We start from the raw sequence: 57,671 nt of genomic DNA, 5'->3' as shown, positions 1-57,671 counted from the left end.
TGTTAGGTAACTTTTATACGCAAGGCGAAATTTGTACTAACTGTACACGTATTTACGTTCATAAAAATGTATATCAGCAGTTTATTGATGAGCTTAAAGCGCGCACTGAGAAAAACATTATTGCTGGCGACCCACAAAATTTAAATACTAACTTTGGCGCACTTATTTCTAAAAAGCACCAAGAACTAGTAATGAGCTACGTTAATAAAGGCATCGAAGAAGGTGCAACGCTATTAACCGGTGGTACAACGCTTTCACCTAAATCTGCACCTAATGGCTATTTTGTAGCACCGACTGTGTTTATTGATTGTAATGACGATATGACTATCGTTAAAGAAGAAATATTTGGCCCTGTAATGAGCGTGCTTGTTTTTGACGACGAAGACGATGTTATTGCACGCGCTAACGGGACTCACCTAGGCTTAGCTGCAGGCGTATTTACTAGCGATATTAAACGTGCGCACCGCGTGATTCATAAGTTACAAGCCGGTATTTGTTGGATTAATGCATACGGTAACTCACCTGCTGAAATGCCAGTTGGCGGTTATAAGCAATCGGGTATTGGCCGTGAAAATGGTATACAAACTCTTGATCAATACACGCAAACTAAGTCTATTTATGTTGGTATGGCCGACATAGAAAGCCCATTTTAAGGCGCCCTACTATGAGTAATCATTACGACTATATTATTGTTGGCGCGGGTTCGGCGGGTTGTGTTTTAGCAAACCGTTTATCTGAAGATTCAAGTAACCGCGTGTTACTACTTGAAACCGGCGGTAGCGATAAAAGTATTTTTATAAAAATGCCAACTGCGTTATCTATTCCTATGAATAGTGACAAATACGCATGGCAGTTTCATACGCAGCCTGAGCCTCATTTAGATAACCGTGAAATGCATTGTCCTCGTGGCAAAGTATTAGGCGGCTCGTCATCTATTAATGGCATGGTATATGTACGTGGCCACGCAAAAGATTTTGACGAATGGCAGCAACACGGTGCAGACGGCTGGGATTACCAATCATGTTTACCGTATTTTCAAAAGGCAGAAAGCTTTTACCTTGGTGAAAATACTTACCGTGGTGGCAAAGGCCCGCTTGGCGTTAATAACGGCAACGAAATGCAAAACCCGCTTTATCGCACGTTTATAAAAGCAGGTGTACAAGCTGGTTACGCCTCAACAGATGATTACAACGCGTCGCAGCAAGAGGGTTTTGGCCCAATGCACATGACCGTAAAAGACGGCGTGCGCAGCTCTGCGTCTCGTGAGTATTTAGACCCTGTAAAATCGCGTAGTAATTTAACGATTATTACTGGTGCACTTGCACAACGCGTGATTTTAGACGGCAAAAAAGCCACTGGCATTGAATACAAAGTAAATGGCGACGTTAAAACTGCCCATGCAGCAAAAGACGTTGTATTAAGTGCAGGTCCAATTGGCTCTCCACATATTTTACAACTCTCTGGTATTGGTGATACTCAAGCGCTTGAAAAAGCAGGCGTTGAAGTACAGCATCATTTACCTGGTGTTGGTCAAAACTTACAAGATCATCTTGAGTTTTACTTTCAATACAAGTGTAAGCAACCTATCACACTTAACGGCAAGCTAGGCATTGTTTCAAAAGGGTTGATTGGCGCGCGCTGGTTATTAACGCGTTCGGGTTTAGGTGCAACGAATCATTTTGAATCGTGTGCGTTTATTCGCTCAAAACCAGGTGTTGAATGGCCAGATATTCAGTATCACTTTTTACCAGCGGCTATGCGTTACGATGGTAGAAGTGCATTTGCAGGTCATGGTTTTCAGGTACATGTTGGTCATAACAAACCAAAAAGTCGCGGTAGTGTCACTATTGCTTCTGCGAATCCTGAGCAACCACCAACCATTTTATTTAATTACCTTGAGCATCAAGACGATATTGAAGGCTTTAGAGCGTGCGTTCGCTTAACACGCGACATAATCGAACAAAGTGTCTTTGATGAATACCGCGATGAAGAAATTCAACCCGGTAAACATATTCAAACAGATGAAGAAATAGATGCCTTTGTACGCCAAGCCGTAGAAAGTGCCTACCACCCTTCTTGCTCATGCAAAATGGGTGAAGATGATATGGCCGTTGTTAACTCAAATACGCAAGTACATGGTATTGAAGGACTACGTGTTGTTGACTCATCTATATTCCCAACTGTTCCTAACGGAAACTTGAATGCGCCTACTATTATGGTTGCCGAAAAAGCAGCTGACATAATTTTAGGTAAAGACCCATTACAGAAATCGGATGTGAATGTTGCCATAACAACAAACTGGCAAGACACACAACGTAGTTCGGAGATCTAACTTTAGCCACATGCTTAGGTTTAGTCTCGTCGGGCTAAACCAATGCGTGCCTTGCAGTGGCACACGATGTAAATAGGTTACGTTGTGTTAATGCGAGAATAAAACAATAAAATACGGAGTGCTTATGAATTATTTTTATTCATTACTGGAGGGTAACAATGACTATTTGGCTTAATGCAGGGATCATTTTTACCTTACTTGCCATTATCACTATTTTAATTAAATGGGGTAATGTTCGCGTAGTAGGTGTAACACCAGTTCGAACCTTTACGTTTATAGCAATACTATTTACTTCTGGCCTAGATGTTGGCCTTATCATGTTTCCTTTAACTGAGTTTGCAGGTTATGCAGACATAAAAGCAAGCCCAGAATACGCGTTTGCAAATCCACTAGCTATTGAGTTTGGCTATTGGGGATTTTTGATCTGGGGATTTTACTTTCTTACGTGCTTTTATTTCTGTGTAATAGAACCTAAAGTGAAATTTTTCGAAATTCCTTGGGTTAAATTTATCAATAATGTTGTAATTATTGGTACATGTGCATTTACCGCTTATTTACTGCTTACAAACCTACCGTGGTATTTACCCGAATTAGGTGATGGAACAAGCATAGTTTCTGAGTTTTATTTAATTGTGTTTGCGGCTATCTGTTTTGCGGTTTACTCAAGTACTGATATTAAATATGTGCGTATTTTAAGTATTTCTACTACGTGGTTATTTTTAGCTTTAATCGCCTTTATGTGGGCTGGCGCATTTGTAATTGGTGATAGTCAAATGTCAGCATTTACGAATAACTTAGGCTCTATTGGTACTTACTTTGCCAACATTAATGAATTTGTTTTACCGCTTAATGATTACCATGAGTTTTACTTATTCTGGTGGTTTGCGTGGAGCATAATGATTGGTCAATTTACATCACGCTTTGTTGGTGGACTTAAAACATACCAAGTATTGGGTGCGATGTTGATTTTCCCTTCTATTCCGATTGCGATTTGGTTTAGCGTACTTTATCACTACCATGAGGCGGGCATCCCTACTCAAGGTATTAAAAACTTTGCCATGGTATTTGTAGGTATCATATTTGTAATTAACTCTCTCGATTCGTTAGTGCGTTTATATACAGATAACCTAAACTTTACCGTAAAGCGTTTTGGCAAAATGAAATACATAATCGGAAATGTTGTTGCCCTATCACTACTTACACTATTGTTTAAATTAGAATTTTTACAAATTCAATGGGTAGGCGCATTAGTTATTGGCTTGTTCTTTATCTGTGCTGGCTTCATTGGTTACAGTAAATTTAAAACAGTAACGAATATAGATAGCTCACCAAAAGCAAACGCAATTGATTACACAAAAATAGACACAGTACACTAGGGATTAATAATGAATAACAAACTAAAACAACTTGTAGTAGCACTACCATTTGCACTTTTATCAACGACTGCAGCAGCTGATTGGTCAACAACAATCACGGCAGCGTCTGACTACACTTTTAATGGTGTGAGCCAAACTGATAGCGACCCTGCAATTCAAGGTAGCTTAGACTACGCCTTTGATAGTGGTGTTTACGCAGGTGTATGGGCTTCAAATGTAGATTTTGGTGACGACACTGATTTTGAGCTTGATGCCTATGTAGGTAAGTATGTACAACTTGATGAGCAATTTAGCGTTGACTACGGTATTGCGTATTACACTTATCAAGGTAATAACAGCGATGGCAACTACGCTGAGGCTTACACTAAATTTGGTTTCGCAAGTGAGTACGGCCAAACTGAGCTTAATTTTTGGTACAGCTGGGATTACTTTGGTCAAGGTGGAGGCCATGTAATCTCAATGATTGCACACACCTATGAGCTGGCTCCAAATCATGCACTACGTGCAAGCTTTGATATTTCAAACTCGCTTGATGGACAAAAATGGGCGTGGGACGTAAACGAGAAAAAATCATACAACCATTACCGTTTAGCATATCAAACTAGTTATGAAGGGTTTGGTATTCAAGTGGCCGCTGAAAACACAAGCTTAGATTACGATTATGCTGATGAGCGTATCGTACTTGCTGTTTCACGCACATTTGATCTTTAATACAATAATTACTGATTAAACAAAAAATGCCACTCTACTTAGAGTGGCATTTTTATTTGTAAACTAACTAACTAACTAACTAACTAACTAACTAACAATATCCCAAGCACTTGTACCCGATGCTGAAAGGTTACTGGTGTTATTGCGTAATACTTTATTACCTACATTAGCTGATGACTCAGGTCGGCTTACTAAATAACCCTGAACAGAACTCACACCCATTTTTTTAACAAGTTCAAACTGCCCTATTTCTTCAACGCCTTCAGCTACAATTTTAAGGCCAAGTTTTTGTCCAAGCTCACTAATTGTATTTAATATATCATTATATTTTTGGCTTTTATTAGCTTGAGCTATAAACGAGCGATCAATTTTAATAACATCAATTGGTAAATCTGCTAATGTGCTCAACGAGCTAAAACCTGTACCAAAGTCATCAATAGCAATAGTAATGCCCTCTTCTCTTAGCCTGCTCAGCTCTTTAATTATTTTAGGGCTGGCTTTAATGAATGTTGATTCTGTAATTTCAAGCATTAAAGACGTAGCGGGTAAACCGGTTTTTTTGAGCTTCTTCATTATCCAATCATAAATGTCACGGTGCTTTAATTGAATGCCCGAAACATTTACTGATATTTTTACTTTACGCATACCTGCATTGTGCCATGCAGCCATTTGCCTACATGATTCAAGCATAATCCAATCGCCAAGTTCTAATATTAAATTAGACTCCTCTGCTATTGGAATAAATTCTGAAGGGGGGATCATGCCCTCAACTGGGTGGTCCCATCGGGTAAGTGCTTCGAAATAATCAATCATACAATCTTCAACATGCACAATTGGCTGAAAAGATAAGTAAAAATCTTTACACGCAACCGCTAAACGCAGCTCTTCAAGTAAATAATGGTAACGGCGCATTTTGTTACCCATTTCTGGCGAGTAAACTTTAAATATTCCCTTACCATCACTTTTAGCTCTATACATAGCTACATCGGCTAATTGTAAAAGCGCTTGAGGCGTTGATGCACTTTCTGGGTAAGCCGCAATACCAATACTGGCACTAATTTTTACTATTTTATTGCCAAGCACAAAGTCTTTTTCAAGCTCACTTAGTACGTGCTTAGCAATTTCAACAACTCTATCGCTATCATCAAGTAATTCTATAAAAATGGAGAACTCGTCTCCTCCTAACCTTGATAAGTTTTGCTCTAATTGGTTAGCACTATTTATGTTACTTAATTTATGGTGGCGTAAAACATTCGCAAGTCGGCTAGCAACTTGAACTAATATTTCATCACCAAAACTGTGACCAAACGAGTCGTTTACTTGTTTAAAACCATCAAGGTCTATAAACAGGAGCGCACACTTAAGATCTTCTTGATTAGCATGATTAATTTGTCTGTCGATATGTTCAATATATGCATGACGGTCAATTAATAACGTCAGTTTATCTTGGCATATACTGGTTTGAGTTTGTTTTACATAATTAGCCACATGCGTATTTAAACTATTTATTGATTGGCTTAAGCTGCTTACACCCAAAGGATTCTCTGCCGGTTTTACTTGCAAATTAAATGCAGTGAGTAAGCTATTGGCTTGAAGATTAAGCTCCGCTATTTGATTTTTATAATGACGCTTTCTACGCTCTCTGCGTAAGTACAGGCCAGAGCCAAATATTAAGATACATAAAAGTAAAAAATTAATAGGTGATGCAAGTGTCATTATAATTAACTTACTTGAATCAGCAGCTACAAACTGAGTGTCAGTGGTTTTAATAAGCAAAAAATCAGCTGTGGGCTGCTCAATTATATAATGGCCATTTAAGATCGGATTATACCAAGGAGCCATATCAAGAGTGGTATTCGTTATTTCGAAATTTCGTATATCAATACTGGTACTAAATAAATTTATACGATTAATCTGATTCGTTAACTCTATGTTTATGCAAAAACAAAATAGAATTATGATTAGGAAAATAAAACCGAGCGGCTTAAGTTTACTCATAAAAAAAATCCATCTATTTTGCTTCTCCTATCAAACCTATTACCAAAAACGGATTATATCGCTTGCATTTAGTACTACGCAAGCATTGATATAACCCTAAGCCATTAGAATAACAAAAAATTGTAACAATAACGGATTAACTAATTATATTTGATATAGTATAGGTGGGATTAATAAAAATAAACAAAAAGGTTCTAATTGTTTAAAATTTAATACATACCGTCAATAAGCTCTATAATTTTTTCTTCAGCGTCTATAAACTTATCCAATCCACCACCGGTGCGATAAGATGCTTGTGCTATTTTTTCATTCGTTTCAACGTCTTTAATCCAAATATTTGCGTATGCCATATAGAGCGCTATATCCCAACGCCAATTTGCTACGTAGTAAGCCACTGCATTACATCCTGTCGTATCCGCACCTGGTAATTCGGTCTGGTAGTCTTGGTGTTTCAATACATAATTGGCTGGAATTACCCGAGTTTCAACATCATGCTTTGCAAAACCTTTTTTCATTGCATCTATAACACCAGCTTTAACAGCCTTATGTTCAGCAATACATACTGTTTTAGGTATGTTTGTTTCAAATCGAGTAATGTCTTGCTTTGCAGCACAACCGGCCAAGGTGGCAACCATTGCTGCTGCAACTGTTATTTTTAACGTATTCATATTTATTCCTTTTTTATTTTTAATATTTAAAGCTGCCATGCATAGCTAACTTTTGTAAAAAATGTACGCTGATCTCGCTCAATATTTTTAAGAGAATCGTCTTGGTAACCTCTATCTGAGTAACCCAAATAAAACAGTGTTTCCGCATTAATTTTATATGAGTAAACAAGCTGGCTGCCGTAGTCTTTATTGATTTGACTAACTTGATAAAAGTAGGCGTTTTCGTCTCTATCAATGTCTTCAAATTGTAAAATTAATTTAAGAATTGAACGCATGCTAAATTTATAATGAAGTCTAAAATCAACTAAGTTAGCAGTAAATACGCGATCCCCTTGCGGGTTATCTAATTGACTGTAGTTATGTTTTATATCGAGCTGCCAATGGTCGTTAATGTCCCACACCACTTGGGTTTGAGTGTCAAACGCGTCGCCTAATTGCTCATTTGCATAATCAATGCGGCTAGCGTATTCAATATATAACGAAAGCTTTAAATCTTTAGAGGGTTTAAAGCCCGTATAAATAAAACCAATATTTTGATTATAAAAATTGTCGTTATAGTTTTCATAGCGGTGCACTAAACCAATTTCAAAAATAGATTGCTTTTGGCCTTTAAAGCTTAAAAAGCCTTCGTATTCTTCTTCAAGTAAGTCGCCGTTTTGCGCCCACGTTTTATCCCAGTCAGCTTCGTATGACCATGAGGTAAGTAAATCAGATTCATCTCTGTACCATGTTTGTCCGCCACCAAAGCCTACTTTTTCATAATCAACTTTAGCTTGATAACCTAAATCGGTGCGGTAGTCCTGCCCAATATTTTCATAAGATGCAAATAATTTGTAATCACGTTTATCGCGGGTAAGTTCCAGGGCATATGCTTCATCTGACTGAGTTTCAGATAAGTTATAATTTTGAATTAAAAATTCAGAGTTACGTGTATCAGCAGATGATACTTGATACAAAAGAGTATCCGATTGATTAAACCAGTAGCTACCATCCACTGATAATACAGTGTTGTGATAGTCATCACTTTCTCTGTGCGTGCTTGAAAGGCCAATAGTACCCTGCTGACCTAGGTCATATTGATAACGCCCTGCGGCAGCATTCGTTTTTTCGTTTAAGCTTGCAAAGCCAGAGCCCTGATTCGTTGGCAGTAAAATATTACTATTGTCGTCATCAGCGAGCATTAACGCATAACTATGATCACCCGTTTTACCCGTTAATTTTGCACCTAAAGTAGGCTCTGCAATTGTACGTGTATATAAAAGCTCAAATAAGCTGCTTTTAAAGTAAGAAGCTCCATCTAAAAAGAAAGGACGTTTTTCAGCATAATAAATAGAAAAGGTTGTATTTACATCGAGCTCTAAAGAGTCTGTTTCTACTTGCGAAAAATCTGGGTTGATAGTCGCATTTAAAACAGCGTCCTTGGTTAAACCCCAGCGCAAATCTAAGCCCACTTCGGTATCTATATCGCCATTATCCCAGTTACCCGGTAATTCAGATTTATTATCGTTACGAAGTGCTGTCAATGTAGGTGTTAATTGAATATTTTTACTCGATTCAATATCGCTAAAACCCACTAACTTATCAAACTGACAAAGGCTACATTTTATATTTCTATCAAATCCCATATTTGATAGCTGATATAAAACATCACGTTGGTAGTTTCTCATTACTGAAAAACCCCACGTTAGCTCTTTTTTATTTTCAGGAAAGCGCAGTGCCTTAAAAGGAATACGCATTTCAACAACGTAACCTTTCTCGTTAATTTGTCCCGCGCTATCCCAAATAGCATTCCATGAGGTATCTGAGCTCCATCCATCGGTGTCGGTCATTCGTATATCGCCTTGTGCACCAAGGGGATTTACATGAAATTCATAACCACTGCGTTCATCATTAAATGTATCAATAACAAGAATGACTACGTCGTCTTCCCATAGCGTATCGCGATCACGAAGTGATGCACGAATTTGTTCAGGGTTTGGATCCTCTGCAATGAAGGCAACATATAAGTTTGTGCCATCTTCGTAAATAAAGGCATCAGTTTTTACAGGAGGTGTGCCTTTTTCGTTAGGCTCATCTTGGTAGAGTAGAGGTATACGTGTCGCATTTTGCCAGTGCACTTCATCCATAACACCATCAATAGTGATATTTGAATCAATACGAGATAAGGATACTTGCTGTTTACTAGCCGCTACATCAAGGCTTGAGAGTAATAAAACGAAACTTAAAAATAGGAAGGTAAACTTTTTTATTATAATTATAAAGTACTGCATAAACATCCATTTAGACTGTAATTACTCATAGGGAGTAACTTAAGCTGGGGATTGTAATTTATCCAGGTACATTTGTTAATACTTTGAAATAAAAAATTAACTATTTAATGATAAAGGAGTAACTAATTGTTACGTATTATGTTTCGAGTAGTTTAAGTTTATCGTCTATGCCATTCCATACATCAGCGTCCTCTGGTGCAGGTTTAACCTCTGTAATGCGCGGCCAGACCAGTGCAAGTTCAGCATTCAATTCAGTAAACTCTTTTTGAGATTCTGGTAATTCATCTTCTTGGTATATAGCATCAGCTGAACACTCAGGGACACATAAACCACAATCGATACAATCAATCGGGCTAATTGCTAAAAAATTAGGGCCTTCAAAAAATGCATCTGCTGGGCACACTGATACGCAATCGGTGTACTTACATTTTATACAATTTTCGGTGACTACAAACGCCATACTATTTTAATACCTAAGATTTTAAACAACAGTTGTGGATCATACCCATCCACTCCAAAAATACAATAAATAAGTGCCATATCACCCTATTTTAACGTAAAATACGCGCCTTATGTTTGCACACCCGTTGTGCCCTGCATCCCCTTATTGTGAGCGGTAATAATACCCCGCTATGACACCTAAAAGAGATATAAATGATACGTTTAACCGAAATAAAGCTGCCACTTGATCATGACGAAGATGCAATTGGTCAAGCAATTGTAAATAAACTAAAAATCCAACCAGAACAATTGCACAGTTTTAATGTGTTTAAGCGTGGTTATGATGCACGTAAAAAATCAGCTATTTTACTGATTTATACACTCGATATAGAAGTTGATAACGAAGCCGAGCTACTCGCGGCATTTGAAAAAGACCAACATGTAAAAGTAGCGCCAGACACAAACTATAAATTTGTAGCCCAAGCCAGCGAAAATATAACAGAGCGCCCTGTTGTGATTGGTTTTGGCCCTTGTGGTTTATTTGCAGGCTTATTACTTGCTCAAATGGGCTTTAATCCCATTATATTAGAGCGCGGTAAAGAGGTACGTGAACGTACAAAAGACACGTTTGGCTTTTGGCGTAAACGCACACTTAATACCGAATCAAATGTACAATTTGGTGAAGGTGGCGCAGGTACATTCTCAGACGGTAAGTTATACAGCCAAGTAAAGGATCCAAAACATTACGGTCGTAAAGTCATTACTGAATTTGTAGAAGCAGGCGCACCCGATGAAATTTTATACGTAAGTAAGCCACACATTGGTACGTTTAAACTTGTCACCATGATTGAAAAAATGCGCGCTCGTATAATAGAACTAGGCGGCGAAATTCGCTTTAGCACACGTGTTGACGATATTCATTTAGACCACGGGCAAGTAACAGGTTTAACGCTTTCAAATGGCGAGCAACTAAACACTCGCCATGTTGTATTAGCCGTTGGTCACAGCGCACGTGACACGTTTGATATGATCCACAAAAAAGGGATTTATGTTGAAGCAAAGCCATTTTCAATCGGTTTTAGAATCGAACATAAACAATCAATGATCGATGAATGTCGTTTTGGTACAAATGCAGGAAACCCAATTTTAGGCTCTGCCGATTATAAACTTGTTCATCATTGCGACAATGGCCGCACAGTTTACAGCTTTTGTATGTGCCCAGGTGGCACAGTAGTCGCTGCAACCTCTGAAAAGGGCCGCGTTGTTACCAACGGTATGAGCCAATATTCACGAAGTGAGCGCAACGCTAACAGCGCTATTGTGGTAGGCATATCACCGGAGCAAGATTTCCCAGGTAATCCACTTGCTGGAATAGACTTACAACGTAAGCTTGAAGAGCAAGCGTATGAGCTTGGTGGTAGCAACTACGATGCACCAGCCCAGTTAATTGGCGACTTTTTGAAAGGTAAATCATCAGAAAACTTAGGTGAAGTACAACCCTCTTACACACCCGGTATTAAGTTAACTGACTTGAGTAAAGTGCTACCACAATTTGCTATTGATGCCCTTCGCGAAGCGATACCAGCGTTTAATAAACAAATTCGTGGCTTTTCAACTAACGACGGTTTACTAACCGGCGTTGAAACACGTACTTCGTCGCCTATTAGTATTAAGCGTGATAAAACATTCCAAAGTATTAACACCAAAGGGCTTTACCCTGCAGGTGAAGGCGCAGGCTACGCGGGCGGTATTTTATCAGCGGGTATTGATGGTATTAAAGCGGCTGAAGCGGTCGCACTGTCTATGTTAGAAAACGCTTAAACCTCTTTTTTAAGCCGTTTATCGAAAAGCCTCACTTTGTGAGGCTTTTTTGTGCTAAATGTATAGAAAATAATAACACCTCAAGCACCTCAACAATGATCAAAACATTTACCTTTTCGTTGCTTAGTGTATTAGCAATTTTTAACGCTAAAGCACAAGAGCTAAAAACCATCGATGAAATTCACAGTGCATATAAAAATAATTCTATTAATGCACAGCAACTCACCCAAAATTATATAGACCGAATTAATAAACTTAATCCACACTATAATGCGGTTATTAGTTTAGAGCCTACAGCTATTGCTCAAGCTAAAACGTTAGATGAACTTGCCGTCAAAGGAACTTGGGCTGGGCCATTACATGGAATACCTGTACTTCTTAAAGATAATATAGAAACTAAAGGCACACTTCCCACAACGGCTGGCTCTTTAGCACTTAAAAATAACGTTACTGATAATGATGCTTTTGTTGTTAAACAACTACGTAATGCGGGCGCTATAATTTTAGGTAAAGCTAATTTAAGTGAGTGGGCAAATTTTCGTTCTTCCTATTCATCTTCGGGCTGGAGTGCTGTAGGCGGACAAACACATAATGCGCACGATGTAACACGTAACCCATGTGGTTCTAGCGCAGGTTCTGCTGTTGCGGTAGCACTTAACTTTGCGCCTATAGCATTAGGGACTGAAACAGACGGTTCAATTACGTGCCCTGCCTCAGTAAATGGAGTTTATGCAATAAAACCGAGTATGGGCCAAGTATCACGCTCAGGCGTTGTGCCTCTTTCAAGTAGCCAAGATTCAGTAGGGCCGATGGCGCATTCACTTAAAGATTCGCTGCTGGTTTTATCTGTTTTGCAAGGTGAAGACTCCCTTGATGCGACAACTACAGGGTTTGAATTAAAAACAGGTAATATAAAATCAAAATCGTCACTTATTATTGGTGCACTACCTAGCGACAAATTTACAGTTGAAACGCAGCGCCTTTATGCCAAGCAGTTACAAGCATTACAACAGGCTGGACACACTGTTATAAATGTAGATATTACTGATAACTTAGATACGCTATTTGTTGATGAATACTATATTTTACTTTATGACTTCAAAGCCGAAATTAATCACTACCTCGCAAGCACTCCAACACAAGTGGCTGTTAAAAGCCTAAAAGCACTTATTAATTTTAATATTCAAAATAAAAAAACAGAAATGCCCCATTTTGAGCAAGATATCCTAGTTCAATCACAGGCCATTGATTTAACTAACAAACAAAAATACCAAGAGACTAAAGAACGCTATCGCACTTTAGCAACGACAGCCATTGTTAATGTATATAAAAACAACAAGCTTGATATTGTTATAGCGCCTACAGTATCCCCCGCCTGGAAAACTGACTTAGTTAATGGTGATAATTTTAATGGCAGTAGTAGTTCGTTATCTGCTATTGCTGGCACAACGCACATAACCCTACCGGTCGGAAAAGTAAGTGGTTTACCGGTTGGTTTGTCCATAATAGCAAATAAAGAGGACGAGCAAGCGGCTTATTTATACGCAAACATTATTGATGAGGTGTTATCACCAGGCACAAAAAAACCTGAGTAAACTCAGGTTTTTTTAAACTAAACGGCGTTAACTATGACTTTTTAAGTGACAGTTTTTCGCCTTTTAAGCTTTTACGAACGCTTGAAATACGTGAGCGATTTACTGCTCTCGCTTCACCGGTTGCTTGTCCTGATAACTTGTTAGAACGTGTACGGCGTAAATGCGCTGGTTTTTTACCAATTTTATCAATTAGTACTTCACGGTTACTTACTTCGTAACCTTCTAAATATACACGTTTGATTTTTTGGCCGATTAGCGTTTCAATTTCAAACAAAGTGTTTTCTTCTTCGCGGCTAACAAATGAGATTGCTTGACCTTGGCGACCAGCACGACCTGTACGGCCAATACGGTGAACGTAATCTTCTGCAAGCCATGGTAAATCAATATTAATTACACGAGGTAAGCCATCAATATCAATACCACGAGCAGCCACTTCTGTAGCCACTAATACACGTACCTTGCCTTCTTTAAATTCACGTAAAGCACGACGACGGTTACCTTGAGATTTATCACCGTGGCAAACGCCTGCCGGGATACCATCAAGGTTAAGCTCTTTAACTAGCTCATCAGCTGTTTCTTTCATGTTTACGAAGACAAGCACTTGTTGCCAGTTTTTCTTACCAATCAATTCAGAAAGTAGCTCTTGCTTACGACGTTCTTCAACTGGGTAAACAACATGCTCAACGGTGCTTGCTGTACTGTTAGTTTGATCAACACGCACTATTTCAGCTTGTTTCAATACTTTAGATGCAAATTGTTTAATTGCTGCAGGGAATGTAGCAGAGAAAAGTAAAATCTGGCGCTCTTCTGCACAGCTTTTAATAACGTTTTGCATATCTTCAATAAAGCCCATATCAAGCATACGGTCAGCTTCATCAAGAACAAGGTGCTTAACACTTGCAAGGCTTAAGTTACCTAAACGAATATGATCAAATAAACGACCTGGCGTTGCAACAACAATATCTACACCTTCTTTTAAAGCATTTGCTTGGCCGGCAGTGCTAACACCACCAAATAAGCTAACGACTTTAAGCGATGTATGCTTTGCAAAATCTCTAAAATTATTTGCAATTTGTTCTGCAAGTTCACGCGTTGGAGCAAGTACTAATGCATGAGGTGCATTAGTTGTGCTGAGTTCAGACTCAACCAATTTTTGGATGATAGGTAAAGCAAACGCGGCAGTTTTGCCGGTACCAGTTTGTGCACTGGCTAAAACGTCTTTACCTTTACGAACAGCAGGAATTGCTGCGCGCTGAATGGGCGTAAGGGTGTGATAGTTAAGTTCGTCCAACGCCTGGATGATTTCAGGAGCGAAACTAAAAGATTTAAAATTCATGCTGTATAACCTACGGCCACATTATCAAGGGTCGCAAATTATACAGTAAAAACGAGCTAACAGTTAGTCATAACTTATCTTTTAACGTGTTTAATCTACTTTATAGCGTTTAAATATTAAAGAGGTGTTAATACCACCAAACGCAAAGTTATTACTCATCACGTAATCGGTATTAATCTCACGCCCTTGATGCCTTATATAATCAAGCTGAGCACATTCGTCATCAACGTTATCTAAATTAATTGTTGGTGCAAACCAGTTATCAGCCATCATATTAATGCTTGCCCATGCTTCGATTGCACCACAAGCACCTAATGTATGCCCCAAATAACTTTTTAACGAGCTAATAGGTTTGCTGCCCAATGCTTTAAACGTTGCGTGAGACTCGGCAATATCACCTTTATCTGTTGATGTACCATGAGCATTAACGTAACCAATTTTTTCTGGGTCTAAATTGGCATCTTGCAGTGCCATTTCTATCGCTAGTTGCATTGTTTTTGATGTTGGTTGAGTAACGTGCTGTCCATCAGAATTACAACCAAAACCAACCACCTCAGCTAATATTGTTGCTCCGCGCGCTTTTGCATGTTCGTATTCTTCTAAAATAAGTGTACCCGCGCCTTCGCCTATCACTAAGCCATCGCGATTTTTATCAAAAGGTCTTGGTGTTTGTTTTGGTGTTTCATTTTTTGTAGATGTTGCATAAAGCGTATCAAATACGGCGGCTTCAGTAATACATAACTCTTCAGCTCCACCAGCCACCATTATTTTTTGTCGGCCAAACTTAATCGCTTCATAGGCGAAGCCTATTCCTTGAGATCCCGATGTACAAGCAGAGCTTGTTGTTATAACACGCCCTTTTAAACCAAAAAACACACCAACATTTACAGGGGCAGTATGCGCCATCATTTTAATGTAACTCGTGGCTGTTACACCTGACATCGACCCCGTTTCCATCATATTTGCAAAGGCGAGTAGTGGCTCAGTAGAGCCCGTAGATGAGCCATACGCTATGCCCGTAGAGCCATCTGTTAGACTGTCGTGCTCGAGTAGTTTGGCTTGTTCAAGTGCGCATTCAGTAGCACGAGTTGACATAAGTGACACTCGCCCCATTGAACGGATTTGTTTACGTTTGTAATGACTTGGTCGCTCAAAGTGTTTAACTGGCGCGGCTAAACGAGTATTGAGGTCGTCAGCTATATCCCACTCTGGCATAGTAACAACAGCATTTTCGCCTTTAATTAAGGCTTGTTTGAATTCAGACCAATCATCGCCCAATGCAGTGACCACCGACATCCCTGTTACAACAACGCGTTTAATCAAACCATGCCACCATTAACCGAAATCACTTGGCGTGTTATGTAAGCTGCATCATCAGACATTAAAAAAGCGACTGTTCCCGCAACTTCTTTAACGCTCCCCATGCGTTTAAGGGGTATCATTTTCATCATTTCATCAATAGGTAATTCATCAGTCATCGCGGTTTCTATTAAACCAGGTGCCACACAATTAACTGTGATTTTGCGTTTTGCCAATTCTAATGCAAGTGCTTTAGTGGCCCCAATAATACCGGCTTTTGCTGCACTATAATTTACTTGTCCTCGGTTACCTGCAATACCTGACACCGATGACATTGTAATTATTCGCCCACCTTTACGGCTTTGTACCATAGGCATTACAGTTGGGTGTACTACATTATAAAACCCATCAAGGCCTGTACGTATTACACAATCCCAGTCTTCCCCTTGCATAGCAGGAAATGCCATATCGTTAGTAATACCTGCATTACACACCACGCCATAATAAGCGCCATGCTGAGCTATATCTTCTATTATTTGTGCTTTGGCCTGCTCTCTGTCGCATACATCAAATTGTAATAAACTGGTGGCTCTACCTAATGCATTAATTTCATCGCATGTTGCTTGAGCTTGCTCAACACCCGCTCTGCAATGTACGGCAATATCAAACCCTTGCTCAGCAAGTTTTAACGCAATAGCTTTACCAATACCACGGCTTGAACCCGTAACTAAAATTCTTTTTGTCATTGATTTTCTCTTATAAATTCCAACGGGTTTTCAGGCTGAAATACATTAATTTTTGCTTGGCAAAGTAGAGTTTCACACACGAGTATTTGGCATTCAAATACACTTAAACCTGACTCTTCTTGATATAGCTTTTTCACTTCAATAGTCAGCTTACTGCCGTTTTTAAAACACGGTTGATAAGTTTGATACTTTCGCGTGCCAATTAAAAAACCAATTTTTACAGGTTTATTTTCATCATTCGCTAACGCACCAGCGTAAGCGGCAATAGACTGCGCCATGTACTCAACACCAATATAGCTAGGTACGCCGTTAATTGCAGGACTAAAAAAAGGGCTTTGCTCAGTTATAGTAACGCCGCATTGAGCTTCATCTTCGCTGTGTGTTAAAAGGCTATCTATTAAAATCATAGGCGCATCGTGCGGGACTACTTGCTCTATAGGGTAATTAGTCAACGTTAACTCCCAATATTAAGCTGGCATTATTACCGCCAAACGCAAATGAATTAGATAAGCAGTATTTAAGAGCGGGCTTAAACGCTTGTTTTATTATTTTTATATCAGCCAAATCACTGCCTTCTTTAATCGCGTTATACGGCAGCATATGTTGGCCGCTATCTTTTAATAATAACCAACATATACCGGCTTCAATGGCGCCTGCAGCACCAAGAGTATGCCCTGTTAAATGCTTACTTGAGCTAAGCGGGGTATTGTTGCCAAACACGCGATTAATTGCAAGTGCTTCCATTTCGTCATTTTTTACAGTAGCCGTACCGTGAGCGTTAATATAATCAATATCACCACAGGATAACTTTGCGCTTTTTAGTGCTTTTTCCATTGAGGCTTGGGCGCCCATCCCATTAGGATCGGGGGCTGACATATGATGCGCATCTGAGCTTTCGCCACTGCCTAGTAACATAACGCCGTTATTTGTTATTGGCGTATTTTTAGTCATTACAAATAAAGCGGCCCCTTCACCAATATTAATGCCGTCTCTGGTGCTAGAAAAAGGCTGGCATAAACCCGAGCTTAAAGAAGCGAGCGAGTCAAAGCCATTAATTGTTAATTGGCACAAACTATCCGCACCACCACAAATTACCACATCGGCTAAATCAGCATTTAGCAAAGCTTGGGCGCTAATTAACGCTTTGCTACTCGACGTGCACGCAGTAGAAATACTGTAACAAGGCCCTAGAGCCCCTATTTTATGTGCAATGTAATGAGCGGGTGTAGCTAACTCTTGATCACTGTAACTAAAGTCATCAGGCCAGATTTTTGTACTTTCATAGCTTTTACGCGCTCTTTCGCCATCATGAATACCTGATGTACTAGTACCCATTACAATTGCGATACGCGACTTATCAATATGCGAAAGTTTATCTAAGGTTGGCTTAATCTGCTCTAAAGCTAGATCAATAAATGTATTGATACGTTTATTATTTGATAAAGCAATAGACTGAACTTGCCCGACATACAGCGGGGTTTGCTCAGCACTTAAACTTTTATTTAAAGTTAATAAAGGAGTTGCAGGGTTATATTTATTTAAGCTTGTTGTGGTTGCATCTTGGCCTATGCCCATCGCACTCACAATGCCTAAATCATTCAGCCAATATGTCACTGTTCTACCTTTTTAAATGTTATTTGATACTGATGTAAAATATTGTTCAACGTTGTCGACTCATCACTATATTCAATGGTGACAAATGTACCCTCATCGTTAAATACCTCCCGATTAGAGCCAACCTGCTCTATTAAAGCACCCTCTAACTGCTTTTGTAAAAATGCTACTGGCCAATGTACTAATGCAATATCCGCCAAAATATAATGAGGGTCTATCCCTTCTACCGCCAGCATATTTCGTGTTTTTACTGGGCCATTTAAAGGTTTTTCAAGCTCCATAATTGGAAAGCCTTGCACTGTCATTAACAATAACTTAATTGCACCTTTGTCATTTATAGCTAATTGGGCAAATACAGTGTGTGTTTTTTGCTGATTCGTAATATACAAAACATGCTGCCAAGACTTATCAAACATTTGTGCTGGCACGCTATTAATATTTAATTGAATATTAGGTGATAGATACACTCTATTTTTAGATGCTGTAAAACTCGTACATGCGCTCAATACAGCAAATATAAATACACTACACACCACATACTTAATTAATTTTGACATAACTGAGCCAACACATTTAAACGGCGTTCACTTTGTGCAACAAATGGGTTATTTGTATCCCATGCGTAGCCCGCTAAAATAGCACTAATCATTTCTCGCACCTGAGTATTTTGTTCAGAGTAAAATATCACATCCTGAAAACGCGTATCGTACCACCCTGTTACAAATGTTCTAAAACAATCGACTCCAGCTTGTAATGGCTGTGCGTAGTGAGCGTCAAAATCGACGACTTCGTTTTTTAAATAGCGATCAACAAGTGGGGCAACTAAATTTGCAGATTTGAGTGCAATTGTTACACCTGATGAAAATACCGGGTCTAAAAATTCCCCCGCATTACCCAATAAAGCAAAGTGCTTACCATATAACTTACTCACATTTGCCGAGTAGCCTTTTATATTTTTTGCTGGAGTTAATAACTCACGCTGTGCTAACAGTGTTTTTAAATAAGGGTCTTGCTCTATAAATTGATTTAGTAAATCGCTAGATTCATCATCATTAAAACGCTCTGACTGCGCCACAACCCCAATACTCGCAGTACCATCACTAAAGGGAATAAGCCAATACCACACGTCTGAATATTGAGGGTGTACGGTAATCAAAATTTTATTTCGATCAAAGCTTGTATCACTAATATTGTCTTTAAAGTGACTAAAATAAGCGCTTCGAACAGGAAAGTTAGAAGGAAGCTCTAAATCTAACAATTTTGGTAATACACGCCCAAAGCCACTTGCGTCCAATACAAATCGGGCATTAACGCGATAAGCTTGCTGCTGCTCATTGTGTACCACTAATGATGCACCATTTGGCTCATCACAGTAGTCAACCACCGTGTGCTTATATCTGATTTCTACGCCTTGTCCTTGTGCTTTGTCTGCTAATAATTTGTCAAAGTCGGCTCTTTTCACTTGATACGTAGTGCCTGGGCCTTTAGTAAATTTTTCAGTGAAATTTATAGTTGTATTTTGTCCTGACCGATGAAAAGCAGCGCCATCTTTAAACTGAAAACCTAAAGCTGCTGCATTGTCATGTAATGTATCGATTAAGCCCGCGTCTTCTAAGTACGCCATACATTGCGGCAGTAAGCTTTCACCAATTGAAAAACGTGGAAACGCCTGCTGTTCAAGTACCAGTACCCGCCATCCCTTTTGAACTAAAAGACTACTAGCCAATGCACCCGAAGGCCCAGCGCCAATAACAACAACATCGTACTGCTCAAGGTTATTCAAATTATTGTTCCTTTTGAGGCTTAAAAACACTCAGCGGTGATAAAAAGTAAATAGCTAAAATCCCTACCATTACACTCAGTCCAAAACTAAAAATAGCGGGTGTATCAGATGCACTCAACATGCCAAATACCCACATTGATGACGCAGCCGACAAGCTAATCGCCAACACATTTTTGGGCTCTAACTTATTTATTTGATAAAAAACGAGGTAATCAATTGCTAAAGCAATAACAAGTAACGCACCGAGTAAATTAAATAACGACAAGCTACCTTGAATCGCATTACATACCCAAAGCATGCTCAACACCACAACAGATAAAATGGTCACCTGCAGCAGCGCTATCTTAATCGTAAATCGCCAACTAAAAAGCAGCCAACTAATAAAACCCGCAAGCACTAAGCTTAATAGTAAATATTCACGGTAATCACTTAATAAAGCACTAATTTGTTTAGGTTTATTATAAATATAAACACCTTTACTTTTTTCAACTTCATTAATTAATTGATCAGATGAAATACCCGAAATAGACATCCACGTTATCGATTGTTCTGACTCAACAACCATTTGAGAAAGCAGTAATGGTTTAAATGTACTCGTGGCGAGTGTTTTATAAGTTAATAACGGTGCCTTTGTACTTGTTAACGCTTGCCCTGTAACGCGCTCTGCAATATCCAAAGTCCCTTTATTTTTAGCCTGTTCAAACAAGGCTTGGTTATCGCTCTGCTTTTGTAAACTAGGCAACCAATGGCTAATGCTATTATGTTTAAAATTAGGGTTTAGTTGGGTTAAGCGTTTTAAAAATTGTTCTTGCTTTTGTAAAAGCGCTTCGGAGCTATCTGCAAACATAAAAACAATTTGGCTATCCCATTGCCCAAGTAATAACAAATGCTTTTTTTCGTTTAGCATTAAATGTTCGGAGCTTGCATTTAATAGCTTTACATCATCATTAAAGCTAATAGGTTTTATTAAAAATAACGCACTTATAAGGACTAATAACGTAATGAGTATTGGTTTTTTTAAACTATTGCAGTATAAAAAAACCTTAATGAGCTTTTGACTCATCAATAAACTCGAAGGCGATAACGTGAGTGTAGATTGCCACAATGGCAAAACTAAAACTGTAAATAGCCAAGCACTCACTAAACCCGCAATAACAAACACACCAACTTGAGATAATAACGTTAGTGGCGCACCTAGTAAGCAGCAATAACCCAACGTAGTCGTAATAAGAGAGAGTAAAAGCGCAGATTGTGTCCCTTTGCTGTAGCCTTTTTCATGCTCTTTTTTGGCTAAGTCAGTCATACCATGAAATGCATAATCAATGGCAATACCAATCAAGGTAACTGCAAAAACAAGCGTTAATAAATGAATAGTATTAAACAGCAACACCATAGCGATAGCGCCACCAATAAGTGCGCTCAGTACGGTAAAGCTTGCTAATAAAATACTGTTTAAACGCCTAAATACCCAAAATACCATAGCAATAAGGGCTAATAAGCTAATGCCACCAAACAGGCTCATCTCGTATTTAGCTTGTTTAGCATTTTCAGCCGTATGAAATAGCACACCAGAGTAAGTAATGCTTAAATCAGGGTAGGTTTTATTAAGTATATTGATCTGTTTAATTATCGCGCCAGCTAAATCAATTGATTTATTAACCCCTAAATTTTCGGGCGCTAAGTTTGCCAAAATGACACGGTATTCAACGCCTTTTAAACGTCGAGTTAAACGACCTTGTTCAAGCGTAAACAATTGACTTTGTTTTAAGTTATCTTCTATAAATGCCGCTAGGCTCAAACTTGTATCTTTGCTTAAGGTAGCACTTACAAATGGGTTGCCTAACTGATTTAATTGCTCAAGGTAATAATGTTCAAACGTTGTTTTTTTGCTTAATGTTTGCTTGTAAGTATCACTTAATAACGCATGTTTGAAAGGTGAGAATGTTTGCGCTAAATCGTTAACGGACGGAAAGTTAAATGTGCTTTTAATTGCATTATCGTCGAGCCATTTTTGGAAATCATCAAATGCTTTATTTTTATTATTTCCTGCAAACGAGAACATAATACGGTTAGCATTTTGCTGAAAAAAAACATCTTCCGCATGTGCAATTTGGGAGTGCGACTTTGGCAATAAGCTAAACATATCGGCGCTAAACGTTGGTTTAGACAGCCAAAAAGCTGCAGCAAAAAGTAAAATTAAACTGCTAAACCACCCTACAATAACGGTAATTCGTTTTGTCACTGCACTATTCCCTTAATTAACCACTGCATTATTTAAAAACATAATTTTATTTGGAATAAGTAAACTCAATTTTTGTGTTATTTCCTGAGTGCTCATTTAGTGTAATACTGCTCACTTGCTTAGCAGTTTCACATAAAATAAAATCACTAAATAATTGCTGTAGTATCGCTTCTTTTGGTATTAACTGTGTGCAACTGTCTTGCATTTTAGCAATGTCAAAACGTGTTTCCAGAGCACTCATATTTACGCTAAGTAAGTCACTCAGTAATCCTACAAATTGCTCGCTACCGGGTTGTGGTATTAACTCACCATTGGCATTTTGTGCAAGCACTTTGCCGTTTTCTATTATGAGCATACTCTCAACAGGCATTTTCACTTGCCAAATTAGCTTTTCATCAATTAACGAAAAAACACCCGACGAAATAAAAGGCTTAGCAAATCCATTAAATTGCTTATATTGCTTAAACTCACCTTTAATAGCGGCTGCATTTACTACAGAGCAAAACAGCAAAAAGCTAATGGCTATGCTCAATGTAAAACATTTTAAAAAATTCATTTAATCGCCTATAAAATAAAAATTTAATTCAAAACCGCTTTTAACTTATTAAATAAAATAGCGGGTGATTCAAATTGCATTTCTTTGGAGCTAACCTCAACCGCAACTTGCGTGGTTGAGGCTTTAGTAAGGCGCTTATTAGTTAGCGAGTCAGTGATTACGTAATCAATCCGTAGTCGGTTCTCGTATTCTTTTAAGTAAGCCGCTACTTTAATTTTTTGAGTAAATACTGCTGAGGCAACATACTTTATTTGCATATCAACAATTGGCCACGCGTAGCCCGATTCATGCATTTGCGGGTAATCATAATCAAATAAACGCAGTAACTCGCAGCGCGCTACTTCTAAATAACGTGGGTAATTTCCATGCCATACAACATTCATTGGGTCGCAGTCATGAAATGGAATTTCAATTTCTACCACATGCGTTAATAATGCACCTTTACTATTCATACAACGCCCAACGTTTAGTTTGAATATACCCTATTGTTTGCCTTAGCACGGCTTCCATTGGTCTATCCTCAGTGAGGTTTTCAAAGTAATCAGTTATATCGGTATACATGTTTTGCATATCTTGCGTTAAAGTCGAAAACTCAAGATCGCCTTGTTTTATACGCAATCTAACACCTTGAATACTTGCTAATAACGTACTTGCTAACACTTGTTCTGTTAGCTGTAAAATACGTAAACAATCGCGAGACGCAATAGTCCCCATACTCACTTTATCTTGATTATGACACTCTGTAGAGCGAGAAAAAACGCTGGCCGGCATGGTTAGCTTTAATGCCTCTGCTGTGTAAGCGCTACAGCCAATTTGAACCGCTTTAAAACCATGATTAATATAACGGCGCTCTGGTGCACTATCAGACAAGTTTGAAGGTAGCCCATTGTTGTACTTAGTATCAACCAAAGAAGCGATTTGTCTGTCTGCTAAATCAGCAAGGTTTGCAACGGCTGTTTTCATGCTATCCATTGCCATTGCAATGTGGCCTCCGTAAAAATGCCCGCCGTGTAATACATGCTCACCTTGGCCGTCAATTATTGGGTTATCGTTTGCTGAATTAAGCTCGTTTTCTATCATGTGCCTAAAAAACGGCAGACTGTCTTGCAGCACACCAATAACATGGGGTGCACAACGGATTGAATACCTATCTTGAAGTCTGTCTGCATTACGAGGGTGATCGTGATGGTTTAAATCTTCTCTTATCCAACGTGCAATTTGTTGCTGCCCAGGATGTGGCTTAACTGAAAATAATATCTCATCAAAATGATGGCTATTTCCTTTAAGCGCTAAGCTTGATAATGCAGTAATACGGCTCGCCAGTTTAGCTAAGTAATTAGCCCTATCAAACGCTAAACACGCTAATGCAGTCATTACCGCTGTGCCATTCATAACGGCAAGACCTTCTTTTGGCCTTAGTGTTAGTGATTCTAAGCCAACTTCTTTCATAACTTCTGCACTGTTACGTACTTGGTCTTTGTAAAACACATCACGCTCGCCTACCATCGCACCTGCAACGTAAGATAACGGTGTTAAATCGCCACTGGCACCTACGGACCCTTCTTGCGGGATCACAGGCACTATATCGTTATTTAAGTAATCTTTAAGTAGGTGCAGCATTTCCCAGCTAATACCAGAGTAGCCCTGTGAAAGTGATGTTAAGCGGGTCGCTAAAATTGCACGCCCTTGCACTTTATTAAATACATCCCCGAGTCCACAGCCGTGAAAGCGAGTTAAATGCAGAGGTAATTCATCAACTAAATCAAGGGGTACAGCCACCGTTACAGAATCACCGTAACCAGTAGTAACGCCGTAAATCACGCCATCTTCTTTTAAAAGTGTGTCTAAAAAACGCAAAGCGCTATTAATTTTAACGCTAAAAGTTTCACAGCTATTTAATTGCACTTGTGTTTCATTAAAGGCAACTCGAACAATATCTTCAATTGATAATCGCTGATTGCCAAAAAGCTGTATATTTTGTTCAGTCACACTTGTTCTCCATTGATTGATCGCGCACTACCTGCTGATCACTTTTCCAAAAATCGTAAAAATTAAACCACTGATAAGGATATAAAGCTGCGTAATAACTCAAACGCTGTGCATAGTCAGTAATAATAAGTGTTAGCGCCTGCTGTCGCTCTCGTCGAGGCATTTTTAATGATTGGCTGTAATGTTCAAATATCACTTGATACTTTTTGCTTTTTTTATCTTTTAAACAAAACAAAAAGTAAACAGGGCAATCAAGCAGCGCGGCTAATATAAAAGGCCCCTGTGAAAATGGGGCATTTTTGCCTAAAAAAGGCACCTGTACCGACCGAGAAGCCGTTGTTGTGCTTGTTCTGTCGCCAACAATAACGATTATTTCTCCCTGCTCTACTTTTTCTTTTAGTAAAATAGCTAAGTCAGGCCCCATATCAGTCACTTGTATTAAATTAACCGACACATCTGGGTTAATCTTTTTAAGCATTTTATTAAATTCAACAGCGTGATGGGTAAACACCAGTACATTTATTTTTTTACTGCTGCGGTGCTGGCTAAGTGCCCTGCACACCTCTAAATTACCCAAGTGAGAACCTATAAAAATAGCCCCTTGATTTTGCTCATCTAGCTCAGCAAATAAATGCTCATTCGTGTATTTAATATCACGTTGGGTTATTCGCCCAAGCCAAGCATCAATTTTATCTAATGCGCTATCTGCAAAACTACAAAAGTGCGCTAATTGCATTTTAAACGTAACAGGTTGTTTGCAGCCTTGGTAAACATTAACTTGCTCTAAAAACGCTTTAGATGCTACACGCGCTACTTTTCCTGTTAAAAAAAGATAAAAGACCACAGGAAACAAAACAATCCACAGCCCTTTTCTACCCAGTAATTTATGAGCAAATAACAGTATTTGAATACCTAAAAAATTACCGCGTTCTTGCATTTTAGACCAGTGTTTAGCGGCCATAACGCCTCTTTAATTTATGCCAAATTAACACAGGAGAGCGAATCAACATTCCAAAAAACAAGCGGGTGTGTAACCACGAAATACGCACGTTATCGTGTAATGGCTGAAAATGAGAAAGCCCATTTTCGGGGTAAATTACTTGGCTAGGTAAAAATACAAAAGGCACATTGCGCCAATATAAACGCACTAAAATTTCGGGGTCAAAATCCATGCGTTTTCCAAGCGATACCTCATCAATTAGCTTTGTACTTTGCTCAAGCGGATACACTCTAAAGCCACACATCGAATCTACAATTGTAAAACTTAACGTTTCAATCCATACCCAAACATGCGTTAAATAACGTGCTAAATAACGGTGTTTAGGCACTGAATCGTCATATATTGGGCAACAACTTATAAGCGCTTTAGGCTGAGCGTTTGAAAGCGCTATTAGTTTTTCAATATCAGATAAGTCATGCTGACCATCAGCATCAACCTGTATCGCATGCGAAAAACCTAGCTTATATGCTTGCTTTAAGCCGGTTTGTACCGCGCCGCCTTTGCCTTGATTATCGTCGTGGGTAACTACACTCAACTGCGCGTGTTTTGCATCAAGCTTACTAAACACATTTTTAGCTTCGACGTTGCTTGCGTCATCAACCATAATAATAGGAAGATTAAATGACGATAATTGGCTCAGTACATCATCAATAACCGTAATGTGATTATAATTTGGGATAACAATACAAAAATTATTCATTTATTAGGCTATCAAAAACAACACGGCCAGATGCATGCTGTCCTTTGTTTGAATTATACGAAAAGGTATATTTATTCTCTGCCTTTTGCTCAAGCAATAATTCGATTGTTATACTTGGGGTAATCACTACCTGAAACTTTAATACTTCAACATTTTTAACAGATTGCTGAACATTATAATATTTACAAATTGCAGCCACAGCCCAGTCTAATTGCACAACACCTGCGAGTATTGGGCCATCAGTGAAATGTCCTTTGAAATAATCTAAATCATGAGGAACTAGTAAGCTTAATTTATACTTTTGCTCTGCTTTTTCACAAGACAGTAAATCAGGCTGTGTTTTAGTCAACTTTTGCAAAAAGACTCTCCAATGCTTTTAAATTTAACTTTGCCTGTGAGTTGTATGGTAATTGATCTACAAAACGCCACTTTTTAGGGATACAAATTCGCTCAAAGCGCGCTAATGCATGCGCTTTTAATAAATTATTTGTAGCTAACTTACCGTCACCATTAAAAAATATCTGCCCTTTATGCGTAAGCACAACAATAGCGCCTACAATTAACCGCTCACCAGGCAAGGCGATTACTTTAGCTTCACTTACCCACTCACTAGTACACAAATGTTGTTCTAGCTCATCTAAACTTAATCGTTTTTCTTCTAATTTTATAATCCGATCGAATCGGCCTAATAATCTAAATTGACCATTTTTAAGTACTTCGCCTCTATCATCTAAAGGGTAATTTTTGTCGCGAACGAGCGGTGAGTTTAAAATTAAACGCTGATCGTCCAAAGCCCGTACTTTAATACCCGAAAAAGGCTGCCAAAGGCTAACCTTTTCAAGTGAAGTAACTTGTCGATATGCAATACCACCGGTTTCGGTACTACCAAAAACTTGTGTAACTGGTTTATTTAATTGCGTAAACAACGATACAGCATCTTCGTTTAATAGCGGTCCACCTGATGAGAAAATCCATTGTAAATGAGACTTATCATCCACTAAAACATTATCAATACATAACCGTTTTAACTGCGCTGGGCTTGAAACAAACACTACTTTTTTAAATAACTTGAGCTTTGTAGCTATATGTTCTGGGTAATGCAATAGCTCTGTATTTACAACCTTTCCTGCACGTAATGGCCACAATAATCTAAACAATAAGCCGTATATATGCTGATGCGAAACACTCGCTATAAAAATAGGATTATCAATTAGTGCGTAGCTATTAATTAATGTACTTAATTCTTTATTTATTACCTGCCACGTTTTTACAATTGGCTTTGCTTTACCCGACGAGCCCGACGTGTAAAAAACAATTGTGCCTTCTTGAGGCCATTTAATTGTTTCAATAGATACAAAGTGAGGTTGATTGACTAAGGTTCCTATATCTAAAAAATCAGCCTCTAAATCGGCTACTAATTCAGACTCACCAATAAAAAAAGGTGTTTGTTTAAGCAAGGAGTTTAACGTTGCAGGTTGCCCATTAGGCGGCAAAATCACTGTGTTTCCGTGTAGTGCCAAAGCAAATAAGTACACGGCAAATTTGTAGGTGTCTGTGGTGTATAAAACAACCGATGATTTAGCATTTAACGTTGATAGCTTTGCTAAAACTTCGTTTATATCACTAACAAACTGACGCTCCGAAATATCATTATCAGTATGATTAAAACATGTTCTTATCGCATTACTTTGAAAAGCATTAAACACCGGCGTTCCTTTTTACTTTTTGTCTGACTAGCCACTCTATAGCAAACAATGTGCCCATAGCTAAGTAAGCAATAAAACCATTATAAAAAGCCCAGGTTTCTAGGCTACTAAAAATACTGGTGTACAGGGCAATGCCACCGTTTAATACAAAAAAAACACACCACACTAGCGTTACTTTTTTTGTATAAATTACACCGTTTTCATCAAGTGAGGGCTCAGTAATGCGCGCAAAGGTTTCAATAATAGAAGGCCCTTTATACAAAGAATACGCAAACACAACTAACATAACTAAATTAATGATTACGGGATACAAACGCAGCCCTAAGTCGCTATCCATTACCTTGGAAATCAAAATAGTAATGGCTGCTAAAAATGTAGCGGGCTTTAACCACGGCATTTTATCAAACAGGGCTTTGCTTAACCAAAGTCTAAGCCCGAGTAAAAATAGCAGTAATACTGTAATAATCTGACTATTAAAACGCGTAAGGCCTACGTACACAATAATAGGGTAGCAAGCCAAGCAAATCATAATTAACGTTGTTAAAACTGCTTTTAACATAGTATTAGTTAACTAACTTTTCTATTTCGGTGACTATGTCTTGCACTGTGCGCACAAGCTTAAAGGCATCAGGCTCAATTTTTTTACCTGTGATTTCTCTTAATTTTACAACTAAGTCAACTGCATCAATACTGTCTAAATCAAGATCTTGGTACAGGTTAGCCTCTAAGCTAATATCTTCTGGGTCTATTTCAAATTCGTTTTCTAAAATGCCGTGTAATACATCATAAATTTCAGCAGCGGTTTTCATCTTTCTTCCTACTTTTATATATTAAGAACGTGCTTGTTCAATAAATTTTGCTAAAGAATTAACTGAGGCAAAGTGCGCTTTAGTTTGATCAGAGTTTGCATCTATTTTCACATCAAATTGCTTCTTTATCGCAAGGCCAAGCTCTAATGCATCTATGCTGTCTAGCCCTAGGCCATCTACAAATAAAGCGTCATCATCTTGTATGTCAGCAGTGGTCATGTCTTCAAGGTCAAGGCTTGAGATAATCAGTTGTTTTATTTGTTCTTTTAATTCGCTCATATATTTTTTAGCTCTTGTGTAAAATAATGTTGTAAATCTTTAGTCAATTGGCGTGATTGTATCGCAGGCATATCGCTGTCGTACGTTGCACAATTAAACTGCTGGCTCGCAAGCCCCATTGTAAAATGCGCCTGATATGGCGCGACCTTATACCAAGGTGTGCCTTTGGTTAAAGTGTTTGGCTTCATTTTAATTAAAAAAGTAGTAATGGGCGCATGACATCTAATTGCAATATTTGCAGCGCCTCGTTTAAACTTTAATGTTTTGTGAGGCTCTGTCCGTGTCCCTTCAGGAAATACAATTAAGTTATTACCCTTTTGCAAACTGCGCTCGCACTCTCGTAATAGCTCCTGCGGATCGTCATTACTTATATAGCCGGTGCTTTTAATAACGCCGCGCATAAAAGGATTTTTAAATAAATGTGCCTTTACTACGCAATCTGCATTTTTTACTACCGAAATTAAAACAACAACATCAATTAAAGAAGGATGGTTTGCTAATATCAGTTGCCCTTTTAAGCCTTCAATTTTTGCTTTATCGTTGACATGAAATCGAATAACGCCCGTTACATGCATTAAACTAACAAACCATTTGAAGCTGTAATGTACTGTTTTTCGAGCCTTAATCTTTTGTTTAACTGAGTCACTTTGAAATAGGCGCTGAGCAGGAAAAACAATAAAGGCTAATACTAAACCACCCATTCCAAAAACTGAAAAGCAAAATGCAGTAGCAATAATCCGCCAAATCAACCCACATAGCCTTTGTACATTTTTAAGCATGGTATGTAAGCTGCCAATCGTGCTCAAGCGTGTTATGAACAAGTAATGTATTGCTTCGCTCATACAAAGCTTTAGCGCATTGAATACTCATTGGTAAGTCGCTTTTTTCCATGCCCGTATTAAATACTTTGTTTAAACTAAAATGGGGTTCGCCTTTTTGCGGCGCTCTTATTATTAAACCAATAGAGTGTGCTATTTGCTGTTCATCGGCGTACTGAGCGTAAATATCGGGGAGAGTCTCGTCGGTATGAACTATTAACATGTGTTGCTGATCGTTATCAGCAAGTCTTACAAAGCCATCTACGAGTGCATAAATAAAGCTTTCGGCTCCTGCAGCAATAGCATTTGTAGCACTTGTATTACCCTGTATTATCCCAAAAAGTCCCGATGCGGCATTATGCACACTTAACCCAAAACCAGTGGGCGACAGTGGCTGATCATTTACTACATCAATAAGTAAGTTAGACGTTTTGTGAAAATCACCGTGGCGAGAAGAAAAAACACTCGGTAAATTAACATAGTTACCTTGAGTGCTTACTTGATGAGCACTAAAGAGTGCCATTTTAATAAAGGAAGTCATTCGGCGTCGCTGCATAGCAGGCACCCAACTAAGATTTAATACGGAGGAATCAAACCAATTACTCTCTTTTATTTGTCGCTGTTCGGGCTTTATCCATATAGCGAGTTCTTCAACAACAAATTTCACAGCTCTGCATATTTTATAAGATATAAGGGAAGGAATTTTACCGATTTTAGCAATAGAAGTAAATAATCATTAACAAAAAGCACTGAACTAACACTTTGTTCAGTGCTTGCTCATATTGCTAAGAAAGAAGGGCTATATCGTCCTGCTTTATACACTTAGCTGTGCCGCCAACAACATCGTTGTTATTTAACTCATTAATTAACACTTCGCCTTGAGCTTGCTGCTCATCACTAAGCGGTAAATACGGTAATCTAAATACAGGGTTTACTGCACCTGTCATCATCAACGCGGTATTAATAGCAATGGGGTTTGGTTCACAGAACAACCAGTTCATTAATGGTTGTAATGATGTATTTAACTCATCATTTTTAGTATCCATTAACTGACGGAATAACCCAGGTATTAAGTTAGAAGTAACCGAAATAACACCGTGCGCTTTATGTGTGTGGCGCGCATCGTGACTTTCGTCATCGTTACCCGACCAACATGCAATACCTTGTTGTTCATAATGGGCAATACGTTCATTACCGCCACACTCTTTTACACCAATAAAATATTCATGTTTAGCGAGTGGCTCAATAATATCAGGTGTTAGGTCTTGACCTGTTCGCCCTGCTACGTTGTAAATAAAGGCAGGTCCAATATCAAGTACGCGCTTAAAGTGCTCTTTAACACCCGCAATAGACGTACGTCCGTAATATGGATTAATTTGCAGTGCTGCATCCATACCGCTGGCAAAGCCATATTTAGTTGCTTTAATCGCTTCACGGGTGTTGTTACTACCGGTATTACCGACAATAACCAGTTTGTCACCATACTTGTTTGCACTGTGCGCTATAAGCATTAAATGCTCTTCCCAGTTCATTAACTGGCCTTCGCCTGTTGTGCCACCAACTACAATGCCGTCAACGCCTGCTGCAATTTGTATTTCTACGAGTTCATCGTACTTTGCTAGGTCTATTTCACCGTTTGCTAAGTATGGCGTTTTAATAGCTGTAATAAGGCTTGCTTGTTTAATTTGGTCTAGGGTGCGCATAAAAAATCATTATTTATAAAACTTGCGCTATTTGTAACATAATTGCCGGTACTTTTGGAGGTGTAAGCCTACATTTAATTATAAAATTTCTTGTGTTATTAAGTTTGGTAATACAAAATGAATAACTGTATATATGAACAGTGTTTTATTTTTAACGATACCAGAGGCTTTATGCGTTTATCTGACTACTTAGCAACTCATTTTTATAACACCGATGAACTGTGCCAAGCATTAAATATAGATGCAGATACACTTTTAGCTTGGCAAGAGCGAAGTGTTTTCCCAAAACCAAGTTACTGTATTAAAAGTCAACTTAGCTGCAGCTCATATTCAGGTTTGTATGAATGCGAAGAGTATGACGACTATTACCCGCGCGGCTGTGTTAATTGGGGTCAAGGTCTTTTAAAACAAAAAATAGAATCATCAAGCCATGCTTTTAATTATTTTGCACAGCAATATACTGCAAGCCTAACTAAGCTCGCTCAGCAAGGATTTACGTTTAGCGAAGAGCTATTTGGCTGCGAAATAGACGAGCACTTGCAGCAAATTTGGCAACAGTTTTTATGCAGTAAGTACGGCGTGCTTACTCAAAATGGATTAATAGACGAAATAGTCTCGGTAGATATTGGCAGGCTATTAGTTGACGACATTACAGAACTGCGCAGTAAAGCGAGCTTAAGCCAAGAAGAAAGAGCGCTACTGCACCCCGCCATGAAGCTTTTAAACAAAGCATTAGGGCATGGCGCCGATCATGAAAAACAACACACATTACGCACCCGCTATATAGATGCACTTATTTTAAAATACGATTTATCTATTAAATAGTTTTGCATTATTTTAGGATTATTTGACGAAAAACAAGATCTGTTAACTTAATTGTTACGAAAAATGTAATTTAAAGGCACTGACTCAATGACAATCAAAACAAAAATAAGTGTAATTTCTGCTGTAATCACTATCCTATCTTTTAATACGCTAGCTAAAGCTAATAACGAAATAGCAAATGACGACATAATAAAAATGCAGCGTGCAGCACTTGCTAAAAACACTGCGAATAAAGGCTTTGGCCCACAATCTCCACGCAATATTGATAATTATAAAGGCGAAAACACCGTAGTTTTCTCTCATGCCCCAACTTCATCAAATATGAACTTATGTAATATACACTTTCATAAAAATGCTGAACATGCCGGTGGCGAATTTAGCAAATATGCAGGAAATGGTAATGGAAAAGGTTTTCAAAGTGGCTACTTATATTCAGACTCTTTAACTAAAAGTGAAAGTAAACCAGCAAAAATTGAAATTTGTCCGAGCGATCACGGCGCGCTTTTAGTTGGCGATACCATTGAGGTACATAACGTTCATACGTCAGCAATTGTAAAACCAGGCCCTACCTTGGGGAGTTGTTTAAGTGATTCGATTAAAAATCCGCAACTACGTGTTGAAGCTCAAGTATATGTATTAGTAAACGATGCTAACGCACTTGATTTTGCTCAAATAAGCGCCGTGTCATCTGTTAATGGTTACTATCAAGCTATTGCTACACCTACAAATACGGGTAAACCTGTTGTCTATAGTGGTTCAACTACTGGCCCGAGTTACAACGAAGCAGGCTCTCCTTTTCAGGTAACATGGTCAGTTAAACCAAAAGTAGCAAAGGTTGATATAAACAGTGTTGGTAAATGGTGTGAGAGTAACGCCTTTGATGAAGATCATGCCCACGGCGTACGAAATCTCGTAATAAATCCTGCACTACTCTCTAAAATCAAATAATTAAAATTTAGCCAAATAAAAACAACCCACTAATTAGTGGGTTGTTTAATTATGACCATTAAAATGAGTACTTCGCTTAATGGGATAAAAATGTCACATTAAAAGTATTTAAATCTTCATATGTAATACATGTTTGCTCATTAGTATTAAGCTCAACCACACCACAGTAAGAACCAGTTATAAACACTTGCCCTGCTTTTAAATTAATTCCCTTTGCTGATAAGTAATTAACCGCCCAATAAAGTGGAAGCTGCGCAAGCTCTGCAGGATGCACACCCGTCAGGTTTAACTCCAACTCAGTTTGCTTAACGTTAATATTTACAGTACTTGCGTTATACGCTTTGGCTTTATCTATTTGTGGGCCTAAATACACACCTTGATTAGATAGGCCATCGGCCAGCTTTTCAATGTGAGTGCTTGGAGTGTCTTCATCAAACCTTTTTTGGATAAGCTCAAGTGCTAAGTGGGCGCTGGCAAATGCAGTATCCACGTCTTCATTTGTATAGGTATTATTACTTGGTAAATCGCTTTGTAAAATAAATGCAATTTCTGGTTCAATAAGCGCTTTATTGTTTGTTGTATACAGTGGGCAATTTTCAGCTTGTTTTATAGGTGCATGTAAAAGAGGCGCTAATATAATTGAGCCATCATCTAAAGGCAGCATACACTTCCAGCCATATACAGTTTGATCATTTAAGTAAATCATCAACTTTTGTACTTCTATCGCATCGTCAGTCGAGTCTAGTACTAACTCTTTAGGAAAGTTTGAACGTGCTGGGTTTTCATCTCTTTGTGCTAATAAGTGAGTAGCAATTAGTTTTAGCTGTATTGAGTTGTTCACATAAATCTCTTTAAAATACGTTACTGGTTAAGCAGTAAATAGGAAGGGTTATATTATTAATGTATTAGCTTAGGCATTAGAACATCATGTTAAATACCTATAATTAAAATTGTATTTAAAACAAAGCGTGGTAATTATTTAAGTATCAATAGATTTAAGCGATCGTAAAAATAGCCCTAAGCCGCCAAACGCTAAAATTATAATAACAATCAAATCAAACGACGTCATAGTTCGCATACTAAATCGCACACTCGATATAACGCCAAATATGAGTGCGGTTAACGAACCTAGAGATAGCACCCAGCCTAAAATATTTTTAGAATTGTAAAAAATCAGACCCACACCAAAAATAAATGGGATCATAACCATGCCGCCTGTAACGCCAAAGCCACCTAAAGCATTAACACTATAAATGCGAGAACTTAGTCCAAAATTAGAGGTCACCGAAATTGCGTTTAGCAGCATATAAAAGCCACCGCACATCATAATCAAACCAATAAAAAAATGCCCAATACCACCAGAGCTTCCACCCGCACCTTTCATTATTAATTATTCCTTTTATATTTTTAACTTAATCGTTTTAAATGGTAATTACTCGACTATTAACATTGACCGCAGTCTACATAATCAATCAGTGCACACGCGAAAACACTTATCGCGTAATTACATGCCAAATAACATAAAACCAAGATAAAAAACCATGCAAAATTGCCCATAACACAGACTCGTTAGCACTCCATGAAATAGCAATTGCTAGGGCCGTACCAAAAGAGACTCCATATTTTACTATTTCATTTCTTGAGTTTCTCATTAATTATATTCCTAATTTTTAACTTGTTAGCTACTTGATTTGCTTACTAAAACTGAAAGCTCTTTATCATCAATATTGATACTTGCTTCTTTGCTTAGTTCAACAACTAAAGAGGGAGCCATATGTTTTCCACCTAGTTTTAGGTCAGTTGCTAAACTAACAGTAGAATCATCAATTGGCGTTACTGTAAGAGCAAAACTATACGAATTATCAACTGAAACTGACGCCTCTTCGTTTGAATTTACAACTAAAGTAGGCGAGCCAATTAGGTTTTTATTATCATAAAATTTGGCCTTCACTACAAAACTATCATTAGCTTGTGCAAATGATACAAAGCCTAACAATGCTATAATTGCGATTAATTTTTTCATTATTATTTCCATATAAATTGATACAGCTTAAAGCTATTAAGGCTTTATTGGCTGTGATTTTTTAGCTGGCTATTTTCTAGTGATTGATGTTACATCGTTCACTATACTTTTCATGTGCTAAGGCACTTAATAGTGCCTATGAGTGTTTCTATATTTACACCAGAGAACTTTAATGTAAACAATAAATTAAATAAGCCATTTATTAGAGTAATTTGTGATACAAAAAACGACTTTTAATAATTTTATGGAGCACTTTAGATTTCGCCACACTGCAAATTAACAAAAAAGAGTCCTAATAGGTTTCATTGGTATATTGGGGAAGTAGAGTATTTAGGCAGGTTAGAGTGTAAGAATAAAAGGTGATGTAAGTTAACAGCACCTGTTTGAGTATTTACTTGGTTATATGTAATTTAGCTAGGTGGTATAAAAACGCTTAACCAATAGATTTGTATACATCAATACTACTGTTGGTTAAAAGCCCAGTAACCTGCGTACCAAACGCTTTAAAGTGTGGCTCGTTTTTATGCGCTTCAAAGTGCTCATCAGACGCCCATTGTTCGCTAACTACATAGTCAGTATGCTCAGCATCACTTTTTACCGATAGTTCATAACGTAAGCACCCTACTTCTTGGCGCGATGACTTTTGTAAGTTTTCAAGTGCTGTAAGCATCACATCTGCATCAATATTTTTGCACGACAGTGCAGCTATAACCGTTAACATGTGTATTCCTTCTTAAAAGTTAAGGTGTAGATAATCTACACCTTAAAATATTTAGTTTAACTTTGCGTTTGAGGTAAGTTTACTGATCCCACTGCGGCGCAAATTCTGGTGTTGCTTGGCGGTCGCCACAATCTAGGCCATCAATGCGGGCTATGTCTTCATCATCTAATTTAACGTGGTCGTTAAAGTTGTCTTCTAAGTTTTTACGCTTGGTTGATGATGGAATTGTCGTCATACCGCTGGCGTTAACCCATGCTAAAACAACTTGTGCTGGACTTGCATCGTGCTTTTTAGCAATGTCGATAATGGTTTGATCTTTAAGTACTTTTCCTACTACAAATGGCATGTACGCTGTTACATGAATGTCGTGCTGAGCACAAAATGCGCGTAAATTAGTATTAGTTAAATATGGGTGCACCTCAACCTGATTGGTAAATATTTCACGCGAGTCAAGCGTTTGCATTGCTTCATTTAAGTTTGCAATGGTGAAGTTTGATACACCAATGTGCTTAGTTAAACCAAGCTGCTTCGCTTTTAGTAATTCAGTGAGGTATTCACTCATTGGCTCATCGTTAGCAGGCGATGGCCAATGAATTAGTAGTAAGTCGACCGAATCAACTTGTAGCTTTTCAAGTGACTTTTTAACGCTTGGGATAAAGTCGCTTTTATTTAATTTGTTATTCCACACTTTGGTGGTTAAGAATATTTCACTGCGCGGAATATTACTATCTTTTATAGCTTGGCCTACTTGCTCTTCGTTGCCATAAATTTGTGCAGTATCAATATGGCGAAACCCAACTTCGAGTGCCATTTTTACTGAGTTATAGGCAGTGTCGCCCTCTAAGCGGAATGTTCCCATACCGAGTTCTGGCATTTCTATTACACGTTTTGTCATGGTTTATCCTTATAAAATAATCGGTTAAAAATACAAACTTCTCTGAAGTTTTACGAAATACACCTTTTACTTCTTATTACGACTGTCACTTAAAAATCTATGACCTCATAACAGGTATGAGGTCATTAATTTTAGTTTCAAGGTTAACAGGTAAGGCTTTATGCTTGCTGAATTTCACGTTTATCAAGCATACCGCTGTAGCGTGTAACACCAAGTGCTAAAACAGAGATAACGGCGCCTATCCATGCTGTATCTTGCAGGGTCATATTCTCTACTACGCTACCGCCAATAATTGACCCAAGTGCAATACCAATATTAAATGCGGCTATGTTCAAACCTGATGCAACATCTACCGCATTTGGCGTGTGCTTTTGTGCTTGCTTTACAACATAAAGTTGCAAGCCTGGCACATTGCCAAAAGCAAATGCGCCCCATACTAAAATAGTAAGTACAGCGGCAATTTTTGATTCCATCGTAAAGGTAAATATCAGTAAAATAATACTCAAAGCGCTGAATATAATGCTCAGTGCACTAATTGGGCCGCGTTTGTCGGCCAACTTTCCACCCCAAATATTACCTATCGCTACCGATACGCCGTAAACAAGCATTATTAAAGCAATAGACGAAGGCGCAAAACCTGTTTGTTGCTCTAAAATAGGTGCTAAATAAGTAAATGCTGTAAACGTGCCGCCGTAGCCTAATATAGTCATTAAATATACGAGTAATAAACGTGGTTTTACAATTACTTGTAGTTGCTCTTTAAACGTTGCTGGTATTGATTGTTTTAAGTTTTTTGGTACTAAAATAGAGCTGCCAATTAATGCAATTAGACCTAATACCGACACAACTAAAAACGTTGCACGCCAACCAAAGTGTTGTCCAATCAATGTACCTAATGGCACACCAGTTACTAGTGCTACAGTAAGCCCGGTAAACATAATCGCAATTGCACTGGCTTCTTTATCTTTGCTTACTAAGCTTGTGGCAATCATCGATCCGATTGAAAAAAACACACCATGGGCAAGCCCCGTTAAAATACGCGCAAGTATTAATGTTTCGTAACTTGGCGCTTGCCAAGCAAGTAAGTTGCCCAGTACAAACAAACCCATTAAGCTTATTAATACCACTTTACGATTCCAACGACCCGTTAAAGCTGTTAGCACCGGCGCACCAATTGCAACGCCAACCGCATATAAACTTACAAGCAAACCTGCTGAAGGTAGGCTTACGCCTAAGTCGTTTGCAATGGTGGGTACTAATCCCACTATTACAAACTCAGTTGTTCCTATTGCAAATGCGCTTAAGGTAAGCGCCCACAAAGCCAATGGCATAGTTATATCCTCATTAATATTTGAAGAATGTAGTTTGGCTAAAATATCGTTTGCAAAAAATAGCATTAGTGACAAAATACTTTTGTTAATAATGCAAAGATGGTGTTGGTATATTTATGGCTGTTCATTCAAAAACTGAAGATTTAGAAACGTTTATAACGGTAGTAGATTGCGGAAGCTTTTCGGGGGCAGCTAATTTGCTCGATCAACAAGTGGCTAAAGTGTCGCGAGCTGTATCACGCCTTGAATATACACTGCAATGCACTTTACTAAATAGAACAACACGCCGATTAGAACTTACCGAAGAGGGCCATACTTTTATAAAATATGCGCGCGAAGGATTAAATACGCTTTATACCGGTGAAGAAGCCATAAAGCTTTTAAAACAAGCGCCAAGTGGCAAGCTGCGAATAGATGCGGCAAGCCCTTTTGTATTGCACCAACTTACGCCTTTAATTGGCGAATTTGCCAAGCAATACCCCCACATAACGCTTGATATAACCTCACACGACAGCATTATTGATTTACTTGAACATAAAACCGATTTAGCCATACGCATTGGTGATTTAAAAGACTCAAACTTACATGCTCGTAAACTTGGCAGCAGCCAGTTACGTATTGTAGCCAGCCCAGAATATATAAAAAACAACGCAACAATTACGCAAATAGATGACTTACAAAATCATAAGTTAATTGGTTTTAGTGACTCCCCTAAATTAAACACTTGGCCGTTAGTAAAGCCCGCTTTATTTACGTTTTCGCTTAGCGCAAGCAGCGGTGAAACAGTGCGCCAGCTGTGCATTGCAAACCAAGGTGTGGCGTTACTTTCTCACTTTATGATTGGCAATGACCTAAAAACAGGTAAATTAGTTGAAGTGTTACCCAGTGCAGTTAGCTCTCCTAATAACCGAGAGGTTGTACAAGCCGTGTATTATAAAAACAGTGCGGTATCGTCTCGAATTGTGGCTTTTTTAGACTTTATAAAGCCACGACTAAGCTTATAACTATATTAAAAAGCAAGTTAAATTATGCTTGGTTATTAAAAAGCAAACCTGAATTTTTATTATCTGAAGATGATGAAAACATTGAATCCATTAAAGTAGATACATTTTTTCGCACTGTTAATTGTATCGACGATAGCTCACTATCGAGTTGCTTTTTAAGTTCGCTTAGCTCTTCTATCGCTTCCCCTGTGGGCGTATCAGAACTATTGGTCATTTCTCTTATTTTACTCTGTAAATCTTTAATTGACTCGATCGCTTTATTCATTTGAACTGCTGAATTGTCACTCGAATCTTATGTTTCGCTGCTAATGATAGACTTTGCGTCTTCAGTAGCTGCAGTAGAGCTCGTAGTTTTTTCGGCGTCTTTATTTAAAGAAGAGTCTGCTTTAGCCTCTGGACTTTTACTAGGATCATCCGTTTTTACAGTGTTTTTATTTAAATTACTTAGGCTTGAATAGTCATTGTATAACTGCGAAGAAAGAGTTCCAAAATTCATTTTTGCCTCATGTGTCTAAAAATTGACGACTTTATTTTTATAATTAGAAGCAATTATCATTCCAAATATGGTAACAAATTGACCATCCGTATTTTAAACGGGAACAGGACTTATAAATCGCCACGGGGTATTATTTTACTTAATTTAAAATGCGAGGAAAGCTATACTTTTAAAATACGCCTGCGAAAGGCTAAATACTTTATGCACAGATGAAAACGCCATAAAGCTTTAAAACAAGCGCCAAATGGCAAGCAGCTAATAGATGCGGCAAACCCTTTTGTATCGCATCAACTTACGCCTTTAATTGGTGAATTCGCTAAGTAATACCCTCACATAACGCTTGATATAACCTCACACGGCAGTACTATTAATTTACTCGAGCATAAAACAGACTTAGCCATACGTATTGGTGATTTATAAGATTCGAACTTACATGCTCGTAAACTTGGCCGTTAGTAAAACTCATTTTATTTACGTTTTCGCTTAGCGCAAGCAGCGGCGAAACAGTGCGGTATCATCGCGAATTGTGGCTTTTTTAGATTTCATAAAGCCTAGGCTTAGTTTATAAGTTCTGTATATTAATATTGATATGCTTATTAAACGTTTTAACTGATTTTTTGACGCTTTTTAATAATCAAAAAGTATAAATAATAAAAGTAGTAATTAAAGGTATTAATTAAAATGGATTCTTTAACGCAGGTAGCATTAGGCAGTGCTGTAGGTTATGCGGTATTAGGCAATAAAATAGGTCGAAAAGCCGTTTTATGGGGAGCAATTTTAGGCACGCTCCCTGATTTAGATGTATTTTTGCCATATGGCGGATCTGTACAAGCATTTACTTATCACCGTGGCTTTAGCCATTCGTTATTAATACATTTATTAATTAGCCCGCTCATTGTATGGCTAATATTAAAAGTACACGCGGGAATGCAAATTTATAAAGTGCGCTGGTTTTGGCTAGTATTTTTAAGTTTATCTACACATGCCCTATTAGACAGCCTAACGGTATACGGTACACAACTACTCTGGCCTTTTACTGAGTACCCCTTTGCGGTTTCTAGTGTGTTTATAATTGACCCCGCTTACACGTTTCCTTTATTGATTGGCGTAATATGTACGCTGATTCCCAAAATAAAAGCAGCAACGGCTTATCGTATAAATACAGCAGCCTTAGTTTTAAGTAGCCTATATTTATTCTGTGCTTTAATTTTAAAAGTAAATATTGATGACAAAGTAAAAACGGCTCTCAACAACAGGCAAATACCAGTAAATGCGTATGTTAGTACGCCTGCTCCGCTAACTACTTTGCTGTGGCGTATTGTTGTGATGTCTGACGGACAATACTACGAAGGTTATGCATCAGTATTTGACGCGCCCAGCGATATTACATTAACGGCTTATCAAACAACGCCTTCACTGTTAAATAATATTAGCGATGAATGGGCTATAAAACGCTTGCAGTGGTTTACTAAAGGGTTTTATTCGGTGCGCCAACAGCAAAGCAATATTGTACTTTCTGATTTACGTATGGGCATGGAGTGCAACTATGTGTTTAATTTTGTAGTGGGTCAAAAAAATGATTCAGAAGTGAGCATTGGTAACTTTGAAAAAATAAGTCAAAGACCAAACTTAAACAATCTTCATAAAATATGGAACAGGGTTTGGCAACCAAATGTGTCTTTAGCATCACCCGCTGCAAAAAATGACTGCAATAGCGAATAACGGCATATTATAAGGTTCATACTAGCATGAGGAAGTTAAGTGAAGTTCAAGCAGCAATTAAACTAAATAGTTCACTAAAGTGATTGCTGCTTTTTTTGCTGATACATTGCAACATCAGCATCTTGAATCATATCCTCAACTGATTTACCTGTATCGTGTTTAAAGTGTGTTACTCCTACACTGTAATCAATTTTGTATGGCTTGTTTAAGGTATTATTAGCATGCGCTATTGCATCCGCAAACCTTTGTAAAACAAACTCTGCTTTTGTCTCGTCTGAGTCGCTTAACATCGCAACAAATTCATCTCCGCCAAGTCGACCTATGACTTCACAATCACGAAATGAACTAAGCATAATTTGTGCAAATTTATTTAATACAAAATCGCCTTCGTGGTGTCCATAAATATCATTAATTTGTTTAAACTTATTGAGATCAAACAATATAAACGACATTGATACTTTATTTCGCCTACATACATTTAGCGTATGTTCGGCAAGGTTTAAAAAGCCACGTCGATTAGAGATTCTTGTTAACTCATCAATTGTGGCTAGTTGAATTGATTGAATTTCTCGCTCGACTAACGTGCCTAAATCTCTTAGTAATTGCTTTTCTTCATCATTGAGTTGTCTAGGTTTATTATCGGCAAGGCACAAAGTGCCTATAATGACTCCCTCCCTTAATTTTAAAGGAAAGCCTGCATAAAAGCGTACTTTAGGATCGCCTGTAACAAAGGGGTTATCAAAAAACCTTTCGTCTTGAGCTGTATCTGGGATTATTAATAACTCGTCTTGATTTATGGTGTGGCCACAAAATGAGGTTTCGCGAGGAAGCTCAGGCGCATCAAGCCCCTGTCTTGATTTAAACCACTGGCGGTCTTCGTCAATCAAAGTAACCAATGAAATAGAAACATTAAACATACGCTTGGCAATACGAGTAACACGATCAAAGCGCTCTTCATGAGACGTATCTAGAATTTTTAATGCTCTAAGCGCGTGTAATCGCTCAGCTTCGTTATTTGGAATCTCAGGTTTAATCATTAAAGCTCTATTAATTTTAAATGTTTTATAAATTACGAAACTGGAGCGAATATTTTCGAGTATATCATCCGATAAACTTATTTAAACTATAAACAGTCTGCCTATTCAAACTAGAACATTACCTAAAAATAGCAATAAATAAATATTTATAAATATCAGTAAGTCGTGCCTAAATAAAGGTAAGATTCAATACGCAAAAAATTATGATTTAAACAGGTGGGATTAGTGGTTGATACAACATAGCTACTCTTTAATGAAAAAGTAGTAGTGGCTATTTAGTTTTATTTAAATAACCACTGGATTTGGCATACTTACAAAAATAAACACTTTAATTTTGGTGCTCATATTGTCCACGGTAAACTTCAAATACTTTTAAAACAGTATGTTGCTCTTTAGTTAGGTTATCAAACCAATCATCAAACAGCTCATCATCTTCTTGCTCGCTTAGTGCCATATACCTTGCTAGTAACTCTACAATATCATTGTGGTTGCAGGTTAAAGGATTTACTTGTTGCGCCAAGGTACTGTGGTCGCGCTCTCTTAGGGTTTCCATCACCCCTTGATCAATTTGTTCTTGTTGTTGTGTTGCGTCACTCATACATAACCTCTGTAATAACTTTATAACCGTATTTGTTAACGTTTTAACTCTTAAATATAGTTATAACAGCCTAAACGCCAATAGCCAGCATTTTTGATTCAAGTGCTTATTTTTTGATTTGTTTGCGCAAATAGCCAGCAATTACGGCCTTTTTGAGGAACATTTAAATAATTTGCAATGGGAGAATAAATACGTTAAACTAAAATGATATACTATCACATATCATTTATTGAGGCGTATTATGAAACCAAATATTCATCCTGATTACCACGTGGTTGCTTTTCACGATACCGCTGCCGATTCTTACTTTATTATTGGCTCAACCATAAAAACGAGCCGCACAGTAGAAATAGACGGTAATACATATCCATACGTACCTATTGATGTATCAAGTGACTCGCACCCATTTTATACAGGCAAGCAAAAAACAACCGCTACAGATGGCCGCGTTGCGCAGTTTAATCGTCGTTTTAAAAGTTTATCGACTGTTAAAAAGGAAAAGGTATGAAAGTATTAAGCTCTCTAAAAAGTGCCAAGCAACGTCCGGGGTGTCAAATTGTAAAACGCAAAGGCCGCGTATTTGTAATTTGTAAAAACAACCCACGCTTTAAAGCAGTACAAGGAATGAAAAAGAAATAAGTTAAACGGGGATGCTCAACATATAATTAGGTAGCTTGCTTAAGCTACCTAATTTAGAGGGACTATTTTACCACTACTGAAAACTCTGGCACTGCCTGAATTACTTTTTTTACCGTACAGGTATTTACAGCTGCAATAAGCGCCTTTTTATACTTATCAGGGAAACCATCAGGTAAGTTAATCTCAATTGAAAATAGCTTTTTACCGTTGTCATCTACATTTTCGTTATTTTGAGTAAGCGTCATACCTTGCGTTGAAATATCACGCTGCTCGCAAAACTTACGCGCATAAAAACCTGCACATAAAACCATACTTACTAAAAAATAATCAAACGGTTCTGGATACTCTGCATTGCCACCAGCGTTTACGCTTTGATCGCTTATTACTTCTAGGTCGCCAAATTTAGCGCTTTGCTTTTGGCCTTCTAACATTGAAACTGAAATTTCCATTGTGTTTCCTTATATTTATTGCTGCAGATACCTTTAACGCAATTAGCTTAAAAGTAGCTACTAAAGATACATAGTGTCTAGGTTTATGAACCGAACAGTAATTCAAAGAACCCTGGAGGCTCGTGTAACTCATGATATTTTTTACGTAAGTTATCTATATTTTTCAGTGGTTCTTTTGCCGCACTTAGCCCCTGCTCGTTTGCTGCCTTTTTTGCAAGTTCAGCTTGAGCAATCACTTTATCAAGGCCCTGCAATGACTGCTCAGGTTTTTTGTAAAACTTAGCTGTTTTACTTACTTTTACTAGCTTTATAAATTCATCAATCGCAGTATTAAATTCACTAAGTTGAGTTGCCTGCACTGCTTGTTTATAAGCAAGGCCCGTATTTTTCATATTTATTTCAAGATCGACTTCTTGCTGCGCAAAAGACATTGAACTAAACGCAAAGGTAAAAATAATTACTAAATACTTCATGGTCAAACCTATTAATTAAAAACACCTAAATTGTATCAAGTTTACGTAGTAAAGTAACTTTACGAGCTGTTATGAGTACTTTGAACTGTAAAGGGGGTTTACAAATTAATCATTTTAAAGCTGCAATAGTGAAAAATATTCAAATAACGATTTTTTTTGAATAAAAAACATCTAATAAAAATCATTTTAAAAGAGTAATAACACACATAACCTTTACAAATAAGTACATATAACACTCACTGGCAACTTCAAATAAATAAAAATTTATATATGAATAATTATAAACCGCAAAAAGTTGACTTAAAAAACAACTGAAAATTTAACAAATAAAAACCAATGTTAATAACTAAAATACATAAGAAAAACTAAATGTAAAAAACCTCAGTAAATCATTTAAAAAGCTTTTGTAATTAATACCAAAAAACACAACAAAATTTCTTCAGGTTATTTCAAGTTACTTACTTTACAGTGAGTTAGCTACTTTTAATAAAATAATCAGCATGCAATAATCGCCGCCCTCATAATAAAGCTACATTGTATTTAATTACTAAAAATGTTCTCTGGGAATCAAATGAAACGTCATAACTTACTTTCTACTAGCATTAAATGTGCATTAATTACTGCTGCTGCAACAGCAAGTAATTCTGTGCTTGCACAAGATGAGCAAGCAACAAAAATTGAACGTGTTGAAGTAACGGGTTCACGTATTTTACGTGAAGGTGCTATTGCGCCTGCACCTGTTACAGTCATCAGTGGCGAGCAGCTAATGAATACTGGCGCAGTAAACATTGGTGAAGCGCTAAATAACTTACCTGCACTTGGCAATACATATTCTATGGCTAACTCAGGCCGGTTTATTGGTACTGCGGGTTTAAATATTCTTGATTTACGTAACATGGGTACAGATCGTACTTTGGTACTTGTAAATGGCAAGCGTCATGTATCAAGCTCTGCAGGCTCTCAATCTGTAGATACCAACACTATTCCAAGTGTATGGGTTGAACGTGTAGAGATAATTACTGGTGGTGCATCTGCTGTATACGGTGCTGATGCGGTAACAGGTGTTGTTAACTTTATATTAAAAGACAACATTGAAGGCATGGACTTTAGCGTTACACGTGGTTTTGCCGATTTAAGCAGCTACAACAACGAAAAAGCGACGTTTTCATACGGCTCTAACTTTGATAACGATCGTGGTAATGCAGCTTTTGCTATTGAGTACTCAGGCCAGGATTCATTAAACGCACTTGACCACCCATGGACTAGCACTTCGTTTAGTAGTTTACGTAATCAAGCCCAAACAGAAGCAAACAAAGATAGCGCAGCTTTCCCTGATAAAATTTTAACGCCTAATGCAGGTTATTACGCTATTAATAACGCCGGTGTTTATGCACTTGAAGATGGATATACTAATAGCTTTAATGCCGACAGCAGCGCTCGCAACTTATACATAGGTGATAATGTAGATGGCTTGTCGTGTGCAAACTGTGATTCGTTTAATCTTGGTCAATTTGAAGAGATTCAACCTGAGTTTGAGCGCTACAACGTAAACTTTAAAGTTAACTACGATGTTACCGACGACTTAAACGTTTACTTTGATGCAAAATACGTAAATAGCCAAGGCGAAAGCATAGGTCAACCTGCGTTTTTCTTCTTTGACGATGAAAACAGCATCAAAATCGACAACCCTTACCTAGACCCAGCCATTAAAGCACGTATGGAAGAGCAAGGTGTTGATTCGATCATGGTTAACCGCATGATGACCGACCTTGGCCGCCGCATTGAAAACAATACGCGTGAAACAACGCGCTTTGTTACCGGCTTAAAAGGCACAGTATTTGATGATTGGGAATTAGATACCTCAATAGTATACGGCCAAACTGATCTAGAGCGCGAAAATGGCGCTAACATGATTGTAGCAAATTACTTTAATGCACTTGATGCCGTTGAAGATACAAATGGTAACGTAGTATGTCGTAGTGCTGCAGCCCAAGCTGATGGCTGTGTTCCTGTAAATATTATGGGGTTTGGTTCGCCATCTCAACAAGCCATTGATTACATTAATACGGTATCTGTTGGCACTTCAACTATTAAGCAAACAGTTATTTCTGGCTCACTCGCTAATGGCGCTATTTTTGAATTACCAGCGGGCTATGTAGGTATTGCATTTGGTGCTGAGTACCGTAAAGAAGAAAGCGAAACTAAAGAGCCTGATAACGCTGAAGGTACTTTTTTTAACGCACTGGGCGAAGATAAGGGCTCGTTTAACGTTCGCGAAGTATTCTTTGAAGCGACGATGCCAATTTTAACTGATTTACCGCTTATTCAAGATTTAGTGTTTGATACAGCAGTACGTCATGCTGACTACAGTACGATTGGCGAAGCAACTAGCTGGAAACTTGGCCTTGATTGGACTGTAAACGATGAACTACGTGTACGTGTAACTCAATCTGCAGCACTTCGTGCGCCAAACATTAGTGAAGTATTTGGTGCAGCAAGCCAAACTTTCTACAATGTAGACGACCCGTGTCGCGCTGAAAACTTAGGTGACTTATCAAACGGTGCAACACGTACTGCAAACTGTGCCGCATTAGGCGTAGCGAGTGACTTTAACTCAGATTACGATTCAGCCTCTTTAGATGGTTTAAGCAGTGGTAACCGCGATGTAAAAGGCGAAGAGTCAACAAGTACAACTGTAGGCATTGTTTACCAACCAGAGTTTTTAGAAAACGCGCTACTTACTATTGATTACTGGGAAATTGAACTTGAAGATGCAATTGACACAATTAACGCGCAAGACATTCTTGATCGCTGTGTAGATAGCGCAACAGGTATAAACAATCAGTACTGTAACTTAATCACACGTAATGCTAATGGTGAAATTACTTTAATTCAAAACTCTGTATTAAATGTTGCTGGCCAAAAAGCATCAGGGATAGATTTTGAACTAGGTTACGATTTTGACGCGTTTGAAGGTAGCTTTAAAACACGCTTAATTGGTACTTACTTAATTGAACGTAAAGATTACCCGTTCCAAGACGACCCTAGTAACTACATTGAATACGCAGGTACTACAGGTGAAGCTAAGTGGCAAACTAACTTATCTGTAAGTTATGTTATGGATAACTTTTTCTCAACAGTTGAAACACGCTTTTTAAGTGAAGTCGATTTATACACAAATGTTGAACTTGAAAACAACCCTAACCCAAGTAATCAAATGTCTTACGGTAAATACTTTATTACCGATATGACTGTTGGTTATAACTTCGATAGCGGTTTAGGCGTTAAAGTAGGTGTTGATAACGTATTCAACCGTAAACTTCCGTACGGTTCACGTGGTACAAGCGCGGGTAGCGCAAGTTACGATAACATTGGCCGCTTTGGCTACATTAACTTAAGCTACAGCTTATAATTAATAAAATAACTTATTAGGGCGTGTTGATCATTGGTGGGTGAATTTACAGCAGTATGTTTGGTTTTTAGGCAAGGCAGAGCCTATGTAGTGTGGTTATTCCCCATAAATAGGCGATAACGCAGCATAAATACCAAACATGCGCTGCCCGAAGGGTTCTTTCTAGGGACGATTAACTCTTTGTTGCCTACATGGATGTAGGTAAGGGGCGTGAGCAGGACGCGGAAGCTTTGCTCGGTTTTTACTTAGCCCACTAGGTTACAAACCTCGCGTCGCGATTTAATCGCCCCTAGATTGAACAAATTTCAATCCACAAAGATCAACACGCCCTAGTTAAAACAAAGGCTCGCAGTGCGAGCCTTTTTAATAGGTCTTATTTAATATTACTCAGCCACACGCTTTGGTATGGTTCTAGCTCTATCGTTAATTGGCTTTCTTCAATCGTTTTATTTGCCACCAAATCAAACCACTTTTGGGTGTTAATTAAGTTTAAGTCGGCCAATGTGAGTGTTTGTGGTTTATCGCTAATGTTATAAACACAAAATATACTTTGGCGCCTGTCAATGCTTTGTCTCCAAAAACCAAACAACCCACCTGCTAAATGTAGCGTAAACTGTGTAGCATTGGGGTGAAAGGCACTCTGCTTTTTGCGTACTGCCAATAAGCTTTTTATGCCGTTAAACACTTTATGATGATGACTATACTTTTCACCAATTGCAGCCAGTAGCTTTGATTCTTGCCAACGATGACGATTTATAGCGCGGTTATGCTGTGAATTTTCAAATCGGTCGTAATCGTTAGTTGTACCCAACAAACTATGAATATAAAGCCCTGGGATACCTTCAAGTGCAAACATAATTGCGTGAGCACACATAAATCGCTCAAGGCCAAACTTATCGGGGCCATTGTGCGTCCCTTGAAGTGCATCAAATAAAGCAATATTTAGCTCGTACGGTGTATGTGTGCCATCGTTACTTGTACGCATAGATACACGACCACCAAACTGCATGGTTGTACTTACTAGTGACGCCACTTCGCTGGGTTGTAGTAAACCTTCAATTGGTCTGAGCCCTATTCCATCGTGCGAGGCTATAAAGTTAAAGTATGCCGTCCCATTTTGCGCAGGCGGCATGCTCATCATCCAATGCTTTATTGCAGTACTATCGCCGCTAAGTAATGTATGAAGCAACAATGGCGGCAATGCAAAGTTATAAATACTGTGCGCTTCGTTAGCGTTACCAAAGTACGATAGGTTTTCTTGGTTTGGAATATTGGTTTCGGTAATAATAACTACGCTGGGCTCTGCGTGCTCAATAAGTGTTCGCATTAGCCTTACTGCTTCATGTGTTTGCGGCAAGTTAATGCAACTTGTATTAAGCTGTTTCCACAAAAATGCAACCGCATCAAGCCTAAACAAACGCACGCCATTGTCTAAATAATGCCTAATTATTCCCACAAACTCTTTAAGTACATCAGGATTGCCAAAGTCAAAATCAACCTGATCGTGACTAAACGTACACCATACGTGCTTTTCACCGCTTGGCGTTGTTACAGTATTTAATAACGATGAGGTTCGCGGGCGTACAACTTGGCTTAAATCATCCGTTAAGCTGGCTGTTTTAAAGTAGTCTTTACCAGGGTGTAAATCGTTTAAAAAGTTCTCAAACCATACGCTTCTGCTTGAGCAATGGTTAATAACTAAATCTGCCATTAACTTTACATCTTTAGCGATGTTTTGAATATCTCCCCAATCACCTAACGATTCATTCACTTGCACGTAGTTCATTACGGCAAAGCCTTCATCTGAGCTATACGGGTAAAATGGCAATATATGCAGCGCATTTAACTGCATATCACATTGCTCTTTTATAAACCGGTGTAGTGTTTTAAGCGGTGCCTCCATTGGGCTCGATACGGCAAATTCACTATCATCGTGTTTAATAATAGAGTCGCCATAAGCAATCAATACTATATCTTGTTCATCCCATCGGTTTGTATGGGGTGTCGGGTCGCGCAGTGCATTGCTACCTAATATAATTTTAATGAGTTGCTGAGCAAGCTCAGTAACCGATAAAGGCAGCTCAACCCCCTCATAAATAATATGAAGATGTTGCTCTACTCGTTGTAAAAATAATTCGCTAACTGTGCTCACATGCGCCCCTAATATTTATTGTTTAGACTTATAGGCTAGTTAACCTGCACGCAGGTTAACTATATTCTTCGTTATCTAGCTCTACGGCTTCTTTTAAGCGCTCAAGTACGTCTGGCATTGCTGATACAACACGGTTCCAACTTGGCACAAATGGCGCTTCCATTGGGTTTTCTAAAAAGTGTTGCCCTGCTTCCATAATATTTTGTGCAAACATTTCTACTGCTTTTTCTTCTTGGTGTACATCAAGCGTTAACCCGTTCATAAGCGCATCGTTGTGATAGGTTTCAATAAAATCTAGCCCGATACGGTAGTAAGTCGCTTTTAATGAACGAATTGTTTCGCTGGTAAAAGTAACACCTTGTGTTGCCAGCTTTCTAAACAATGCCTTTGTAATATCAATCGACATTTTAGACAAGCCTGCGCTTTGGTCATCAAGTGAAAGTTCTTGGTGCTTATGATCGTAATTATCGGCAATATCTACTTGGCATAAGCGGTTATGCGAATAGTTACGATACATTTCACTCAGTACGCCTATTTCAAGGCCCCAGTCACTTGGAATGCGAATATCGTTTAAAACATCGCGTCTAAACGAAAACTCACCTGCAAGTGGGTATCTAAATGAGTCCATATATTCAAGGTAGTCGGTATTGCCTAAAATTGTTTTAAACGAGCGAAGCAGTGGCGTTACTAATAAGCGCGATACACGGCCATTAATTTTGCCATTAGCAGTACGCGGGTAAAACCCTTTACAAAATTCATAGTTAAAACGCGGATGCGCAACGGGGTAAATTAAGCGAGCAAGTAAGCTTCTGTCGTAGGTTAAAATATCGCAATCATGCAGCGCAATAGATTCCACCTCTGCTGTTGCTAATTTATAGCCCATGCAGTACCACACGTTACGGCCTTTACCCAGCTCACGCGGTGCAACGCCTAGCTCTTGTAATTCTTTATCAAGTGCTTGTAAGCGTGGGCCGTCGTTCCATAATACTTTATGGTTTTGGTTTAGCTCTTTAAAAAAGCCAAGTGCATGGCGGTACTGTGCTTCGTCGGCTCTATCTAAACCTATGGTAATTTGCGATAAATACGGTACTTCGCGTAATTCGCTAACTATATTTTGCAGTGCAGGGCCTTCAAGTTCACTAAATAACGAAGGAAGTATTAATCCCATTGGGCGCTGCTTGCTAAAAGTAAGTAGCTCTTTTTCTAGATCTTCTATTGGTCTGTCGGCAATATTATGTAATGTTGTAATAATGCCATTTTGATAAAAATCAGCCATGAAATGTTTGCTCCTCAGAAATACTTAAAATACTGCTAATGCACGGCAACGATGTTATTTCTTCAATCCAGCCCAGCGGTGCTGGCGATTGAGAGTATCGTGCTTTATTGTGCGACAATTTAACCGGTTTTTTACTCGCCGGATTAGCGATAATAATGGCGATATTTGCATGCTCTAACATTTGCTTATCGTTATCGCTATCACCAAGTGCAATGACCGTGAGAGGCTTTCTGAAATGATGGGTAAACTGTTTAACTAACCACTGCTGTGCAGCGCTTTTATCGGTATTTTTGGCAATATGAATGAAGCGCCCACCAATTTTTATATCGTAGCCGAGTGCTTCAACATCGTTTACAAAGGCTGTGAGTAATTCGTCGTTGCCATACCAATAAAGAGGGTCTGAATAATCGCGAGTTTGTGCGCGTCTTGCTTGTGCATCGCTAAGACCAGTAAGCTCTGATATTTGCTCACTCGATAAGTCACTAAACAATTTGTAATGCGCTTTGTAATCCGCCTTTAAAGTATTTAAGTCCTTTAATAAACTCGATAACGGCTTTGCCATTGCATAACACCAGTACGCGCCTATTTTTTTGCAACCTATAGGCTTAAGTTCAAAATAATCTTCTGGAATAAATACCGCAGCACCGTTTTCTACAATAAAAGGCTGCTGAATGTTTAAATCGTTTTTAAGCTCTATAACTTCGCAAAAAGTTTTGCTGGTATTAAACACCACAGGAATATGTGCATTTTGCAGCTGCTGTAATAACTCACTGATATTATTTGTATTGTAATCGGCGTGATCGAGTAATGTGCCGTCCAAATCTGTAAAAATAATAGGTTGAAGGGTGTCATCACTCGTTAGGTGCATACCGCTAATATCGCGGTTGCTATCAAGTTCAATTAAAGCGTTTGCTTTAGCGCTCAGTGTGTTTAAGTTCTCACGCGTAATGCGCTCAAAATGAGAAATAAAATACACCAATTGCTCGTTAGTCATGGTGCCTGAGCCTTCACCTTTTTTGGCTATTAGCTTTTGTTCTTGCTCTTGTCGCCATGTAAAAACATCACTAAAACTCGGTGCTTTTAGCATAATGGTATAATCAATTAGGTTAAAAACGGCTTTATATTCGTTTGCCAAACAGCTGTTTACACAGCGGCGCCAAACGCCTTCTTTATCAAATTGTTGCTCTAACTCGTTAAGCGGCTCACTCAATGAAAACAACGGTTGTGGCTCACTGCCCACGCACCACCCTTCTAAAATAACAATATCAACTGGCTTTTCGTTTGTTAGCCAATCACTTGCTGGCACGCAGTCGTCTTCGTGTTTATTAAAACGTGGAAGCGGTACGTTTACCTCTCCTGCCAGTAAGTTAGTTATTGTGCTATTCATTAACGCTACATCGTGAGTACCCGGTACTCCGCGAGTAGTAAAAAGAGGATGTACGTCTTTGGCAAGTTCACTACGTGCTTGTTTTGCTAAATAAAAGTCATCAATCGACAATGCAACACTGTTAAGTGGTGTGTTTTTAGAAAACCAGGTAACTAAAAAATCAGCGAGTGTTGTTTTTCCTGAGCCTTGGCATCCATTTATGGCAACAAAAATAGGAGTATTTGTTTTTTTAGATTCGAGGATGTCATGCGCGAGTGGAACAAAATATTGCTCACTCAAATATTGATACTTTAAAGGCAGTTGGTGTTTTGCTAAAAACGGGGTTATATCCACAATATTGGCCTCTGACATAGTAACTCCTTTGCATACGATGCGTTCTGGAAATTAAATGCAGGTAATAGACCATTATTATTTTTGTATATTTATTAATAGGTTAAAAAAATAGCGCATTATAAATGCGCTATTATGGTGCAATCTATTTAACTTACGTGCACTATTAACTCTCTTGAGGCTGCGCCTTAGGTAATACAAGGTTGAGCACAATGCCTAAAATAGCGCATAAACTTACGCCCTCTAAACTAAATTGGCTACCACCTATATGCATACCGCCAATACCGCACACCAAAATAAGTGCAACAATACTTAAGTTACGTGGTGCTGTTAAATCATCGCCCGACTTAACTAATGTATTTAAACCCACTACAGCAATAGAGCCAAAAAGTAGAATCATAATGCCGCCCATTACAGGTACAGGTATAGTCTGTAAGCCAGATCCCATTTTAGCAACAAAGGCTAAAATAATGGCGATAATGGCTGTCCACATCATTACTTTAGGATTGAAGTTTTTGGTAAGCATAACTGCCCCCGTTACTTCTGAGTAAGTAGTGTTAGGCGGGCCACCAAATAATGATGCCGCAGAAGTCGCAAGGCCATCACCAAACAAAGTACGGTGAAGCCCAGGCTTTTTCAAAAAGTCTTTATTGGTTACTTGGCTAATAGCCATCATATCCCCAATATGCTCAATTGCAGGTGCTATTGCTACAGGTACCATAAACAAAATAGCCTGCCATTTAAACTCAGGCCAAGTAAAGTTTGGTACAGCAAACCACTGTGCATTAGTCACTGCGTCAAATTGCACAACGCCCATGCCGAGCGATAAACAATAACCCGCTACAACCCCTGCTAATATAGGTATAAGCTTAAATACGCCTTTTCCCCACACTGCAAAAACAAGCGTAACCACTAACGAGAACAACGAAATATAAATAGCGCTGGTGTAATCAATAATTTGAATACTGCCGTCGCCACTTTTACCCATCGCCATATTTACAGCAACAGGTGCAAGCGCTAAACCAATAACCATAATTACTGGGCCTACAACCACAGGTGGTAAAATTTTATGAAGCGTTGCAACGCCTTTAAATTTCACTAATAAACTTAAAAGCATATAAGCAAAACCCGCTACCATTAAGCCGCCCATAGTGGCCGGAACGCCCCACATTTGTACAGCGGCAATAATAGGTGCAATAAAAGCAAACGATGAAGCTAAAAATATAGGCACTTGGCCTTTAGTCACTACCTGAAACAGCAAAGTACCAATGCCTGCGGTAAAAAGCGCAACATTAGGATCTAAACCCGTTAAAAGCGGCACTAATACCAGCGCACCAAATGCTACAAACAGCATTTGCGCACCCGTTAAAATAGTTTTTATTGAAAAGGTGTCATTATTTTGCACTTAAGACTCCTAAACAGTACCGAATATTTTGTCGCCCGCATCGCCTAAACCAGGGATAATATAGCCCTTTTCGTTTAAGTGGCTATCTACTGAGGCTGTAAATATTTCTACATCTGGATGTGCTGTAAGTGTTCTTTCAACACCTTCTGGTGCTGCAACTAGTACAATTACTTTGATTTCTTTACAGCCTGCTTTTTTAAGCATATCGATTGTGGCAATCATAGAACCACCCGTTGCAAGCATAGGGTCAATAACTAAGCTTAAGCGCTCATCAATATTACCTACTAGCTTTTCAAAATACGGTACTGGCTCTAGTGTTTCTTCGTTACGTTCAAGACCAACCACACTTACTTTAGCGGCTGGTAATAACTGCATAACACCATCCATCATGCCAAGACCAGCACGCAAAATAGGCACTACGGTAATTTTTTTACCTTTAATATGCTCTACTTTTAATTTATTGCCATCCCAGCCTGTAATTTCGTTATCTTCTAACTGTAGGTTTTTAGTTGCTTCGTAAGTTAATAAGGTTCCAACTTCAGAACATAATTCACGAAAGCTTTTAGTGCTAATACCATGCGCGCGCATTAGGCCTAATTTATGTTGAACAAGAGGGTGAGAAATAACGTGAATAGCCATGATGTAAACCTAGTGATAGAAGAATTTGCGGTATTTTATATTAAAAAAGGTCATTTGACCTGTAGTTTTAAAGAGATTTTCATACATCGTGCCAAAATGTATTGTTTTGCTTGATATTTATGCAAGCCATCAACCCGTTGTGTTTATTAAATATTACTCGCTAACCAGCTGTTTACTTGCTGTTGCATGTAAATATTTATTTTTTGATGCTCAGGGCTCCAGCCAGCTAAAAATCGATAAAAGTCAGCCCATGCAGCAGGCCATAAAGCGAGCCAATTGTCAGCTATTTTACCTGCTGGTGCTGTAGGATGATAAGTTGTAATAGCAGCCTTTAAATTATCAAAATAATACGCAAGATACTCATCAGCGCTTTCGTGTAATTGTGCATCACTTAAGCAACTGGTCATAAAATACATTACATCAATTATCCCGCAACCTGCTCCTATATATTGAAAATCATAACCGAGTATTTTACCACTCTCATTTGCTGCAAAGTTAGCAAGTTTTGCATCGCCATGAATCAGCGTTTTGTACGCACAACTTTGTAGTTGCTCATCTATTTTATGTGCAGCATTTTTAATATCGGACTTTTTATCAAGGTTATCTTTTAGTTTATTAAACTCATCTGGGCGCGTGCTTAAATGCCAGTAATTGCCTTGCTGCCATAATCCATCTGCGGGTTTACTTAAGTTAAACGCATGAAAGTGTGCAAGCCACTTTAATATAGCTTTAACATTTTGTAGCCCCGCTTGAGTAAACCCATGTTTGGTGAAGTCTTTAAACACCAGCGCGTATTCATCGTCTTTATTAATTGCACTTATACATTCAATACTGTGCGCATATTTTGGTAAATACTGGCTATAAAGCTTATAAAAAGTGTATTCAACGCTATAGGAATACTGCTTTCTTTCAAGCGCAAATTCGCTTTGCTTAATTTTAGGGTGGTGTATATAGCTGGGTATTTTAATCGCTTTAACAACACAGGCTTTATCATCAAGCTGGCACTGCACAATACTGCCACACCCACTCCAAAGTGATGTAAGCGTATCGCCAATTTCAATGTGCTTAAAGTGAGGTTGTAATAAAGGAATATAAAATGCCATAGCTATATTAAGTAATTAAATTTTTTGTAGTTTAACATTAGTGGGCGTTTTAAATAAAACTAAGGCATAAAAAATCCCCACTTGGTTTTATACAAGTTTGTATGTAAATAGTGGCCAAAATCACTATGCCACTGCACTTTGATTTTGAAATTAACTGGGTAAAACCATGTCTTCCTAGGTTGAGTATATCTAGGCATTTTAGCCTCATCAAAGTGATGAGGAGGTGTCCACTAAAACGGGTGAGGAGCATTATCCGTTAGAACGCCTTGTTATATGGCAATTATTCAACACAGAAAGAGTCTGAATTAACCGAAATAGTATCACCAGACTGCATTTCTATTTTAAACGTATTACCATCTTGGCTAGTTGTATTTACAGATGCTGATTGTCCCCAAGAATTTTCATGAGGAATACACACGTTTGTACAATCACTAAACTTAATTACGACATTTTCACGATGCAATTTCAAGCTTACAATAGTTAAAGCATTTACCCAATCAAATTCAATATTGATTAGAGTTGCATCATGTAAATTTAAATCTGCAAAATTAGCCATAATCGCCTTGCCATATAACGAGCCTGTAGATTAACTCGTTTTTTTATTTATTTTTATTGATAAACAAACCATAGCTGAGTTCCTATTTTGGTTCAATCGATTACTGTATTTTATGCAGAATATAAAGTGGGAGTTTGGTGTTGTTTTAATTGGCGTTTTGGACGGGATTACGGGTACTTGAGTGGCTTTTATTTAGGGTAAAAGCGCTTACCCTTCTTAATGCATCGTGTTTTGCAGCTTTTCTATATTATGAACAAGACAATACAGTTGCCATTGCGCATTCACTTTCGTTTGACCCCGTAAGGTCAATTTATTCATGCCTTTATTCACCGTAATATTCCCGAACACTGGCTCAATACACCCGAGTCGTTTGCTATATTGTCGTCGACCTATGGGGCTGTCTATTTTTACTTTCATTTTGTCTACATAGCTCAGCTTTTTGCGTGATTCATTATTTA

Annotated in this window: 59 protein-coding genes and 1 pseudogene (1 of these 60 running past the window's edge); 14 read left to right on the top strand and 46 right to left on the bottom strand. The window is 38.3% G+C overall.

Annotated features, from left to right (window positions below; all coding sequences use genetic code 11):
* From betB to I6F48_RS04715, 4 genes are all read left to right on the top strand, one after another.
* Positions 1-653, top strand: the 3' end of a protein-coding gene (betB, locus tag I6F48_RS04730; protein WP_165741161.1) for a betaine-aldehyde dehydrogenase. 811 nt of this gene lie to the left of the window's left edge; the window shows 653 of its 1,464 coding nt (coding positions 812-1,464); the start codon falls outside the window, past its left edge; the stop codon is at positions 651-653.
* An 11-nt stretch (positions 654-664) separates the two neighbouring features.
* On the top strand, positions 665-2,332 hold the full coding sequence (betA, locus tag I6F48_RS04725) for a choline dehydrogenase (RefSeq protein WP_197118927.1): 1,668 nt from the start codon (positions 665-667) through the stop codon (positions 2,330-2,332).
* A 158-nt stretch (positions 2,333-2,490) separates the two neighbouring features.
* Positions 2,491-3,708, top strand: coding sequence for a BCCT family transporter (locus I6F48_RS04720; RefSeq protein WP_197118926.1), 1,218 nt, complete (start codon positions 2,491-2,493; stop codon positions 3,706-3,708).
* A gap of 9 nt (positions 3,709-3,717) precedes the next feature.
* A complete protein-coding gene (locus I6F48_RS04715) occupies positions 3,718-4,419 on the top strand; it encodes a TorF family putative porin (protein WP_197118925.1) in 702 nt (233 codons plus the stop codon).
* A gap of 87 nt (positions 4,420-4,506) precedes the next feature.
* Here the strand turns inward: I6F48_RS04715 and I6F48_RS04710 are convergent, their stop codons facing one another.
* The 4 genes from I6F48_RS04710 to fdxA form a co-directional block, all read right to left on the bottom strand.
* Entirely contained in the window at positions 4,507-6,261 is a 1,755-nt protein-coding gene (locus I6F48_RS04710; protein ID WP_165741158.1) for a bifunctional diguanylate cyclase/phosphodiesterase, read from the bottom strand.
* Between the two features lie 365 nt (positions 6,262-6,626).
* On the bottom strand, positions 6,627-7,085 hold the full coding sequence (locus I6F48_RS04705; protein WP_007580787.1) for an Sbal_3080 family lipoprotein: 459 nt from the start codon (positions 7,083-7,085) through the stop codon (positions 6,627-6,629).
* A gap of 26 nt (positions 7,086-7,111) precedes the next feature.
* Positions 7,112-9,355: a carbohydrate binding family 9 domain-containing protein gene (locus tag I6F48_RS04700; protein ID WP_197118923.1), complete on the bottom strand. Its 2,244-nt coding sequence runs from the start codon at positions 9,353-9,355 to the stop codon at positions 7,112-7,114.
* Positions 9,356-9,491: 136 nt separating this feature from the next.
* Entirely contained in the window at positions 9,492-9,815 is a 324-nt protein-coding gene (gene fdxA / locus I6F48_RS04695; protein ID WP_002958626.1) for a ferredoxin FdxA, read from the bottom strand.
* Between the two features lie 194 nt (positions 9,816-10,009).
* Between fdxA and I6F48_RS04690 the strand changes: the two genes are divergently transcribed.
* On the top strand, positions 10,010-11,617 hold the full coding sequence (locus I6F48_RS04690) for an NAD(P)/FAD-dependent oxidoreductase (protein WP_197118922.1): 1,608 nt from the start codon (positions 10,010-10,012) through the stop codon (positions 11,615-11,617).
* A 95-nt stretch (positions 11,618-11,712) separates the two neighbouring features.
* Entirely contained in the window at positions 11,713-13,212 is a 1,500-nt protein-coding gene (locus I6F48_RS04685) for an amidase family protein (RefSeq protein ID WP_197118921.1), read from the top strand.
* A gap of 31 nt (positions 13,213-13,243) precedes the next feature.
* Here I6F48_RS04685 and I6F48_RS04680 read toward each other — a convergent pair whose 3' ends face one another.
* The 21 genes from I6F48_RS04680 to dapA all read right to left on the bottom strand — a co-directional run bounded on the left by I6F48_RS04680 (position 13,244) and on the right by dapA (position 31,792).
* Positions 13,244-14,548: a DEAD/DEAH box helicase gene (locus I6F48_RS04680; RefSeq protein ID WP_002958629.1), complete on the bottom strand. Its 1,305-nt coding sequence runs from the start codon at positions 14,546-14,548 to the stop codon at positions 13,244-13,246.
* Positions 14,549-14,638: 90 nt separating this feature from the next.
* Positions 14,639-15,868, bottom strand: coding sequence for a beta-ketoacyl-ACP synthase (locus tag I6F48_RS04675; protein WP_165740383.1), 1,230 nt, complete (start codon positions 15,866-15,868; stop codon positions 14,639-14,641).
* Complete coding sequence (fabG, locus tag I6F48_RS04670) at positions 15,868-16,593, bottom strand: 3-oxoacyl-ACP reductase FabG (RefSeq protein ID WP_007580797.1); 726 nt, start codon at positions 16,591-16,593, stop codon at positions 15,868-15,870. The genes I6F48_RS04675 and fabG overlap by 1 nt, the downstream gene beginning before the upstream one ends.
* Positions 16,590-17,045, bottom strand: a complete 456-nt coding sequence (locus I6F48_RS04665) for an ApeP family dehydratase (protein ID WP_024591752.1) — start codon at positions 17,043-17,045, stop codon at positions 16,590-16,592. Before I6F48_RS04665 ends, fabG begins: the two co-directional genes overlap by 4 nt.
* Positions 17,038-18,207 (bottom strand): beta-ketoacyl-ACP synthase, encoded by a 1,170-nt coding sequence (locus tag I6F48_RS04660; RefSeq protein ID WP_165740375.1) that lies wholly within the window; start codon positions 18,205-18,207, stop codon positions 17,038-17,040. The genes I6F48_RS04665 and I6F48_RS04660 overlap by 8 nt, the downstream gene beginning before the upstream one ends.
* Positions 18,204-18,764 carry a DUF3261 domain-containing protein gene (locus I6F48_RS04655; protein WP_165740373.1) on the bottom strand — a complete coding sequence of 187 codons (561 nt, stop codon included), beginning with the start codon at positions 18,762-18,764 and terminating at the stop codon, positions 18,204-18,206. Before I6F48_RS04655 ends, I6F48_RS04660 begins: the two co-directional genes overlap by 4 nt.
* Positions 18,752-19,990 carry an NAD(P)/FAD-dependent oxidoreductase gene (locus I6F48_RS04650; RefSeq protein WP_165740371.1) on the bottom strand — a complete coding sequence of 413 codons (1,239 nt, stop codon included), beginning with the start codon at positions 19,988-19,990 and terminating at the stop codon, positions 18,752-18,754. The genes I6F48_RS04655 and I6F48_RS04650 overlap by 13 nt, the downstream gene beginning before the upstream one ends.
* A 1-nt stretch (position 19,991) precedes the next feature.
* The gene (locus I6F48_RS04645) at positions 19,992-22,232 is read right to left on the bottom strand and encodes an MMPL family transporter (protein WP_165740369.1); all 2,241 of its coding nucleotides are present in this window, start codon (positions 22,230-22,232) and stop codon (positions 19,992-19,994) included.
* 46 nt (positions 22,233-22,278) lie between these two features.
* Entirely contained in the window at positions 22,279-22,788 is a 510-nt protein-coding gene (locus I6F48_RS04640) for an outer membrane lipoprotein carrier protein LolA (protein WP_197118920.1), read from the bottom strand.
* 23 nt (positions 22,789-22,811) lie between these two features.
* Positions 22,812-23,240, bottom strand: a complete 429-nt coding sequence (locus tag I6F48_RS04635) for an acyl-CoA thioesterase (RefSeq protein WP_007580812.1) — start codon at positions 23,238-23,240, stop codon at positions 22,812-22,814.
* Positions 23,233-24,777: an HAL/PAL/TAL family ammonia-lyase gene (locus tag I6F48_RS04630; protein WP_197118919.1), complete on the bottom strand. Its 1,545-nt coding sequence runs from the start codon at positions 24,775-24,777 to the stop codon at positions 23,233-23,235. Before I6F48_RS04630 ends, I6F48_RS04635 begins: the two co-directional genes overlap by 8 nt.
* On the bottom strand, positions 24,770-25,738 hold the full coding sequence (locus I6F48_RS04625; RefSeq protein WP_165740770.1) for an LpxL/LpxP family acyltransferase: 969 nt from the start codon (positions 25,736-25,738) through the stop codon (positions 24,770-24,772). Before I6F48_RS04625 ends, I6F48_RS04630 begins: the two co-directional genes overlap by 8 nt.
* Entirely contained in the window at positions 25,728-26,477 is a 750-nt protein-coding gene (locus I6F48_RS04620; RefSeq protein WP_197118918.1) for a glycosyltransferase family 2 protein, read from the bottom strand. Before I6F48_RS04620 ends, I6F48_RS04625 begins: the two co-directional genes overlap by 11 nt.
* A complete protein-coding gene (locus I6F48_RS04615; RefSeq protein WP_197118917.1) occupies positions 26,470-26,835 on the bottom strand; it encodes an ApeI family dehydratase in 366 nt (121 codons plus the stop codon). Before I6F48_RS04615 ends, I6F48_RS04620 begins: the two co-directional genes overlap by 8 nt.
* Positions 26,819-28,183: an AMP-binding protein gene (locus I6F48_RS04610; protein WP_024591743.1), complete on the bottom strand. Its 1,365-nt coding sequence runs from the start codon at positions 28,181-28,183 to the stop codon at positions 26,819-26,821. Before I6F48_RS04610 ends, I6F48_RS04615 begins: the two co-directional genes overlap by 17 nt.
* Positions 28,176-28,742, bottom strand: coding sequence for a hypothetical protein (locus tag I6F48_RS04605; RefSeq protein WP_165740774.1), 567 nt, complete (start codon positions 28,740-28,742; stop codon positions 28,176-28,178). Before I6F48_RS04605 ends, I6F48_RS04610 begins: the two co-directional genes overlap by 8 nt.
* Before the next feature lie 4 nt (positions 28,743-28,746).
* Entirely contained in the window at positions 28,747-28,992 is a 246-nt protein-coding gene (locus tag I6F48_RS04600) for an acyl carrier protein (protein ID WP_002958648.1), read from the bottom strand.
* A gap of 21 nt (positions 28,993-29,013) precedes the next feature.
* Positions 29,014-29,271, bottom strand: coding sequence for a phosphopantetheine-binding protein (locus tag I6F48_RS04595; protein WP_007580830.1), 258 nt, complete (start codon positions 29,269-29,271; stop codon positions 29,014-29,016).
* Positions 29,268-30,050 carry a lysophospholipid acyltransferase family protein gene (locus tag I6F48_RS04590; protein ID WP_197119054.1) on the bottom strand — a complete coding sequence of 261 codons (783 nt, stop codon included), beginning with the start codon at positions 30,048-30,050 and terminating at the stop codon, positions 29,268-29,270. The genes I6F48_RS04595 and I6F48_RS04590 overlap by 4 nt, the downstream gene beginning before the upstream one ends.
* The gene (locus I6F48_RS04585) at positions 30,043-30,756 is read right to left on the bottom strand and encodes a beta-ketoacyl synthase chain length factor (RefSeq protein WP_173585785.1); all 714 of its coding nucleotides are present in this window, start codon (positions 30,754-30,756) and stop codon (positions 30,043-30,045) included. Before I6F48_RS04585 ends, I6F48_RS04590 begins: the two co-directional genes overlap by 8 nt.
* A 118-nt stretch (positions 30,757-30,874) precedes the next feature.
* Entirely contained in the window at positions 30,875-31,792 is a 918-nt protein-coding gene (dapA, locus tag I6F48_RS04580; protein ID WP_024608419.1) for a 4-hydroxy-tetrahydrodipicolinate synthase, read from the bottom strand.
* A 171-nt stretch (positions 31,793-31,963) separates the two neighbouring features.
* Between dapA and I6F48_RS04575 the strand changes: the two genes are divergently transcribed.
* Together I6F48_RS04575 and I6F48_RS04570 are read left to right on the top strand one after the other, a co-directional pair.
* Entirely contained in the window at positions 31,964-32,617 is a 654-nt protein-coding gene (locus tag I6F48_RS04575; protein ID WP_165735823.1) for a DUF6058 family natural product biosynthesis protein, read from the top strand.
* Positions 32,618-32,704: 87 nt separating this feature from the next.
* Complete coding sequence (locus I6F48_RS04570; protein WP_197118916.1) at positions 32,705-33,565, top strand: delta-class carbonic anhydrase; 861 nt, start codon at positions 32,705-32,707, stop codon at positions 33,563-33,565.
* A 76-nt stretch (positions 33,566-33,641) separates the two neighbouring features.
* Here the strand turns inward: I6F48_RS04570 and I6F48_RS04565 are convergent, their stop codons facing one another.
* The 7 genes from I6F48_RS04565 to I6F48_RS04535 form a co-directional block, all read right to left on the bottom strand.
* Complete coding sequence (locus tag I6F48_RS04565; RefSeq protein ID WP_197118915.1) at positions 33,642-34,406, bottom strand: 2-keto-4-pentenoate hydratase; 765 nt, start codon at positions 34,404-34,406, stop codon at positions 33,642-33,644.
* A 138-nt stretch (positions 34,407-34,544) separates the two neighbouring features.
* Complete coding sequence (locus tag I6F48_RS04560) at positions 34,545-34,949, bottom strand: hypothetical protein (RefSeq protein ID WP_002958658.1); 405 nt, start codon at positions 34,947-34,949, stop codon at positions 34,545-34,547.
* Positions 34,950-35,058: 109 nt separating this feature from the next.
* Complete coding sequence (locus tag I6F48_RS04555) at positions 35,059-35,217, bottom strand: hypothetical protein (protein WP_007378675.1); 159 nt, start codon at positions 35,215-35,217, stop codon at positions 35,059-35,061.
* A gap of 26 nt (positions 35,218-35,243) precedes the next feature.
* On the bottom strand, positions 35,244-35,588 hold the full coding sequence (locus tag I6F48_RS04550) for a hypothetical protein (protein ID WP_197118914.1): 345 nt from the start codon (positions 35,586-35,588) through the stop codon (positions 35,244-35,246).
* Positions 35,589-36,021: 433 nt separating this feature from the next.
* Positions 36,022-36,309 carry a putative quinol monooxygenase gene (locus I6F48_RS04545; protein WP_197118913.1) on the bottom strand — a complete coding sequence of 96 codons (288 nt, stop codon included), beginning with the start codon at positions 36,307-36,309 and terminating at the stop codon, positions 36,022-36,024.
* 79 nt (positions 36,310-36,388) lie between these two features.
* A complete protein-coding gene (dkgB, locus tag I6F48_RS04540) occupies positions 36,389-37,204 on the bottom strand; it encodes a 2,5-didehydrogluconate reductase DkgB (RefSeq protein WP_197118912.1) in 816 nt (271 codons plus the stop codon).
* A 158-nt stretch (positions 37,205-37,362) separates the two neighbouring features.
* Positions 37,363-38,535, bottom strand: coding sequence for an MFS transporter (locus I6F48_RS04535; RefSeq protein WP_197119053.1), 1,173 nt, complete (start codon positions 38,533-38,535; stop codon positions 37,363-37,365).
* A gap of 116 nt (positions 38,536-38,651) precedes the next feature.
* Here I6F48_RS04535 and I6F48_RS04530 point away from each other — a divergent pair, with 116 nt between their 5' ends.
* A complete protein-coding gene (locus I6F48_RS04530) occupies positions 38,652-39,539 on the top strand; it encodes a LysR family transcriptional regulator (protein WP_197118911.1) in 888 nt (295 codons plus the stop codon).
* A gap of 22 nt (positions 39,540-39,561) precedes the next feature.
* On the opposite strand, the gene I6F48_RS21285 is transcribed toward I6F48_RS04530, so the two are convergent.
* Together I6F48_RS21285 and I6F48_RS21280 are read right to left on the bottom strand one after the other, a co-directional pair.
* Positions 39,562-39,804, bottom strand: coding sequence for a hypothetical protein (locus tag I6F48_RS21285; RefSeq protein WP_002958664.1), 243 nt, complete (start codon positions 39,802-39,804; stop codon positions 39,562-39,564).
* 27 nt (positions 39,805-39,831) lie between these two features.
* Positions 39,832-40,035 (bottom strand): hypothetical protein, encoded by a 204-nt coding sequence (locus tag I6F48_RS21280; protein WP_231609687.1) that lies wholly within the window; start codon positions 40,033-40,035, stop codon positions 39,832-39,834.
* Between the two features lie 163 nt (positions 40,036-40,198).
* Between I6F48_RS21280 and I6F48_RS21275 the strand changes: the two are divergent.
* Positions 40,199-40,452, top strand: a pseudogene (locus tag I6F48_RS21275) (LysR substrate-binding domain-containing protein); the annotation flags it as partial.
* Between the two features lie 264 nt (positions 40,453-40,716).
* Positions 40,717-41,757, top strand: coding sequence for a metal-dependent hydrolase (locus I6F48_RS04520; protein ID WP_197118910.1), 1,041 nt, complete (start codon positions 40,717-40,719; stop codon positions 41,755-41,757).
* A gap of 74 nt (positions 41,758-41,831) precedes the next feature.
* Here the strand turns inward: I6F48_RS04520 and I6F48_RS04515 are convergent, their stop codons facing one another.
* Complete coding sequence (locus I6F48_RS04515; RefSeq protein ID WP_024593037.1) at positions 41,832-42,794, bottom strand: sensor domain-containing diguanylate cyclase; 963 nt, start codon at positions 42,792-42,794, stop codon at positions 41,832-41,834.
* Positions 42,795-43,122: 328 nt separating this feature from the next.
* Entirely contained in the window at positions 43,123-43,392 is a 270-nt protein-coding gene (locus tag I6F48_RS04510; protein ID WP_007580861.1) for a hypothetical protein, read from the bottom strand.
* Positions 43,393-43,633: 241 nt separating this feature from the next.
* Between I6F48_RS04510 and I6F48_RS04505 the strand changes: the two genes are divergently transcribed.
* Both I6F48_RS04505 and ykgO read left to right on the top strand, forming a co-directional pair.
* The gene (locus I6F48_RS04505; protein ID WP_007580864.1) at positions 43,634-43,900 is read left to right on the top strand and encodes a type B 50S ribosomal protein L31; all 267 of its coding nucleotides are present in this window, start codon (positions 43,634-43,636) and stop codon (positions 43,898-43,900) included.
* Complete coding sequence (gene ykgO / locus I6F48_RS04500) at positions 43,897-44,031, top strand: type B 50S ribosomal protein L36 (protein ID WP_002958669.1); 135 nt, start codon at positions 43,897-43,899, stop codon at positions 44,029-44,031. The genes I6F48_RS04505 and ykgO overlap by 4 nt, the downstream gene beginning before the upstream one ends.
* Before the next feature lie 62 nt (positions 44,032-44,093).
* On the opposite strand, the gene I6F48_RS04495 is transcribed toward ykgO, so the two are convergent.
* Positions 44,094-44,480 (bottom strand): OsmC family protein, encoded by a 387-nt coding sequence (locus tag I6F48_RS04495; protein WP_010553069.1) that lies wholly within the window; start codon positions 44,478-44,480, stop codon positions 44,094-44,096.
* Positions 44,481-44,563: 83 nt separating this feature from the next.
* Positions 44,564-44,953: a cytochrome b562 gene (locus I6F48_RS04490; protein WP_197118909.1), complete on the bottom strand. Its 390-nt coding sequence runs from the start codon at positions 44,951-44,953 to the stop codon at positions 44,564-44,566.
* A gap of 571 nt (positions 44,954-45,524) precedes the next feature.
* On the opposite strand from I6F48_RS04490, the gene I6F48_RS04485 reads away from it, so the two are divergent.
* Positions 45,525-48,365, top strand: a complete 2,841-nt coding sequence (locus I6F48_RS04485) for a TonB-dependent receptor domain-containing protein (protein ID WP_197118908.1) — start codon at positions 45,525-45,527, stop codon at positions 48,363-48,365.
* Positions 48,366-48,738: 373 nt separating this feature from the next.
* Here the strand turns inward: I6F48_RS04485 and I6F48_RS04480 are convergent, their stop codons facing one another.
* The 8 genes from I6F48_RS04480 to I6F48_RS04445 form a co-directional block, all read right to left on the bottom strand.
* On the bottom strand, positions 48,739-50,517 hold the full coding sequence (locus tag I6F48_RS04480; RefSeq protein WP_165736388.1) for a sugar phosphorylase: 1,779 nt from the start codon (positions 50,515-50,517) through the stop codon (positions 48,739-48,741).
* Between the two features lie 55 nt (positions 50,518-50,572).
* Positions 50,573-51,793 (bottom strand): glycosyl transferase, encoded by a 1,221-nt coding sequence (locus I6F48_RS04475; RefSeq protein ID WP_002958673.1) that lies wholly within the window; start codon positions 51,791-51,793, stop codon positions 50,573-50,575.
* A complete protein-coding gene (locus I6F48_RS04470) occupies positions 51,786-53,531 on the bottom strand; it encodes an HAD-IIB family hydrolase (protein WP_197118907.1) in 1,746 nt (581 codons plus the stop codon). Before I6F48_RS04470 ends, I6F48_RS04475 begins: the two co-directional genes overlap by 8 nt.
* A 145-nt stretch (positions 53,532-53,676) precedes the next feature.
* Positions 53,677-54,915, bottom strand: coding sequence for a uracil-xanthine permease family protein (locus I6F48_RS04465; RefSeq protein WP_197118906.1), 1,239 nt, complete (start codon positions 54,913-54,915; stop codon positions 53,677-53,679).
* 9 nt (positions 54,916-54,924) lie between these two features.
* Complete coding sequence (gene upp / locus I6F48_RS04460; RefSeq protein ID WP_007580883.1) at positions 54,925-55,554, bottom strand: uracil phosphoribosyltransferase; 630 nt, start codon at positions 55,552-55,554, stop codon at positions 54,925-54,927.
* A gap of 146 nt (positions 55,555-55,700) precedes the next feature.
* Complete coding sequence (locus I6F48_RS04455) at positions 55,701-56,657, bottom strand: DUF1679 domain-containing protein (RefSeq protein WP_197118905.1); 957 nt, start codon at positions 56,655-56,657, stop codon at positions 55,701-55,703.
* 280 nt (positions 56,658-56,937) lie between these two features.
* Entirely contained in the window at positions 56,938-57,213 is a 276-nt protein-coding gene (locus I6F48_RS04450; protein WP_197118904.1) for a hypothetical protein, read from the bottom strand.
* Between the two features lie 216 nt (positions 57,214-57,429).
* The coding region (locus tag I6F48_RS04445; protein WP_197118903.1) for a transposase at positions 57,430-57,671 on the bottom strand (242 nt) is incomplete at its 5' end.

This window comes from Pseudoalteromonas sp. SWYJ118 (assembly GCF_015864505.1).
Lineage (GTDB): Bacteria > Pseudomonadota > Gammaproteobacteria > Enterobacterales > Alteromonadaceae > Pseudoalteromonas > Pseudoalteromonas arctica.
The sequence above is the reverse complement of the archived record's forward strand: the minus strand, read 5'-3'. Positions and strand labels throughout refer to the sequence as shown.

What these genes read in the sequence shown, in the direction of transcription:
- betA (WP_197118927.1), top strand. Translation starts at nt 665, where the DNA reads ATGAGTAATCATTACGACTATATTATTGTTGGCGCGGGTTCGGCGGGT.
- I6F48_RS04720 (WP_197118926.1), top strand. Translation starts at nt 2,491, where the DNA reads ATGACTATTTGGCTTAATGCAGGGATCATTTTTACCTTACTTGCCATT.
- I6F48_RS04715 (WP_197118925.1), top strand. Translation starts at nt 3,718, where the DNA reads ATGAATAACAAACTAAAACAACTTGTAGTAGCACTACCATTTGCACTT.
- I6F48_RS04710 (WP_165741158.1), bottom strand. Translation starts at nt 6,261, where the DNA reads ATGGCTCCTTGGTATAATCCGATCTTAAATGGCCATTATATAATTGAG.
- I6F48_RS04705 (WP_007580787.1), bottom strand. Translation starts at nt 7,085, where the DNA reads ATGAATACGTTAAAAATAACAGTTGCAGCAGCAATGGTTGCCACCTTG.
- I6F48_RS04700 (WP_197118923.1), bottom strand. Translation starts at nt 9,355, where the DNA reads ATGCAGTACTTTATAATTATAATAAAAAAGTTTACCTTCCTATTTTTA.
- fdxA (WP_002958626.1), bottom strand. Translation starts at nt 9,815, where the DNA reads ATGGCGTTTGTAGTCACCGAAAATTGTATAAAATGTAAGTACACCGAT.
- I6F48_RS04690 (WP_197118922.1), top strand. Translation starts at nt 10,010, where the DNA reads ATGATACGTTTAACCGAAATAAAGCTGCCACTTGATCATGACGAAGAT.
- I6F48_RS04685 (WP_197118921.1), top strand. Translation starts at nt 11,713, where the DNA reads ATGATCAAAACATTTACCTTTTCGTTGCTTAGTGTATTAGCAATTTTT.
- I6F48_RS04680 (WP_002958629.1), bottom strand. Translation starts at nt 14,548, where the DNA reads ATGAATTTTAAATCTTTTAGTTTCGCTCCTGAAATCATCCAGGCGTTG.
- fabG (WP_007580797.1), bottom strand. Translation starts at nt 16,593, where the DNA reads ATGACAAAAAGAATTTTAGTTACGGGTTCAAGCCGTGGTATTGGTAAA.
- I6F48_RS04655 (WP_165740373.1), bottom strand. Translation starts at nt 18,764, where the DNA reads ATGTCAAAATTAATTAAGTATGTGGTGTGTAGTGTATTTATATTTGCT.
- I6F48_RS04640 (WP_197118920.1), bottom strand. Translation starts at nt 22,788, where the DNA reads ATGAATTTTTTAAAATGTTTTACATTGAGCATAGCCATTAGCTTTTTG.
- I6F48_RS04635 (WP_007580812.1), bottom strand. Translation starts at nt 23,240, where the DNA reads ATGAATAGTAAAGGTGCATTATTAACGCATGTGGTAGAAATTGAAATT.
- I6F48_RS04625 (WP_165740770.1), bottom strand. Translation starts at nt 25,738, where the DNA reads ATGGCCGCTAAACACTGGTCTAAAATGCAAGAACGCGGTAATTTTTTA.
- I6F48_RS04620 (WP_197118918.1), bottom strand. Translation starts at nt 26,477, where the DNA reads ATGAATAATTTTTGTATTGTTATCCCAAATTATAATCACATTACGGTT.
- I6F48_RS04605 (WP_165740774.1), bottom strand. Translation starts at nt 28,742, where the DNA reads ATGTTAAAAGCAGTTTTAACAACGTTAATTATGATTTGCTTGGCTTGC.
- I6F48_RS04600 (WP_002958648.1), bottom strand. Translation starts at nt 28,992, where the DNA reads ATGAAAACCGCTGCTGAAATTTATGATGTATTACACGGCATTTTAGAA.
- I6F48_RS04595 (WP_007580830.1), bottom strand. Translation starts at nt 29,271, where the DNA reads ATGAGCGAATTAAAAGAACAAATAAAACAACTGATTATCTCAAGCCTT.
- I6F48_RS04590 (WP_197119054.1), bottom strand. Translation starts at nt 30,050, where the DNA reads ATGCTTAAAAATGTACAAAGGCTATGTGGGTTGATTTGGCGGATTATT.
- dapA (WP_024608419.1), bottom strand. Translation starts at nt 31,792, where the DNA reads ATGCGCACCCTAGACCAAATTAAACAAGCAAGCCTTATTACAGCTATT.
- I6F48_RS04575 (WP_165735823.1), top strand. Translation starts at nt 31,964, where the DNA reads ATGCGTTTATCTGACTACTTAGCAACTCATTTTTATAACACCGATGAA.
- I6F48_RS04570 (WP_197118916.1), top strand. Translation starts at nt 32,705, where the DNA reads ATGACAATCAAAACAAAAATAAGTGTAATTTCTGCTGTAATCACTATC.
- I6F48_RS04560 (WP_002958658.1), bottom strand. Translation starts at nt 34,949, where the DNA reads ATGAAAGGTGCGGGTGGAAGCTCTGGTGGTATTGGGCATTTTTTTATT.
- I6F48_RS04555 (WP_007378675.1), bottom strand. Translation starts at nt 35,217, where the DNA reads ATGAGAAACTCAAGAAATGAAATAGTAAAATATGGAGTCTCTTTTGGT.
- I6F48_RS04550 (WP_197118914.1), bottom strand. Translation starts at nt 35,588, where the DNA reads ATGAAAAAATTAATCGCAATTATAGCATTGTTAGGCTTTGTATCATTT.
- I6F48_RS04545 (WP_197118913.1), bottom strand. Translation starts at nt 36,309, where the DNA reads ATGTTAACGGTTATAGCTGCACTGTCGTGCAAAAATATTGATGCAGAT.
- dkgB (WP_197118912.1), bottom strand. Translation starts at nt 37,204, where the DNA reads ATGACAAAACGTGTAATAGAAATGCCAGAACTCGGTATGGGAACATTC.
- I6F48_RS04535 (WP_197119053.1), bottom strand. Translation starts at nt 38,535, where the DNA reads ATGCCATTGGCTTTGTGGGCGCTTACCTTAAGCGCATTTGCAATAGGA.
- I6F48_RS04530 (WP_197118911.1), top strand. Translation starts at nt 38,652, where the DNA reads ATGGCTGTTCATTCAAAAACTGAAGATTTAGAAACGTTTATAACGGTA.
- I6F48_RS21285 (WP_002958664.1), bottom strand. Translation starts at nt 39,804, where the DNA reads ATGAATAAAGCGATCGAGTCAATTAAAGATTTACAGAGTAAAATAAGA.
- I6F48_RS21280 (WP_231609687.1), bottom strand. Translation starts at nt 40,035, where the DNA reads ATGAATTTTGGAACTCTTTCTTCGCAGTTATACAATGACTATTCAAGC.
- I6F48_RS04520 (WP_197118910.1), top strand. Translation starts at nt 40,717, where the DNA reads ATGGATTCTTTAACGCAGGTAGCATTAGGCAGTGCTGTAGGTTATGCG.
- I6F48_RS04515 (WP_024593037.1), bottom strand. Translation starts at nt 42,794, where the DNA reads ATGATTAAACCTGAGATTCCAAATAACGAAGCTGAGCGATTACACGCG.
- I6F48_RS04510 (WP_007580861.1), bottom strand. Translation starts at nt 43,392, where the DNA reads ATGAGTGACGCAACACAACAACAAGAACAAATTGATCAAGGGGTGATG.
- I6F48_RS04505 (WP_007580864.1), top strand. Translation starts at nt 43,634, where the DNA reads ATGAAACCAAATATTCATCCTGATTACCACGTGGTTGCTTTTCACGAT.
- ykgO (WP_002958669.1), top strand. Translation starts at nt 43,897, where the DNA reads ATGAAAGTATTAAGCTCTCTAAAAAGTGCCAAGCAACGTCCGGGGTGT.
- I6F48_RS04495 (WP_010553069.1), bottom strand. Translation starts at nt 44,480, where the DNA reads ATGGAAATTTCAGTTTCAATGTTAGAAGGCCAAAAGCAAAGCGCTAAA.
- I6F48_RS04490 (WP_197118909.1), bottom strand. Translation starts at nt 44,953, where the DNA reads ATGAAGTATTTAGTAATTATTTTTACCTTTGCGTTTAGTTCAATGTCT.
- I6F48_RS04485 (WP_197118908.1), top strand. Translation starts at nt 45,525, where the DNA reads ATGAAACGTCATAACTTACTTTCTACTAGCATTAAATGTGCATTAATT.
- I6F48_RS04475 (WP_002958673.1), bottom strand. Translation starts at nt 51,793, where the DNA reads ATGGCTGATTTTTATCAAAATGGCATTATTACAACATTACATAATATT.
- I6F48_RS04470 (WP_197118907.1), bottom strand. Translation starts at nt 53,531, where the DNA reads ATGTCAGAGGCCAATATTGTGGATATAACCCCGTTTTTAGCAAAACAC.
- upp (WP_007580883.1), bottom strand. Translation starts at nt 55,554, where the DNA reads ATGGCTATTCACGTTATTTCTCACCCTCTTGTTCAACATAAATTAGGC.
- I6F48_RS04455 (WP_197118905.1), bottom strand. Translation starts at nt 56,657, where the DNA reads ATGGCATTTTATATTCCTTTATTACAACCTCACTTTAAGCACATTGAA.
- I6F48_RS04450 (WP_197118904.1), bottom strand. Translation starts at nt 57,213, where the DNA reads ATGGCTAATTTTGCAGATTTAAATTTACATGATGCAACTCTAATCAAT.